This window comes from Streptomyces sp. NPDC006923, assembly GCF_040635655.1.
In the GTDB taxonomy this organism is placed as follows: Bacteria; Actinomycetota; Actinomycetes; order Streptomycetales; family Streptomycetaceae; genus Streptomyces.
The window spans coordinates 57,493-110,704 of record NZ_JBEYIF010000011.1; the positions used below are offsets into that span (position 1 = coordinate 57,493).

At 71.2% G+C, this 53,212-nt stretch carries 44 protein-coding genes and 1 pseudogene (1 of these 45 cut by a window edge); 17 read left to right on the forward strand and 28 right to left on the reverse strand.

The features are described 5' to 3' along the window. Both ABZ707_RS22290 and ABZ707_RS22295 read left to right on the forward strand, forming a co-directional pair. Positions 1–69: the final stretch of a M15 family metallopeptidase gene (locus ABZ707_RS22290; RefSeq protein ID WP_360177625.1), read on the forward strand. It extends 645 nt beyond the left edge of the window; 69 of the gene's 714 nt are visible here — the last part of the coding sequence; the start codon falls outside the window, past its left edge; it ends in the stop codon at positions 67–69. 67 nt (positions 70–136) lie between these two features. After that, entirely contained in the window at positions 137–469 is a 333-nt protein-coding gene (locus tag ABZ707_RS22295) for a hypothetical protein (protein ID WP_360177627.1), read from the forward strand. A 47-nt stretch (positions 470–516) separates the two neighbouring features. On the opposite strand, the gene ABZ707_RS22300 is transcribed toward ABZ707_RS22295, so the two are convergent. The 5 genes from ABZ707_RS22300 to ABZ707_RS22320 all read right to left on the reverse strand — a co-directional run bounded on the left by ABZ707_RS22300 (position 517) and on the right by ABZ707_RS22320 (position 9,328). Beyond that, positions 517–2,955 (reverse strand): galactose oxidase early set domain-containing protein, encoded by a 2,439-nt coding sequence (locus ABZ707_RS22300; RefSeq protein WP_360177630.1) that lies wholly within the window; start codon positions 2,953–2,955, stop codon positions 517–519. Continuing rightward, a complete protein-coding gene (locus ABZ707_RS22305; RefSeq protein ID WP_360177633.1) occupies positions 2,952–4,199 on the reverse strand; it encodes a polyprenol monophosphomannose synthase in 1,248 nt (415 codons plus the stop codon). The genes ABZ707_RS22300 and ABZ707_RS22305 overlap by 4 nt, the downstream gene beginning before the upstream one ends. Continuing rightward, positions 4,196–5,842: a phospholipid carrier-dependent glycosyltransferase gene (locus ABZ707_RS22310; protein ID WP_360177635.1), complete on the reverse strand. Its 1,647-nt coding sequence runs from the start codon at positions 5,840–5,842 to the stop codon at positions 4,196–4,198. Before ABZ707_RS22310 ends, ABZ707_RS22305 begins: the two co-directional genes overlap by 4 nt. Next, the gene (locus ABZ707_RS22315; RefSeq protein ID WP_360177638.1) at positions 5,839–7,095 is read right to left on the reverse strand and encodes a glycosyltransferase; all 1,257 of its coding nucleotides are present in this window, start codon (positions 7,093–7,095) and stop codon (positions 5,839–5,841) included. Before ABZ707_RS22315 ends, ABZ707_RS22310 begins: the two co-directional genes overlap by 4 nt. A 202-nt stretch (positions 7,096–7,297) precedes the next feature. Then, positions 7,298–9,328 (reverse strand): thioredoxin domain-containing protein, encoded by a 2,031-nt coding sequence (locus tag ABZ707_RS22320; protein ID WP_360177641.1) that lies wholly within the window; start codon positions 9,326–9,328, stop codon positions 7,298–7,300. A gap of 268 nt (positions 9,329–9,596) precedes the next feature. Between ABZ707_RS22320 and ABZ707_RS22325 the strand changes: the two genes are divergently transcribed. Then, a complete protein-coding gene (locus ABZ707_RS22325) occupies positions 9,597–10,163 on the forward strand; it encodes a Uma2 family endonuclease (protein WP_360178152.1) in 567 nt (188 codons plus the stop codon). A 128-nt stretch (positions 10,164–10,291) separates the two neighbouring features. Here the strand turns inward: ABZ707_RS22325 and ABZ707_RS22330 are convergent, their stop codons facing one another. After that, positions 10,292–11,950, reverse strand: coding sequence for a phosphodiester glycosidase family protein (locus tag ABZ707_RS22330; RefSeq protein WP_360177644.1), 1,659 nt, complete (start codon positions 11,948–11,950; stop codon positions 10,292–10,294). 207 nt (positions 11,951–12,157) lie between these two features. On the opposite strand from ABZ707_RS22330, the gene ABZ707_RS22335 reads away from it, so the two are divergent. Further along, entirely contained in the window at positions 12,158–15,397 is a 3,240-nt protein-coding gene (locus ABZ707_RS22335) for a tetratricopeptide repeat protein (RefSeq protein ID WP_360177647.1), read from the forward strand. Positions 15,398–15,469: 72 nt separating this feature from the next. On the opposite strand, the gene ABZ707_RS22340 is transcribed toward ABZ707_RS22335, so the two are convergent. The 3 genes from ABZ707_RS22340 to mca all read right to left on the reverse strand — a co-directional run bounded on the left by ABZ707_RS22340 (position 15,470) and on the right by mca (position 18,967). Beyond that, positions 15,470–17,518, reverse strand: a complete 2,049-nt coding sequence (locus tag ABZ707_RS22340) for a cell wall-binding repeat-containing protein (protein ID WP_360177650.1) — start codon at positions 17,516–17,518, stop codon at positions 15,470–15,472. Positions 17,519–17,838: 320 nt separating this feature from the next. Then, entirely contained in the window at positions 17,839–18,084 is a 246-nt protein-coding gene (locus ABZ707_RS22345; RefSeq protein ID WP_360177653.1) for a hypothetical protein, read from the reverse strand. Between the two features lies 1 nt (position 18,085). Then, positions 18,086–18,967 (reverse strand): mycothiol conjugate amidase Mca, encoded by an 882-nt coding sequence (gene mca, locus ABZ707_RS22350; protein WP_360177656.1) that lies wholly within the window; start codon positions 18,965–18,967, stop codon positions 18,086–18,088. A gap of 96 nt (positions 18,968–19,063) precedes the next feature. On the opposite strand from mca, the gene ABZ707_RS22355 reads away from it, so the two are divergent. Both ABZ707_RS22355 and greA read left to right on the forward strand, forming a co-directional pair. Then, positions 19,064–19,468 (forward strand): DUF4307 domain-containing protein, encoded by a 405-nt coding sequence (locus ABZ707_RS22355; RefSeq protein WP_360177659.1) that lies wholly within the window; start codon positions 19,064–19,066, stop codon positions 19,466–19,468. A 218-nt stretch (positions 19,469–19,686) separates the two neighbouring features. Then, positions 19,687–20,184: a transcription elongation factor GreA gene (greA, locus tag ABZ707_RS22360; protein WP_360177662.1), complete on the forward strand. Its 498-nt coding sequence runs from the start codon at positions 19,687–19,689 to the stop codon at positions 20,182–20,184. 168 nt (positions 20,185–20,352) lie between these two features. On the opposite strand, the gene ABZ707_RS22365 is transcribed toward greA, so the two are convergent. From ABZ707_RS22365 to ilvA, 8 genes are all read right to left on the reverse strand, one after another. Further along, positions 20,353–21,549, reverse strand: a complete 1,197-nt coding sequence (locus ABZ707_RS22365; RefSeq protein WP_360177665.1) for a methyltransferase domain-containing protein — start codon at positions 21,547–21,549, stop codon at positions 20,353–20,355. After that, positions 21,546–22,511 (reverse strand): ATP-grasp ribosomal peptide maturase, encoded by a 966-nt coding sequence (gene tgmB / locus ABZ707_RS22370; RefSeq protein WP_360177668.1) that lies wholly within the window; start codon positions 22,509–22,511, stop codon positions 21,546–21,548. Before tgmB ends, ABZ707_RS22365 begins: the two co-directional genes overlap by 4 nt. 5 nt (positions 22,512–22,516) lie before the next feature. Further along, the gene (gene tgmA / locus ABZ707_RS22375; RefSeq protein WP_360177671.1) at positions 22,517–22,810 is read right to left on the reverse strand and encodes a putative ATP-grasp-modified RiPP; all 294 of its coding nucleotides are present in this window, start codon (positions 22,808–22,810) and stop codon (positions 22,517–22,519) included. A gap of 494 nt (positions 22,811–23,304) precedes the next feature. Further along, positions 23,305–23,775: a hypothetical protein gene (locus tag ABZ707_RS22380; RefSeq protein WP_360177674.1), complete on the reverse strand. Its 471-nt coding sequence runs from the start codon at positions 23,773–23,775 to the stop codon at positions 23,305–23,307. Positions 23,776–23,868: 93 nt separating this feature from the next. Beyond that, the gene (locus ABZ707_RS22385; RefSeq protein WP_360177677.1) at positions 23,869–25,104 is read right to left on the reverse strand and encodes a helix-turn-helix transcriptional regulator; all 1,236 of its coding nucleotides are present in this window, start codon (positions 25,102–25,104) and stop codon (positions 23,869–23,871) included. A gap of 311 nt (positions 25,105–25,415) precedes the next feature. After that, positions 25,416–26,264, reverse strand: a complete 849-nt coding sequence (locus ABZ707_RS22390) for an ABC transporter permease (protein WP_360177680.1) — start codon at positions 26,262–26,264, stop codon at positions 25,416–25,418. Then, a complete protein-coding gene (locus tag ABZ707_RS22395; RefSeq protein ID WP_360177683.1) occupies positions 26,261–27,325 on the reverse strand; it encodes an ATP-binding cassette domain-containing protein in 1,065 nt (354 codons plus the stop codon). The genes ABZ707_RS22390 and ABZ707_RS22395 overlap by 4 nt, the downstream gene beginning before the upstream one ends. Positions 27,326–27,605: 280 nt before the next feature. Beyond that, a complete protein-coding gene (ilvA, locus tag ABZ707_RS22400; protein WP_360177686.1) occupies positions 27,606–28,835 on the reverse strand; it encodes a threonine ammonia-lyase in 1,230 nt (409 codons plus the stop codon). 162 nt (positions 28,836–28,997) lie between these two features. Here ilvA and ABZ707_RS22405 point away from each other — a divergent pair, with 162 nt between their 5' ends. The 3 genes from ABZ707_RS22405 to ABZ707_RS22415 are packed head-to-tail and all read left to right on the forward strand — an operon-like array spanning position 28,998 to position 30,339. Then, positions 28,998–29,588, forward strand: a complete 591-nt coding sequence (locus tag ABZ707_RS22405) for a MarR family transcriptional regulator (RefSeq protein WP_360177689.1) — start codon at positions 28,998–29,000, stop codon at positions 29,586–29,588. A gap of 32 nt (positions 29,589–29,620) precedes the next feature. Then, a complete protein-coding gene (locus tag ABZ707_RS22410) occupies positions 29,621–30,094 on the forward strand; it encodes a sigma factor-like helix-turn-helix DNA-binding protein (protein ID WP_360178155.1) in 474 nt (157 codons plus the stop codon). Further along, positions 30,091–30,339: a hypothetical protein gene (locus tag ABZ707_RS22415; protein ID WP_360177692.1), complete on the forward strand. Its 249-nt coding sequence runs from the start codon at positions 30,091–30,093 to the stop codon at positions 30,337–30,339. The genes ABZ707_RS22410 and ABZ707_RS22415 overlap by 4 nt, the downstream gene beginning before the upstream one ends. A 20-nt stretch (positions 30,340–30,359) precedes the next feature. On the opposite strand, the gene ABZ707_RS22420 is transcribed toward ABZ707_RS22415, so the two are convergent. Beyond that, the gene (locus tag ABZ707_RS22420) at positions 30,360–31,517 is read right to left on the reverse strand and encodes a cystathionine gamma-synthase (RefSeq protein ID WP_360177695.1); all 1,158 of its coding nucleotides are present in this window, start codon (positions 31,515–31,517) and stop codon (positions 30,360–30,362) included. An 88-nt stretch (positions 31,518–31,605) separates the two neighbouring features. Here ABZ707_RS22420 and ABZ707_RS22425 point away from each other — a divergent pair, with 88 nt between their 5' ends. The 4 genes from ABZ707_RS22425 (at position 31,606) to msrA (ending at position 36,278) form a co-directional block, all read left to right on the forward strand. Beyond that, entirely contained in the window at positions 31,606–32,700 is a 1,095-nt protein-coding gene (locus ABZ707_RS22425; protein ID WP_360177698.1) for a hypothetical protein, read from the forward strand. Positions 32,701–32,799: 99 nt separating this feature from the next. Then, the gene (locus tag ABZ707_RS22430; RefSeq protein WP_360177701.1) at positions 32,800–34,413 is read left to right on the forward strand and encodes a M48 family metallopeptidase; all 1,614 of its coding nucleotides are present in this window, start codon (positions 32,800–32,802) and stop codon (positions 34,411–34,413) included. Between the two features lie 14 nt (positions 34,414–34,427). Then, positions 34,428–35,489 carry a hypothetical protein gene (locus tag ABZ707_RS22435; RefSeq protein ID WP_360177704.1) on the forward strand — a complete coding sequence of 354 codons (1,062 nt, stop codon included), beginning with the start codon at positions 34,428–34,430 and terminating at the stop codon, positions 35,487–35,489. A gap of 123 nt (positions 35,490–35,612) precedes the next feature. After that, positions 35,613–36,278 (forward strand): peptide-methionine (S)-S-oxide reductase MsrA, encoded by a 666-nt coding sequence (msrA, locus tag ABZ707_RS22440; RefSeq protein WP_360177707.1) that lies wholly within the window; start codon positions 35,613–35,615, stop codon positions 36,276–36,278. A gap of 165 nt (positions 36,279–36,443) precedes the next feature. Here msrA and ABZ707_RS22445 read toward each other — a convergent pair whose 3' ends face one another. Continuing rightward, a complete protein-coding gene (locus ABZ707_RS22445) occupies positions 36,444–36,833 on the reverse strand; it encodes a hypothetical protein (protein ID WP_360177710.1) in 390 nt (129 codons plus the stop codon). 240 nt (positions 36,834–37,073) lie between these two features. Between ABZ707_RS22445 and ABZ707_RS22450 the strand changes: the two genes are divergently transcribed. Together ABZ707_RS22450 and ABZ707_RS22455 are read left to right on the forward strand one after the other, a co-directional pair. After that, positions 37,074–40,262, forward strand: coding sequence for a tetratricopeptide repeat protein (locus tag ABZ707_RS22450; protein WP_360177713.1), 3,189 nt, complete (start codon positions 37,074–37,076; stop codon positions 40,260–40,262). Between the two features lie 286 nt (positions 40,263–40,548). Beyond that, on the forward strand, positions 40,549–41,973 hold the full coding sequence (locus ABZ707_RS22455; RefSeq protein ID WP_360177716.1) for a ParB/Srx family N-terminal domain-containing protein: 1,425 nt from the start codon (positions 40,549–40,551) through the stop codon (positions 41,971–41,973). A 117-nt stretch (positions 41,974–42,090) separates the two neighbouring features. On the opposite strand, the gene bla is transcribed toward ABZ707_RS22455, so the two are convergent. The 6 genes from bla to ABZ707_RS22485 form a co-directional block, all read right to left on the reverse strand. Next, a complete protein-coding gene (gene bla / locus ABZ707_RS22460; protein ID WP_360177719.1) occupies positions 42,091–43,035 on the reverse strand; it encodes a class A beta-lactamase in 945 nt (314 codons plus the stop codon). A 158-nt stretch (positions 43,036–43,193) separates the two neighbouring features. Then, a complete protein-coding gene (locus ABZ707_RS22465) occupies positions 43,194–44,216 on the reverse strand; it encodes a GNAT family N-acetyltransferase (protein WP_360177722.1) in 1,023 nt (340 codons plus the stop codon). A gap of 166 nt (positions 44,217–44,382) precedes the next feature. Further along, positions 44,383–45,066, reverse strand: a complete 684-nt coding sequence (locus ABZ707_RS22470; RefSeq protein WP_360177725.1) for an ABC transporter ATP-binding protein — start codon at positions 45,064–45,066, stop codon at positions 44,383–44,385. 32 nt (positions 45,067–45,098) lie between these two features. After that, positions 45,099–46,559 carry an ABC transporter permease gene (locus tag ABZ707_RS22475; protein WP_360177728.1) on the reverse strand — a complete coding sequence of 487 codons (1,461 nt, stop codon included), beginning with the start codon at positions 46,557–46,559 and terminating at the stop codon, positions 45,099–45,101. Positions 46,560–46,709: 150 nt separating this feature from the next. Further along, entirely contained in the window at positions 46,710–47,975 is a 1,266-nt protein-coding gene (locus ABZ707_RS22480; protein ID WP_360178158.1) for an Ig-like domain-containing protein, read from the reverse strand. Between the two features lie 150 nt (positions 47,976–48,125). After that, entirely contained in the window at positions 48,126–48,506 is a 381-nt protein-coding gene (locus ABZ707_RS22485) for a hypothetical protein (protein WP_360177731.1), read from the reverse strand. A gap of 109 nt (positions 48,507–48,615) precedes the next feature. Between ABZ707_RS22485 and ABZ707_RS22490 the strand changes: the two genes are divergently transcribed. Beyond that, on the forward strand, positions 48,616–48,909 hold the full coding sequence (locus ABZ707_RS22490; protein WP_360177734.1) for a hypothetical protein: 294 nt from the start codon (positions 48,616–48,618) through the stop codon (positions 48,907–48,909). 105 nt (positions 48,910–49,014) lie between these two features. Here ABZ707_RS22490 and hutH read toward each other — a convergent pair whose 3' ends face one another. The 3 genes from hutH to ABZ707_RS22505 all read right to left on the reverse strand — a co-directional run bounded on the left by hutH (position 49,015) and on the right by ABZ707_RS22505 (position 52,669). Beyond that, complete coding sequence (gene hutH, locus ABZ707_RS22495; protein WP_360177737.1) at positions 49,015–50,562, reverse strand: histidine ammonia-lyase; 1,548 nt, start codon at positions 50,560–50,562, stop codon at positions 49,015–49,017. 84 nt (positions 50,563–50,646) lie between these two features. After that, on the reverse strand, positions 50,647–51,798 hold the full coding sequence (locus tag ABZ707_RS22500; protein ID WP_360177740.1) for a sensor domain-containing diguanylate cyclase: 1,152 nt from the start codon (positions 51,796–51,798) through the stop codon (positions 50,647–50,649). 61 nt (positions 51,799–51,859) lie between these two features. Continuing rightward, the gene (locus tag ABZ707_RS22505) at positions 51,860–52,669 is read right to left on the reverse strand and encodes an enoyl-CoA hydratase-related protein (protein ID WP_360177743.1); all 810 of its coding nucleotides are present in this window, start codon (positions 52,667–52,669) and stop codon (positions 51,860–51,862) included. Positions 52,670–52,934: 265 nt separating this feature from the next. Between ABZ707_RS22505 and ABZ707_RS22510 the strand changes: the two are divergent. Beyond that, positions 52,935–53,212, forward strand: a pseudogene (locus ABZ707_RS22510) (hypothetical protein); the annotation flags it as partial.

Below are 53,212 nucleotides of genomic sequence, written 5' to 3' on the forward strand. Positions count from 1 at the left end.
ATCCAGAACACACAGGACAAGACCCGCCTGAAGGCCGCCGAGGCACTGAAGCGCCTCCAGACCGCGTAAACCGTGCCGCCGTGTGGCCCCTTCCGACGAAGAGGGCCACCCGGCCGGGCGAATGCATAATGCTGCAATGACACAGAAGAGGCTGACTCTCCTCCGGACCGGCGCGGCGGTGCTGTTCCTGGCGGCTTTCCTCGCCTACGGCGTCGGACTCTCGGCGGTCTTCGTCTCAGAAGAAGGCGAAATGTGCGAGAAGGGGCTGATTCACAGCACCTCGCACCTTCGCGAACTGCGTGAAAGCTTCCTCCCGATCCGGCAGACCTGCGTATTCGAGGACGGCGCGACCCACGAGGTGGTCCCGTCCTGGGTGAATGTCGTCCTTTTCGGCGGCACGGCGGGGTCGGTGGCGTGTGCCGTGACGGCCCGCCGCGCGGAGCGCTCGGCCCGCGCTTCCGCCGCCTGACACGCGGGGCCCGGGACCCCGCGCCCCGGCCCGGCCCCCGTTCCTGGTCAGCCCCCGCCCCGCCTCAGGTCTCCCTTTCCGCAGGCCACACCGTCCCGGTCGGGATCGAGCCGCAGCGGGTCGTCCCCGCCGTTGACCTTCAGCCGCCCGTAGGCGTTCGCCGCGAGCCAGTCGCAGCGGGCCTTCGCCGTCGACCCCACCGTCTCCGGGAACGCCGTGGGAACGCAGACGTTCGCCGAGCCGTAGTGCCGGTCGCAGCCCGCGACCCGGGGGCTCACCGGCGCCGAAGTCCGCCGCTGCCCCGGCTTCTTGGCGGCCTTCGTCAGCTCTCCCGCGAAGTCATGGACATGCGCGGACACCGCCGCGTCCCCCGCGAGCGCCGGCGGACCGCCCAGCCGTATCCACTCGGCCACCGACGGCACGCCGTTGGCGTCCACCGCGAACAGCATGTACCAGCCCGGCGGCGCCAGATTCGGATTGCTCGTCACATTCAGATCGATGTTGTTCCCGTCCACCGAGAGCGGCAGGTCCACAAACCGCTGGTTGGGGTCGGACGAGTGGGTGACGGCGGCCGGCCGGATCAGCTCCGCCCTGGCGATGGGCCGGTCGACCGTGATCCGCTGCGTATCGCCGTACAGCCACTGGTTGTCGATCACCGAAGTGATCTCCGGCCGGGGGCCCTTGAACAGATACGGCGGTGTGTAGAGCGACACGTCGTGATTCCAGGAGCCGTTGCCCGGGTTGTCGCCCGTCGTCATCACCCGGCCGTCCGGCAGCAGGAACGCCGAGGAGTGATAGCCGCGCGACTCGGTGTCCACCGCCACCGGATCGTAGGTGTCCGTCACCGGGTCGAACAGCGACGACTCATAGACCGGGTTGGCGCGGTTGTGCAGCGCGCCGCCGGTCTCCAGCACCTTGCCGTCCGGCAGCAGCACCGCCGAGCCGTACATCTTGCCCTGCTCCCCCGTCTCCGGCTGGGGGCCGTCGCCGAGATCCACCGTGCCCCGCGGCAGCGGCGGACCCGGCGTGTAGCGGGGGTCGGGCTCCTTGAGATCGATCAGATCGGTGAGCCGGTTCGCCTCCGGGTTGGAGTCGATGTTGCCGCCGCCGATGGTCAGCACCCGCTGGTCCTGCGCGGGCGGCAGCAGCACACTCGCCGACTGGTCGCGCTCGTCCTTGTTCCGCAGCCCCGGGACCTCCGTGACGGTATTGGCCTCGTAGTCGTAGACCGCCGCGCCGGTGCCCGGTGTGCCGTTGCCGAAGACATGGCTGCCCGAGTAGAAGAGGCGCCCGTCCTGCATCAGGATCATCGACGGATAGAGCCCCCAGTACGACCAGGTCTGGTTGACCTGCCCCATCGGCAGCCACCTGCCCTGCGCGGCCGACCAGCGCTCGGCGGTCACCGATCCGCTGGAGTCCTCGCGCAGCCCCCCGAAGGACATCACATCGCCATTGCCCATGATCGTGGCCGACGGATACCAGTGGCCGTCGTTCATGTCATTGGTCCTGGTGTACGTCTCGGTGTCCGGGTCGAAGATGTACGAGTCCCGGTAGCCCTGGTAGCCGACCGTGCCGTCCGCCGAGGGGTAGCCCTTGTTTCCGCTCATCACCAGCACCCGGCCGTCGTCGAGCTGGACATGTCCGGAGCAGAACATGTCGTCGGGCGTGGGGATGGTGCGGTACGAGCCGTCCTCCGGGTCGTACACCGCGGAGGTGAACGTACCGGCCTCGAACATCTCCGGATCATTGCCCGAGCCGGCGATCAGCAGCACCTTGCCGTTGTGGAGCACCACCGAGTGCATGGAACGCACGGGGTTCTCCGTGGGCAGGACCTCCCACGTCCCGTCCGCGCACTCCTGGGGCGTCCCGGTGCAGCCGGGTTCGACGGGCGGCGGCGCGACCTCCTCCATCGTGTAGTCGTCGGTGGTCACACTGCCCGTGCCGTAGACGGAGACACCCCAGGTGATCCGGTCGGTGCCGGGCGGCACGACCGGCGTACGGACCTCGGCCCGCTGGTAACCGGCACTCAGGTCCAGGGTCTTGAGGTCGGTCCAGTACTGCCAGCCCGCCGTCGTGTCATGCCGGAAGAGCGTGACCGACGCGTCCGGAGTCGTCGACTTGTACCAGAGGGACAGGTCGTACTGCCGCTCCGGCAGCACGTCCGGCGCGCACTCCACGGACTCCGTGATCAGCGCCTTGCGGTCGCCGTCGGCGCGGCGGGTCAGCTCGACCCTGAGCGCCTCGGTGCCGGAGTGGGCGTCGTTGACGGTGGTGAAGGTGACGTCGTTGTCGCCCCAGCCGGACCGCTCCCAGCAGTACGGCATGCCGTCCGTGCCCGCCGTCTCGAAGCCCGGATTCTTCACCAGATTCGCGCCCGCGGCGGCCGGCCCCTGCGCGCTGAGCAGCAGCCCGCCGGTCAGCGCGGCGACGGCGAGCAGCGCGGTACGCCGCCGCCGCGCGGCCGGCCTCTTCCGGAGAGGGCTCATGGGCCGACCCGCTCCGTCTGTCCGCCGGCCACCGGCCCCTCCACGAGGACGAGGCCACGCTCCCGCGAGCGGCTCTCCCGCCGCCTCCGCTTCGGCAGATACACCAGCGCCTCCGTCCCGGCGAACCGCAGCACGAACGTCGCCAGCAGCGCCATCGCCGTCGCGGGCAGCACCCCCACCCCGAAGCGCGCCACGAACAGCGCGATGAGCGGGATGCGCAGCAGCAGATCGGCGTTGGCGAGCAGCGCGAAGCGGCCCACCCGGTCCGCCCAGTGGCGGTGCACCCGTCTGCTGCGGAACAGCAGCATCTCGATCAGGACGAAGTTCCACGCCACGCCGAACTGGTTGGCCAGCACCTCGGCCGGCAGATAGTGCACCCCCGCCGCCGTCAGCCCGGCCAGCGCCAGCAGATTCGGTACGAAGCCGGTGAGCCCGATCAGCCCGAAGGCGATCATCCGGGCGAGCGGCGCGGCCGTGCGCAGCTCCACCAGATGGCGCAGGAACCGCAGGCCCTCCTTGGCCGTCGACTTCGACTCGCCCGCGAACCGGTCACGGAAGACGAACGGCACCTCGGCCGGCTGCTCGGGCCGGCAGCGCACGGCCAGTTCCAGCAGGATCTTGTAGCCGAGCGGACGCAGCGCCTCCGAGGTGACGACGGAGCGCCGGATGGCGAAGAAGCCGCTCATCGGGTCGCTGATGCCGCGCAGCCGGCCCGGGAAGACGCCCTTGGTGAGCCAGGTGGCGGCGCGTGAGACGGCGACGCGATAGCCGCCCGCGAGCCCGGCGCGGCTGCCGCCGTCGATGTAGCGGCTCGCGACGACCAGATCCGCGGACGCCCGCTCACCCGCCGCGACCAGGTCGGGCACGAGCGCGGGCGGATGCTGGAGATCGCCGTCCATGACGACGACCCAGTCCGAGCCCGCGGCCCTGAGGCCCTCGACGACGGCGCCGCCGAGGCCGCCCTCCGGTGTGTCCCGGTGGATCACACCGACCGGGAACGGGCAGTCCTGCGCGGCGGCGGCGATCACCTCGGGTGTGTCGTCCGTCGAGTCGTCGACGAAGAGCACCTCACAGGGCAGCCTGGCCGGTACGGCGTCGGTGAGCTGCCGCAGCAACTCCCGTATGTTTCCGGACTCGTTGAACGTCGGGATGATGACGGTGACGGCTCCCGGCTCGGCCACGGCCGTCGCCTCCAGCTCCGGATCGCCGAGTGCCCCGGCGCCGGTGGGCGGAAGAATGCTCATCGTTCGGCTCCCACGATCTGCCGGATCTCGATCCGGTCCTCGCCGGCGCCGAAGACGGCGACAGCGGTCGAGTGGTTGAGCGCGTCCCGCACATTGGGCAGGTCACGCGCGTCGCGCCGTACGGTCGGGGAGGCGACCACATAGTCCAGATCGCGCCAGGCGCGTGGCATCGTCTCCGTCACGGCCGGGTCGAGGTCGGCCTTGTAGAACCAGATCGCGCCGAGTCCCGGTTCGTACCCGGCGTGCACCAGGTCGAGCCAGAGCGCGTCGTCGACCAGCACCCGGGCCCGGGACGGGTCGGGGACCTCGTTCGCCATCCATGCGGCCGCCGCCCGGTAGGGGGCGTTGGCGTCGGTGGTCAGCGCGGTGCGGTCGCCGTCGTACCAGCGCGGCACCACGTGGAAGGCGGCGGTGGCGGCCAGCGCCACCAGGGCCGTCCGGCGCAGCGTCGTGAGCACCCGGCCCTCCCGGGGGCCCCGCCGTCTGCGCAGCACCGCGTGGACGACGCTCGCCGCGCCGCCCGCCAGCACCAGCGCCAGAAACGGCAGGCCCTGGATGACATACATGGCCGGCAGATAGCCGGAGGGGCGCAGGGCGACCGCGGTGAGGATCACCACGGCCAGCGCGGGACCGGCCAGCGCCCGCGCCGTGACCGACCAGCGCCAGGTCAGCATCAGCAGAACGGCGCCCGCGATGCCGCCCAGCGGGAGCACCCGGTCGTAGTACAGCCAGGACTGGAGGACACCGTACGAGCCGCTGCCGGGGTCGAGGACAAAACCGGAGCCCGGCCGGCTCATCTGGTAGGTGATGCCGTCCCAGAGCGAGACATGCCCGGCGCCGGGCAGCAACTCCCCCTTGAGCAGGGCGAACAGCGGATAGAACAGGCCGATCAGCGCGCACGCGGTGATCGCTCCGGTGAGCGCGAACTTACGGGTGTCACGGTGGCCGAACCGCCACATCGTCACCAGCAGCGCCGGCAGGACGACCAGCATGGTCTCCTTGGTCAGCACCGCGGCGGCCGCCGCGAGACCGGCCGCGAAGTGGTGCCACAGATGACGGCTGGGCGAGGCCGCGAGGCAGAACGCCAGCAGCATCCACATCACGGCGATGTTGTCGAGGAAGATCTCCCGCTGGAGCACCACGGACAGCGGCGAGAGCCCGAACAGGACCATCGCCAGGCCCGCCGCCCAGCGCGGCAGCCACAGCCGCCGCGCCAGCACATAGAGAAGGACCGCACTGGCCGCGCTGACCAGCAGCATCGAGAAGCGCATCGGCGCGACCGTCATCGACTCGGGTGAGAGGAGCGACGGCAGCCAGGTCAGAAAGGCTATCTGGATCCAGCCGAGCGGCGGATGGTCGTACCAGTACGTGTAGTGGGCGAGGCCCTTGCCCTGCTGCACCGCCCACGCCTGCGCGAGATAGGTGCCCTCGTCGTCGCTGAGCGACGGATAGTGCTGGATGTTCCAGCCCTGGACCAGCAGGATCGCGGCGAGCAGCACACCGCACAGCGCCAGATCGGCGCGTGAGCTGCGGAACCGCACCACCGGCCGGACCGTCAGATGTCTGCCGCTCGGGACACGTCTGTGCCTCGCGGTGACGGCCGTTGTCTGCTCCGTCGTCACCGCGGGAAGGGTGGAGGTCACGCCGTGACGTCCTCTCGGATGAGATGCGCGCCGACATGGCTGGTCAGCTCCCAGTCGCCGTGTCCCCGCTGCTCGCGCCAGACCGCGCGGATCGCCGCGCCGGCCAGCAGGAGCTGGTAGAAGGGGCCGCCGGCAATGAGCTTGAGGTAGTGCACCAGACGGACCCGGAGCCCGTACTGCTTACCGAAGTCATGGAGCCCGACGATCTCGAAGACAAAGGTGACCATGGCGGTGACCAGGGGCAGGAAGGTCACGAACGCGATCGTCACCGGTACGTCGAGGAAGAGCGCGATCCCCACATTGAGCGGGATGACCAGACCGGTGAACGCCTGGAAGAACGGGGTCATCAGCGTGTAGCGGGCCAGCATCCGCTGCCCGCCGGTGGGCAGTTGCTTCCAGTCCTTCTTGCGGTAGACCTGGAGAAAGCCCTGGTTCCACCGGGTGCGCTGCTTCAGCAGCGACATCAGCGAGCCCGGGGTCTCCTCGCGGGTCACCATGGCGGAGTCGTAGGCGACGACGACCTTCTTGCCGACGCTGGAGAGCCGGACGCCCAGATCGCAGTCCTCGGCCAGGCAGTTCGGGTCCCAGCCGCCGGCCGCGCGCAGCACGTCGGTCCGGACGAACACGGTGTTGCCGCCGAGCGGGATGAACCCCTTCTGCGCGTGCAGATGCAGACGGCTGCGGAACCAGAAGAAGTACTCCAGGCAGTTGCGCAGGCTGTACCAGCTCGAATGGAAGTTGATGAGCTGGACACCGCCCTGGACGACATCGGCGCCGGTGGAGCGGAAGGCGTGGTCGACATGGGCCAGCAGCTCGGGATGGACCTGGTCCTCGGCGTCGAATACGCCCACCATGTCGCCCCGGCAGTGCGGCAGCGCCGTGTTGAGCGCCTTCGGCTTGTTCTTCGCCTCGTGGGTGTCGACGACGACCCTGACTCTGCCGGGGTCGCGGGCCGCGGCCCGCTCGGCCACCGCCGCCGTCTCCGGGTCGTCGTGGCCGACGATGACGATGATCTCGAAGTCGCTGTGGCTGGACTCCAGCAACCGTTCGACGGTGTGCTCCAGCACGGCCTGTTCGTGCCGGGCCGGCAGGAGCAGCGAGAACGATCCCTCCCTGCCGCCGTCCGGGCGGTCGAATCTTGTCGCGGCCAGCGTCTCGGGCGTACGCCAGGCATGCATCTGCCACCAGAGCGTGAACGCGGCCATCCAGAAAAGTGCCAGTGAAACGGCAGCGATGAACACGGACGTGAACACACGGCCCCCCTCGGCCAGGGTGAGCCGCGGCAGGCCCCCCTGGCCGCCGGCTCACCCGTCATCCCCCCGTGCGCATGCCCCCCATGCGCACCTGTTGTGCCTCTTGTAAAGACAATAGGGGGGACCTGTGACGGTCGGAGGGCCGATTTGGTGAATACCGCGTTTCAGGCCGATTCACGGCGGGTCAGAAACCGGCCACACCCTACTCGAATACGGCCAACTCGCCCTTCAGTACGTCCACTTCGGTCGTCGGCGCCGCGCACACGAACCGCCGGCAGACATAGGCGGCGGCCCGCCCACCGACCAGCGGACGATCCGCCAGCAACGGGAATTCACCGCTCCCGGCCGCGCCGGCCGCGACCACCGCGCCGGGCACCGTGGCCAGCAGCGCCGTACGGTGCAGCTCCGCCGCCGAGCCGTCCGCCGGGCCCACGACGGCGATCTCCCGCGGTCCGTCGAGCAGCGCCTCCGTGACCGCGAGGCCCCAGCCGATGTACCGGGGAGCCCGCGGCCCCAGGGCCCTCACCACGCCCAACGCCTCCTCGGCGGCGCTCCGGTGCCGCTCCGAGCCGGTCTGCGCGGCATACGAGAGCAGCGCCCCGGCGGCGGCCGTCCAGCCGGAAGGAGTGGCGTTGTCCGTCGGATCCTGGGGCCTGCGGATCAGCCGCTCGGCGTCGTCGGCGGTGTCGTACAGCGCGCCGCCCTCCGCCACGAACCGGTCGAGCACAATGTCCAGCAGCAGCCCGGCGAATTCCAGCCAGGCTCCCTCACCGGTGACCCCGGCGAGCACCAGAAAACCTTCCGCCACATCGCCGTAGTCCTCCAGCACTCCGGCGTTGGCACCGGTCCGGCCGTCCCTGGAGGTACGGGCCAGCCGCCCCCTGTCGTCCAGGTGCGCGCGCACCAGCAGATCGGCGGCCTCCGTCGCCCGCTCCACCAGATCCGGCCGGTCGAAGAACGCCCCGGTCTCGGCCAGCGCGGCGACGGCCAGACCGTTCCAGGCGGCCACGATCTTGTCGTCCCGGCCGGGCCGCGCCCGCTCCGCACGCGCCGCGAGCAGCCGCTCCCGTACCGACTCGACCCGGGCGGCGTCCACCACCCCGCCGTCCTGCGGGAGTTGCAGCACCGAGGCGCCCTCCTCGAAGGTCCCCTCCTCGGTCACACCGAAGTACTGGGCGGCGAACTCCGCGTCGGACTCGCCCAGCACCTCGCGGAGCTGCTCCGGCGTCCATACGTAGAACGCGCCCTCGACGTGCTTCCCGCTGCCGTCGTCGCTGTCCGCGTCCAGCGCGGAGGCGAACCCGCCCTCGGCCGTGCGCAGTTCCCGCACCAGGAAGTCGGCGGTCTCCACGGCGACCCGCCGGGCCAGAGCTGATCCGGTGGCCCGCCACAGGTGCGCGTACACCCGGCAGAGCAGCGCGTTGTCGTAGAGCATCTTCTCGAAGTGCGGCACGGTCCACTCGCGGTCCACCGCATAGCGGGCGAAGCCCCCGCCGAGCTGGTCGTAGATCCCGCCCCGGGCCATCGCCTCACAGGTGTCGGCCGCCATCTGGAGCGCGCCCTCGGAGCCGGTGCGGGCGTGATGGCGCAGCAGGAACTCCAGCACCATCGACGGCGGGAACTTGGGCGCCCCGCCAAAGCCGCCCCGCTGCGCGTCGTACTCCCTGGTCAGCCCCAGCAGCGCCTGGGCGGGCTCCTCCTCCCCGGGCACCCCGTCACCGCCGCGCGCGAGCGACCGCCCGGCCAGGTCCCGGACGATCCGCCCGGCCACCTCGGAGACCTCACCGCGCCGGTCGGTCCAGGCGGCGGTCACCCCTTGCAGCACCTGCGGGAAGGACGCCATGCCATGGCGGGGCGCCGGCGGGAAGTACGTACCGAAGTAGAAGGGCTCCCCGTCCGCGTTCATAAAGACGGACATGGGCCAGCCGCCCTGCCCGGTCGCCGCCTGCACCGCCTCCATATAGACCGCGTCGACGTCGGGCCGCTCCTCGCGGTCGACCTTGATATTGACGAAGTGGGCGTTCATATAGGCGGCCGTGGCCTCGTCCTCGAAGGACTCGTGCGCCATCACATGGCACCAGTGGCAACTGCTGTAGCCGACGCTCAGCAGGACCGGGACATCGCGCTCGCGCGCCTCCTCGAACGCCTCGGGCGACCAGGGCCACCAGTCGACGGGGTTCTCCGCGTGCTGGAGGAGGTACGGGGAGGTCTCATGGGCCAGTCGGTTCGCCATGACTCCATCCTGCCCCAGCCCTCCCGCACCACCGCCGGGGCGCTCGACGCGAAGGCGAGCCCGTTCTCGGGCCGGGTCGATCACGCGGCGGGCGCCGTCGGCCCCGGCCGGGAAGTTCGCGTGGATCTCGTAGCGCTCTTCGGCCGGCGGGATCCGCGACCGGGACACCGAGGGACGCTCTTCCGGGTCGGGCGCCCCGGCGGCACAGGACAGTACGCTGAGCCCGGCAGCGCTGGAACTGTCGGAGGCTCCTCGAAGGAGGTACATGATGACCGCCGAGATGGTGGCACCCGCGTGGATGCATACGCAGATCAGCGCGGAGCAGTACGACTCCTGGTCCGAGGAGCAGTGTGCCGGCATCGAGATCGTGGACGGGATGGTCGTGGTGAGCCCGAGCGCGTCCAAGCGGCACAACCGGCCGGCCCGAATCCTGGCCAATGCCCTGGACGCCGCCGCGGGCCCGGACTGGAACGCCGACACGGACTTCGACGTCCGTCTGCAGGACGTTCCCCTCACCAACCGCCGTCCGGACGTCGTCGTCTACCGTGCGGAGACCATCGACCTCACGCCCACCCGCCCCGAACACGTACTCCTGGTCGTCGAGGTCGTGTCGCCCGGCTCGGAAACCACCGACCGGATCGTGAAGGTGGACCAGTACGCCAAGGCCGGCATCCCCTTCTACTGGCGGGTCGAACAGGCCGCGACCGGTGTCCCGATCGTCTACACCTACGTTCTCGACCCCGCCACCACGGTCTACCGGGACGGCGAGATGTTCACCGGCGTGGTCAAGGCCGCCGCGCCCTTCTCCGTCGCTGTCGACTTGGGAGCCGTCTGACAGCGCTGGAAGATCATTTCCGCGACGGGCGGACGGCCGGTGCCGTGGCACGCCGTTGAGGCCCCGCCGCGCCCGGACGGGCGGGGCAGGGCCTCGGGGAAAGGCCGGCGGTGCGGTGACCGGGCCGGTCAGTGGCGAGTGGCCGGCAGCACCTGGACGGTGTCGCCCACCGCGCGCTCGCCCGTCGCGTCCGAGGTGATGTTGACGAGCCTGCCGCCGACCACCATGGCGCTGGAGCCGCCGCCGTCCAGGTTGAGGGCCTGCTCGGCACCCAGGGAGCGCATGAAGCGTGCGCCCTCGGCGAGGGTGAATCCCTCGCTGACGCCGGGCTGACGCCCGTCCACCGTGACCAGGATCAGCCGGCCCCGGCCGTCGATGCCCGCCATGGTGCGGGGCTGGCGCACATTCGACCAGGCGAAGCCGAAGGAGAGGTCCTTCGGGTCGAGTGTTCCCTCGGCGGTCGCGTCGATGTGCACGCGCCCGTCCTTCACCAGCGTCGGTGCGGCGCTGACGATGCTGTCGTCGGAGCCGAGCCTGACCTGTCGGCCGCTGGAGTCGCGGATGACCTCCTTCACGGAGATCCGCTCGCCCGTGCGGCTGTGGGCCGCCAGCCAGTCGGCCGCGGTGCCGGTGCCCTGGAGCACCGAGCCGCCGGCCGGGACGGTGCCGCCGCGCGCGCCGGTGGAGACCACGCGCTGCGCGGCGTCCAGCACGACCTGGGTGCCCGCGCCCTCCGGCAGCGCGGCCCGGAATCGCGGCGTGAACTTCACCAGGTCGTTGGTCTCGGTGCAGGTGAGGTCGTGGCGGGGCTGTTCGGTGGGGGTGGCACCGGGCCGGCCGCAGTTGCGCACCTTGCCGGGCAGCCGGTTGATGCCCTGCACCGCGTAGTCGGACGCTCCCGCCGACGCGGTGACCGTGGTGGACAGATCGGCGATACGGGGATGCCGGCCGCCGTCCGCCAGGATCAGCGCGGCGCGCGAGCCGGTGGCCATCGACTCCAGCGTGCCGTCGTAGGCGGCGATTCCGGCCGTCGTGCCCTGCACGCCGTCGCTGTCCGAGGTGATGAAGAAGCCGCCGTTGACGGCGACCAGGGATCCGGTCTTCGCGGCGACGGACGAGGTCGTCTCGCGGTCCGCGACATTGCCGTTGTGCGTGCCCCGCACGCTCCCGCGGAACCGGGCCGGGTCGATGACCGCCACATGCACGCTCTGCCGGTCGGCCGTCTGCCCGCCGTCGTAGCCGGTCCACTCGACCGCCACCCGGAGCCCGGCCGCGGTGACCTGCTGGCTCGCGCTCTGGGCCTCGGCCTGGGTGGCGTACGAGCCGACCCGCACCTGCCATCCCATGGTGCCGTGCGGCGTGTCCGCGTACTCCTCCCAGTTCACCCGCTCCACCCGGGGCCGCAGACCGGCGTCGCGAAGCTGCCGCGCGGTGTCGTCGGCCCAGGAGCGGGCGCCCAGCGGGGCCCAGGTGGCCGCGCCGGTCAGCCGGTTGACGGCGGGTGCCTGGACGGTGATCGTCCAGGCCGGGACGGCCCGGGTGTTCCGGATGACCCCGGTGCGTACGGACACCCCGGGAGCCACGGTGTCCGTCGTCCAGTGGACCGCCGGGCCGGCGGAGGCGGAGACCGCGGTGTGCGCCGCGGGCGCGTCGGCTTCGGCCACACCGGCAACGGTCCACGGGTTGACGGCCGCGAGAACGGCGGCGGTACCCATCGCGACGCGTATCCGGGTCCCGCGGCGGAGCCTGCCGGCTCCGCGCGGCCGTCCGCCGTCTTCGTTGTGCATGATTGTCCCTCAGCGTTTTGATGTTCGAATTGCTGCGTGGCCGCAAGTCCAGCCGCGCCCGGGGACCGGGACGGTAACGGCGGAGGTCGGCGCGCGGAAGCCACGATGAAGGGCGCCGTCGGAAGACGGGACCCCGTAACTCCTCGCGCTCGCGTGGTCCGCGCTGGACAATGTCCCCACACCCGAAGCTTTCAGAGGGGGACGTCGATGCGGGAAAGCCACCGGGCCGAGGCCGAGAGGCTGTTGGTGCGCGCCGTCGAGGAAGAGGTGCGGCGCTCCGGCGGTCGGACCGAGGGAAGCACTCTGCTGGCGCGCGGGCGAGGCGCGCTGGACTCCATGGCGGCCGGCGCGAGCGAGGAGTACGCCGCCTATGTGCGGGCGCTGGACGCGGCCGAGGCGGAGCGGCGGCCACTGGCCGGCCGGTTCAGCCGGACCACTCTGGGCACGCCGGCGCTGGTCACGGCCGTCGCCGCCGTCGCCGCGATCGGCGCGGACCTCGCGCTGGGCACCGCCACGGGCACCGCGCTCGGCGCGGGCGCCGTCGTCGCCGTCGCCGGGGCCGCGACCACCGTCGCCAAGGTCACAGCGTCCCACTGGCCGGCCGCGCACCACCGGGCGGGCGCGGCGGGCCAGCCCGGCGGGTCCGAGCAGCTTCGTCTCCAGTGGCTCACGGCGCTGGAGGTGCGGGGCATCCGCCCCTTCCTGGACCAGCAGCGGGTGCTGACGTCGGCGACCAGGCGCACCACCACGAAGTCGCCGGCCGCGCCGCGGCTGCGCGGCGGGGACCGCAGCGCGGCCGCGCGCCGGCGCAGTGTGCTGGAGCAGTCCTTCGGTCATCTGCCCGAGCCCGCCGGGGTGTTCGCGGGCCGTCGTAACGAACTGGCCCGGATCGCGCAGTGGGTGCACGCGGCCCGCGCGTCGACCGAGACGAAGCCGACGGTGGTCGTGCTGTACGGCGATCCGGGATCCGGGCGTACGGCGCTGGCGGTGCGGGCGGCGCATCAGCTCAAGGACCAGTTCCGCGGCGCGTGCCTCGTCGATCTGCGCGGCGGCGGTGCGGGTGAGGCACCGCTGTCGACGCGGGACGCCCTGCTGCATCTGCTGAACCGGCTGGGCGCGCCGCGCGAGCAGCTTCTGTTCCGGGAGCGGACCTCTCCAGAACAGCAGGTGCGGCGGCTGAGCGAGCTGTACCACCAGCATCTGACGGGCCTTCCGGTGACGGTCGTGCTGGACGACGCCTCCGACCCCGCGCAGGTGCGGACCCTGGTGCCCGAGCGGTCGGACAGTCTGGTGCTGGTGACGGCCCGGAGTCCGCTGGAGCTGCCGGCCGATGTCCCGGCGTGGGTGCATCAGCTTCCGGTGGGCGTGCTGGACGGCGCGGGCGCCGAGGAACTGCTGCGGGCCTCGGCCGAGCAGTCCGCGGAGTCGGCGGCGGGGCCCTATGACGCCGGGGCGGCCGACTCCATCAGGGAGCTGTGCGGCGGCCTGCCGCTGGCGCTGCGCGTCGCGGGTTCCTCGCTCGGCGCGCGTACGGCGCAGCGGCTGGCCGCGGATCTCGCCTCGTACGGTCCGGTGGACCCGGTGGAGCGCGCGCTCTGGCTGCGCTACACGGATCAGAGCGACCAGGGCCGCCGGCTGCTGCGCCGTCTCGCGCTGGCCGGCCGCGCGTCGCTCGGCGCGGCCGCCGCGGCGGCGCTGCTGGCGACCGACGAGCAGGAGGCCGGGCGGCTGCTGACGGCGCTGTCCCGGGCGGGTCTGCTCGACCATGTGCGGGCCAGCCGCTACCGGCTGCATGACGCCGTGCGGACCTTCGCGCAGGCCAGGCTGGCGGACGAGGAGGAGGCGGCGGACCGTACGACGGCGCAGGAGCGGCTGGTCCGGAACTACGCGGAGCTGGCCGACTCCGTGATCCGGCTGGTCGACGGCAAGACGTCGACGCGCGCGGATCTGTTCAAGAGCGCGGCGGGCGCGCACGGTTTCTCGTCGCTGGACGCGGCGCTGCGCTGGCTGGACGAGGAGTCGAGCTTCATCACGGCCGCGCTGCGGCATGCCGAGGGCGTGGACCAGCAGGCCGTGCTGGACCTGCTGGGCGCGCTGTGCGACTACTGCCTGCTGCGCGGCGATCTCTACCGGCTGGGTGAGATCAGCGAGCTGGCGCAGGCGGTGGGCCAGGGGCTGCTGGTGCGCTCGGTCCAGTGGCGTACGGGTATCGCCGCCCGGCAGCTCGGTGAGCTGGACAAGGCGCGTACGACGCTGACGTCGGTGGTCGATCTCTACCGGGAGGCGCAGCACGACGCGGGCGCCGCCCGCGCGCTGTGTTCGCTCGGTATCACCCTGCATCACCAGGGCAATCTGACCGAGGCGTCGGCGAAGCTGCGGGAGGCGATCGAGCTCCAGTCGGTGCCTGAGCTGGCGGCGGACCGCGCCTGGACGCTGCACGCGCTGGCCGCCGTCGAGCGTGACCGCGCGAATCTCGCGGAGGCGCTCACCCTGCTGGCGACGGCGCTGGAGCTGCACCGGGAGAGCGAGTCCGTGCACGGGGAGGCGTGGACGCATTTCCAGCTCGGCCAGGTGTGCCTGCGCATGAGCGATGTGGCGCGGGCGGAGAGCGAGCTGCGCGCGGCGCTGGAGCTGTACGGCAGGGTCCAGGACGGCCGCGGTGAGGCCTGGGCGCTGACGCAGCTCGCCAGGGCGCGGCTGGTGGACGGGGAGGCGGATCCGGCGGTCGCGCAGCTCCAGGAGGCGCTCGCCAGGCACCGGGAGAACGAGGACGCGCGCGGGGAGGCGTGGACCCTGTACTACCTGGGCCAGGCGCTGGAGGAGCGCGGCGAACGCGACCAGGCGGTACGGGAGCTGGAGCGGGCGCGCACGATGTTCTCTCGGATGCGTGATGTGTACGGTCTGGCCTGCGCCCGGCACCATTCGGGCCGGGTCACCCGGGACCAGCGCGCCGCTCAGACCGGCAATCTGCGCAACTCGGGCTTCGCCCGTCAGCTTCTGGTCGACGCCCGCGCCGACTTCCGCCGTATCGGCGTCGCGCACGGCGAGGCATGGACCTGCCTGGAGCTGGCGATCATCGACGCGGGCAACAACCGTCCGGCCCAGGCGCTGGCGCTGTGCGACGAGGCGACGGCGCTCTTCACCTCGTACGGCGACCGGCGGGGCGCGGACTGGGCGCGTTTCCTGCGCTGCACGCTGCTGCCGTTCGCCTCGGCGGGCGGTGTGGAGGTCGGGTCGGTCGTGGCCGAGCAGGAGCTCTCGGATCTCTCCCGCGACCGTCCGGCCGGACGTGACGGCAAGCTGGAGGACTGTGTGGAGGCGTTCTCGGTGGTGCTGGCGCGTGGCATCACCCTGGAGGACGGCTGGAGCGCCTGGCAGCTCGGCATGGTGCCGAACCGGCACGCGCGCGAGGTCATGGGGGTCCCGGTCGGCGCCGCGGGCGCCTGACCCCGCGCGGCCGGAAACGCGGCGGCGGCCCGGACACCGTGTGCCCGGGCCGCCGCCCCGCTGCGTGTGGCCCTACGGGGCGATGTGCCGGTCCGGTACCGGCAGGTGCTCACCGGGTTTCACCCCGGCGCCGGTCTCCGGCCGCCCGCTCTGGGCGGGGTCCGGAGCCGCGGACCGGAGGGACCGCGCCGAGGCGGTCGCCGGCGGGGCGCCGGCCTCCGCCCAGACCGTGTCCACCCAGGCGCTGCTCGCGGCGATCGCGTTGGCGATGGCGGTGCGGTTGGCGGGCGGGTACGACACATTGCCGCCAAAGGTCTGCACGGACGAAATGCTCGCGGACCGCTTGGTGAGGTAGTTCTCGGCCACGGTCGACAGGGACGCCTCGGTCGACCAGAGCATCGGTCCGTAGGTCGCCGTCACCGCGCCGCCCGCGACGGCGTTCTGCCAGACCCAGGTGTCCTCGACGACGGCCGAGGTCGGCGCCGTCCACCAGAAGTCGGCCAGCTCGGCGGCGACGTCCTCATGGGTCGCGCCGTCCATCGCCCAGTAGCTCCAGCCGTTGACCAGCGGCATCTGCCGGAACGCCTGCTCGGCGACCGAGCCGACCGTCACCAGGCCCGTGATCTCCGGGTCCAGTGCGTTGATGTAGTTCTGGACGGAGGTGGAGGAGGACTTCCCGTTGGTCAGCAGCACCACGCCGGTGCCCCGGTAGCCCAGCGCGCCGGCCGCCGTGGACGCGGCGATCGGGTCGTGGTACTCGTTGCCGTCGGCGATGAAGACCCAGCTCGGAGTCGCGGTGATCTGCTTGGCGATCCGGGCGGACATCGAGGAGAGGTCCGTGCCTTCCAGCCGCAGCGCCTTGTAGCCGAGCGCCTCCACCTGGGTGGCCACCCTGGCGGCCAGCAGATTGGTGTTGCCGGTCAGATAGACGGCGCTGCCCTTGGGCAGGACTCGCTTGAGCTCGGTGGCCGCGGACTCGTCCAGCGAGCCGCTGGAGGTGCTCAGGACCGGGCCCTGCTTCTGCGCTCCGAGCGAGATCGCCGGGGCCGCGTAGGTGGCGTTGCCCTTGTTGATCAGGACGGCCGACTTGGCGTCGATCCAGCCCGGCTGGTGCGTCCCGCCCAGCGTGTCGAACGTCCAGCGGGAGGCCGCCGCGTCGATGCCGATGGGGCCGGTGCCGTAGATCCGGTTCAGCCCGTTCTTGCGCAGCGGCTGCCACGCGGGCCTGCTGCCCGCGTCGGTGAGCGCGGTGGAGGTGCCGGCCGCCGGGTCGAGGATCCGCACCGTCTGCTGGTCGTTGGAATGCCCGGCGTGCGTGGTGTGCGCGTCGTAGGCGATCCGCCCGTTGGCCGGGTCCCAGGACGGGTTGAGATGGTCCGTGGGGTCGGTGGTGACCTGGGTGACGGCGCTGCCGTCGGCGTTGGCCGTGAAGAGCTGCGTCCAGTCGTCGACCAGCCGGGTGAAGACCAGCCGGCTGCCGTCCGCCGAGTACACCGGCGAGGAACCGGAGGCGATGAGCTGCTTCACCGCGTCGGTGTCGGGGTCGTACGTCCAGATGCCCTGGCTGTCGTAGCAGCCGTAGTTGGCGCGGCGTTCGAAGGCCAGGGTGCCGTCCGGGCTTGCCGTCGGGTGCACGTCGCAGACCGTCTCCGGCTCCTGCGCGTCGGTCAGCAGCGGCGAGGGCGCGTAGGAGCCGTCCGAGGGACCGTAGACAAGCTGTCCGCCCGTGCTGAACACCACGAACCTGCCGTCCAGCCAGAAGGCCGGGTCCTCGTAGGACGCGCTGGACCGCACGCCCTCGGCCCACGGCAGGGTCACGAGCGAGGTGCCTCCGGTGACCCGGCCGGTCTTGATCTGGCTGCCGCCGGCCACGACCCGGCTGCCGTCAGGGGACCAGTTCGGCGTGTGACCGCTGTTCTCGATACCGGGTACGGAGCGCAGCCCGGTGCCGTCCGCGTTGATCGTCGCGATCCCGCCGCTGCCGCCGTACAGCCCGATCTGTCCGCCCGTGACATCGGCGGTGGCGGCCTGGGCGCCCGGTGCGACCGCACCGAGCAGGCCGGCCGCCATGGTGGCGGCCGACGTGAGCGCCGCGAGACCGCGGCGCGCGCGTGAATTCAAGGAAACCCCCCACAGAGTCATAGAACTGCCTGTCGCCGGGCGTCTCGGCCCGCGTCGCCCCCCGGCTCACACCGCATGCGACCGCGGCGCGCGCGGGACTCCGCGCGGCGCCTCGTGGCGATCAAGCACCAGCAACAGGATCGTAGGGGAGATCACATGCACCAATGGAACACACGTTCGAAACATTGGATGAACAGTGGGGGCCGGCGACGGCTGCGGGGCACAGCGCGACCCCATGAGACCCGGGGGGTGTCATGGGGCCAGTGGCGGCGGGCGCGCGGGCGTGAGCAGCGCGTAGCGGTACCGCCCGGGCGGTACCGCTACGGCGCGCCCTGCCCGCCGTGCGGAGCGGAGGACTCCCGGGGCGCGGCGGACGCCTCCGACGGGGCCGGGGCCTCCTCGAAGTCGACCTTGCCCATATGGCGGTTCATCGACTTCATCAGCAGCCACACACCGCCCGCCATCACCGCGAACACGATGAAGCCGAGGACCCCCGGCGTCACCTTGTTCTCGTCGAGCTCCTGGGCGAGGGGAACCAAGTGCGTCACTGCCTGGGTCGCATACATATCAGGCATTGTCGCGGATGCCCGCGAAGAGGTCGCTCTCGGGGAGGGAGGTATCGACCAGGGACTTCGCCAGCTCGTACTCCTCCGTCGGCCACACCTCCTGCTGGATGTCCATCGGCACGCGGAACCAGCCGCCGTCCGGGTCGATCTGCGTGGCGTGCGCGATCAGCGCCTTGTCGCGGATCTCGAAGAAGTCACCGCACGGAACGTGCGTGGTCAGCGTCCGCTCGACCCGCTCGAACTCCTTCCAGCGCTCCAGCCACTCGCCGTACGGGGATTCGAGCCCGCGCGCCAGCAGCGCCTCGTGCAGCGCGACCGTGCGCGGCCGGTTGAAGCCCTGGTTGTAGTAGAGCTTCCGAGGCTGCCAGACCGGCCCGAACTCCTCCTCCGGATACTTCTCCTTGTCCCCGGCCGCCTCGAACGCCAGCATCGAGATCTTGTGGGTCATGATGTGGTCGGGGTGCGGATATCCACCGTTCTCGTCGTACGTCGTGATGACCTGCGGCCGGAACGAGCGGATCAGCCGGACCAGCCGTCCCGCCGCCTCGTCGGCGTCGGCCAGCGCGAAGCAGCCCTCGGGCAGCGGCGGCAGCGGGTCGCCCTCGGGCAGCCCGGAGTCGACGTAGCCCAGCCACTCCTGCTTGACGCCGAGGATCTCGCGCGCCTCGGCCATCTCTTTCCTGCGGACCTCGTGGATGTGCTCCTCGATATAGGCGTCGCCCTGGAGCTTGGGGTTGAGGATGGAGCCGCGCTCGCCTCCCGTGCAGGTCACGACCAGCACGTCCACCCCCTCGGACACGTACTTGGCCATGGTGGCGGCGCCCTTGCTCGACTCGTCGTCGGGGTGGGCGTGCACGGCCATCAGTCGAAGCTGCTCAGTCAAGACTCGATCCTCAGTGATTCGTCGCATCAGGCGGCTTCTATAGTGACGGATATCGGGGGGCGGAAAATTCCGGCACCCGACTCCGGGAGGACGATCATGGCCGTGGTACGCGAGGACCTTCCCCCGGGCCGCTACGGCCGCCCGGCGGCGGGCCGGAGCGCGGACCGCGGGCTCCGGATCGTGGCCGCGGTGCTCGGCGCCGCGCTGCTCGTCCTGATCGGCTGGTTCGGCTACCACTATGTGGTCGGCCAGAGTGTCTCCGGCGAGATCATCAAGTTCAAACGGGTCTCCGCCACCGCGGTCGAGGTGCATCTGGAGGTCCGCAAGGACCGCGACGCCACCGGCACCTGCACCCTGCGCTCGCTGGCGGAGAGCGGCGCCGAGGTCGGCCGCAAGGACGTGCGCTTCGGTCCGGGCGAGTCCAGGATCGACCAGATCGTGACCGTGCGGACGACGGAGAGCGCGACCAGCACGGAGCTGCTGGGCTGTACGTCCGGCTGACGCGCCCGCTCCCGCCGCGATGCGCCGCCCTGGGGCCGCGATCCCGGTCGGAACCGCCGGACGTCTCGGCTCTGACCTGCGCCGATGTAATTCTGATGGCATTCGTCCTCCCCCTTGCGCCCCGAAATTGTTAGGCTCGTGGTTTCGCCCACCCGAGAAGGCACAATCCTTCTGGGTAGGGCGTTGCTTTGTATTCCCGGTACCTACGAGGAGCACCTGTGACCCAGACCAGCGAGAACGTCACCTGGCTTACCCAGGAGGCGTACAACCAGCTCAAGGCCGAGCTGGAATACCTGTCTGGTCCCGCCCGCACCGAGATCGCGAAGAAGATCGAGGCCGCTCGCGAGGAGGGCGACCTGCGGGAGAACGGCGGGTACCACGCGGCCAAGGAGGAGCAGGGCAAGCAAGAGCTCCGCGTGCGCCAGCTCACCCAGCTCCTGGACAACGCGAAGGTCGGCGAGGCCCCGGCGGACGACGGCGTCGTCGAGCCGGGCATGGTGGTGACCATCGCGTTCGACGGTGACGAGGACGACACGCTCACCTTCCTGATGGCCTCGCGCGAGTACGCGAGCGCCGACATCGAGACGTACTCGCCGCAGTCCCCGCTGGGCTCCGGCGTGAACGGCAAGAAGGTCGGCGAGGACGCCGAGTACGAGCTGCCGAACGGCAAGAAGGCCGCGGTGAAGATCCTCGCGGCCAAGCCGTACACGGGCTGACCCGGCAGGCGGACCCGACAGGCAGGACACGAAAGGGCCGTACCGCGCGACAGAGATGACGCGGTACGGCCCTTTCGGCGTGCCCCGGGCGCCGCGCGGCGGGGCGGCCCGGGCACGGCCCGGCCTCAGGCGGTCGCCGAGCGGTACTTGCGGACCGCGAGGGTCCGCTCAGACCAGGTCCGTGAGCCACGTTCGAGTGGGCCTGCTCCCATCGGGGAGGTACCACACGAACGCCATACCATCCGCCTCGCGTACGTACCCGAACCGGTCCTGCGAGGGGCGGCCGGCATCGGTCCACCATTCCCATGCGGCCTCTACCTCTGCCCAGAGGTCCTTACCGCCGTACGAGACGAGTCCGGTTTCGCCACCTGTGAGCGGTACGCGCGCCCAGTCGCCATCACGCTGGACCTGGAGAGACATGGCACCGCCGGCACCGTCGGAGTAATAGACGATTTCGGCGTTCTGAATACGAAACGCGAGCAGTAGGCGGAATGGGTAATTGGCGCGTATGTCGGCCGCCGTGACGGAGGTTGGGCGGGTGTCCTTTTCGGGTGCGGCCTGTGCGCGCCGCCGGCGCTGGTAGGTTCGCGCGTCCGTGCGCGCCGCCATAAAACGGCCTGCGGTGCCGGTGAACCGGCCAATGGCGTCGCCTTCTTCGTTGACGGCCAGGCGGACAAGTCCGCCCTCGATGCCCAGGGACACGTCAGCGACGATGATGCCCCCCGGACGCGTCTGCTCGGCCCAGGCGCCTGGGATGCGCGGTACAGAGCAGGTCGCAATGATCCGGTCGAACTGGTCCCCGGCGGGGTACCTGTTTTGTCCGTCGGCCTCCACGAGCCTCGGGGCGTATCCGATTGATGACAGACGACGCTGTGCGGTCTCGACGAGTGCGGGATCGATGTCGACCGAGTACACAAGGTGCTCACCGAGACGAGCGCACAAGAGTGCCGCGTTGTAGCCGGTCCCCGTTCCGATTTCGAGCACTCGATGGCCGTCCTCAACACTGAGGTCTTCCAACATTCCGGCCATGAGGCTCGGCAATGTGCTCGATGACGTTGCTACGCCGGTCCACGCGGTCCGGTCGACCTGCTGAGCCGTATCAGGGTCCAGGGCGGTGACAAGAGTCGCGTCACGGTAAATCCGGGCGAGTGAACTCCCTCCGGCTTCATGGGTCATACGCCATACGGCGATGCCGCGCCCATTGGTCTCCTGTTCGTACCAGCGGGGGACGAACACGTGCCGGGGAACGGCGGCAAAGGCGGCTCCCCACTGACGCGAGGTGATAGCACCGGCTGCTTCGAGTTCGGCGACGAGTGCAGCCATGTATGGCTGGGCGGCTTCAAGTGCCGCGGCGGCATCGGTCACGCGGGTACTCCTTGCAACTCGTCAGCGATGGCCTGGGCGATAGGCAGGCCGGTGGCGTGCTGTATCCAGTCCCATTGCCCGCACGGGTTGACTTCCAAGAACGTCCACTCGCCCGACGGCGAGACGATGAAGTCCAGGGCACCGAAGCGGAGGCGGAGACGGGCCATCAGCCGCCGCACCGCCGCCTCGATGTCGGGCGGCGTTTCGGTGGCGCGGTAGGTGAGTGATCGGTAGTCGCTGCGCCAGTCGACATGTGCCTTACCGCTTCCCGCGTGAATTTCTGCGGCCAACAGGCGGTCGCCTGCCACTGTGAGCCGTACCTCGTGTGCTTTGTCGATCCATGCCTGGAAGAGGTGCGCAGTGGTGTCGACGCCGCGTAAGTCGTCGAGGTCCCGCACTGTGAGACGACGGGTGTAGACGACTTTCAGCTCGTCATTCTCGATGAAAACGGGTGACGCGACGGGTTTGCAGATCAGCGGGCCGTCGATGTCGGACGCGAACTCGCGGACCGCGTCGGTGTGGTTGGTAATCAGAGTGGGAGGGATGGTCAGACCGCTTTCGCGTGCGGCAGCAAGCTGGATGGGCTTGTACTCGGCGCGGGACATGGATGCGGGGTGGCTGACCCACCGGCAGTCCAGCGCGGACAGGACACCGCCAAGTCCGGCACGGGCCTGCGCGGCTGCGAATCGCCGCTCCGCGTCCGACATGCCCCGAGGGAAATCCCAGGCGCGGGGCGCGCGGTAGTAGACGGCGGTGACGTCGGCGAGGTCGATGACGCGGTGCGGGGAGGCGAGAGCACCGGCCCACCCCCGCCGGGCGTCGATGCGCCCGGCGAGAGTGAGATCTTTCGGAAACTCTGAGGTGTCCATGCGGAACACCGGCACCCCCCGGTCCGCGAGCACCTTCACGACGCGGTCTGTCGGCCAGTCATCACGAGACGCGATCACGAGAACGAGGGACACGGTCGTCAGTCCTTGGCGCCCTCGTCAAGCGGCGGTGGATTCACCACGTTGCCGTCGGGGACGGTGGGGGTGTGGGTCTCCATGAACGGGAGAGGACCCTCATACAGACCGACGCTCATCTGTGCTGCTTCGTCGTAGATCGTGTCGGGGAGAACGGTGGCTTGCGTGGCGTCCGGAGCGCCGGCGAATCGCAGCGCCCACGGGCGAGTGGCGGGTCCGGTTGGAGGTTCGCCGCTGTGCCTGAGTCGTCCGTCTTCGGGCGTGAGCGGGAAGGCTTCTCGCGGAAGTGCAACAGGCACGTTGTGACCCTTCGTCGTGGTGCATGGGTGGTGCTTCGGTCGACCGCGTCCGTGCTTCGGGCGGGCCGTCGGTGGGGGCGCGGCAGCTCAATGCGCGGCGTTCGCCGCGACCTCGCGATGGCGTCCCGCCCCTGCCGGGATTCCGAAGACCACGGGGGAACATCCGGCAGGGACGGAGTTCATGGGGTGCCGCTCCCGCCTTGCCCCACGTCCGGATTCGCTGAAGTCGGGCACATGACGGCCGGCAAACCCGTCATCATGGCGCGTGTCTGGAAGCTCCGGTCGTACACACTGATGCCCTCGCACAGGCCGTCCGGTCGGCGGGGCGGGAGATCCCGTTGGCGCGGGTAGTGCTGAAAACCGCGCGTGGTCTCATGTCCCATCCTCCGGGACCGGCGTGAAACGCTCCCTTGAAGGCGAGCGCGAAAATGGCGCGACAGAAGGCGAAGACGGCCAGGAGGAACAGGCCCCATCCGAACCGGGCACGGTCCGCATCATGTCCTCATGAAGGTGCGCCACGGCCGGGTTATGTTCTCCCGGAAGGTGTGATGGGCAGGGTTTCGCCCCGAGTGCCCCAGGGCCCAGTCCTGCGGCTCCTGCCACCCTTCCGAGCGTTCCGACCCCGCGGAGCACACGACGCATTGCATGGAGTACGTCGACGGCTCCGCGTCGGGCTCCTGGTCCGGCGTGAGAGTCCACCGAACATGCCTGACAATGGCCGGCTGCGCCTTCGGCCGGCACCGAGATTCGTAGTTGGTCAGCGCGACGCGGGCGCTCAGCATCTCTACCGAGGTCAGGCTGGAGAGGGCGTTCGCATCGACTTCCCAGCAGTCGTCATCGGACAAAGCGCGTAAGCACGTCAGCCCGTCAGGGCCCCGTTGGACGACGCCGATTCGGCCGGTGTTCGTATCCCTCATGACCGAGCCGATCTCGATGTGGGGCTCGGCTTGCTGGTTGCTCGCCATGGCATGAAGTTACGAGGGGTGGCGGTCGCCAACCAGACACGCCTCGTAGCAGTTCTCTGACTCACCGTCAGTAGATGCTACGAAGCGTGGTAGTCACCCGGAAACGCGGAGGTGAGTGGCCATGTCGCGCATGTCCTGGGTGAGGGTGCGCTTGCGGCGCTCCAGGATTTCCGTCATGACGCGGCGGGCCATCGACTGATGCCGGAGCCACTCCGGAGACGACGCCTTGATCGTGGACAACTCGTCCATGGCGTCCTGGTGAGAGCCGAGCTTCGCATGAGCCCTGGCGACGTCGAGGCGGTGCCTGTCCCAGTTGTTCGCACTCGGTCGGCCGAACTTTTGCAGCCCCTTGGCCCCTACGGGGCCTTCGTCGGCCCTGCTGATCACTCCGCGGTGGTCCCCGATGAGCGCGAGGTCTTCGATCGCCTTCGCCTCTGCGGTCGCCGGCCCGAAGGTGGTCCAGTGCTGACGAAAGTCGACGTGTTCCCGGCCCAGAGCACTTGCGGCCGTATGGGTCATACGTCGGGCGTCCCTGGCGACGTCGGGGCGGTTGTTTCTGATCGCCGCCGAGGCTACGCGCTGGAGCAGCTCGCCCCAGAGCGCGAGTTCGCCCGCCGTGGCGGAGGACATGCGCGGCTCGATCTCCTCGGCCGTCACGGTGGCCAGGCGCTCGGCTTCGTCGAAGCGATCCTGCCGCAGGAGCAGCCAGGCCATGCCGACGACTCCGGTAGCCGCGATGTGCGTCTTGTCGGCGTCGCGAGCGTCCCTGATGCCCAACGAGAGCGCATGGTAGGCCATGTCGTAGCGCCTGACCTGCGTCAAGTATTTCCCGGCCAGCAGGAAGGCGCCGGCGCGCACGACAACGGCTTTCTGGCGATCGTCGCCCTCGGTGAGGGTGACTGCGGCCTCCGCGTCCCGGAGGATGGCCGGCAGCTTCTTGGCCACGCTGTCGTAGTGGTCGGCGTGATAGAGGGCGTGACTGTCGTCGATGTCCCGCTGAATGGAAGCCAGGGCCGGCGCGCGGTCGGCCTCGACGATCACCTCACGCAACCCGACCGGGGGCATGAGCGCTCGGCGCAGCTCGGAGAGCTTCGGACCGTCGCCCACGTTCGCGCGGATGGGCTCGGGGGCCTCGGTGGCGAACAGGCTGGATGTGGTGGTGCCCAAAGCCCGTGCGAGCATATGGATGGTCTCGACCTGAGCGTTCCCGCCCTGCTCGATCTTGCGGACGACACCCACGGACAAGCCGGCTTCTTCAGCGAGCTGCTCTTGACTCCAGCCAGAGCGCCGACGGTGGTTACGCACGTTCTCTTGCAGTGACGACGACACCGGATCACCTCCCACTCAGGGTATGCCCTTCCCGGGTACGGCAAAGCGCCCGCGGCGTGCGGGTGCTGTCGTCATGTCAGGCCGCTGCGCGGCCGGCGACTCAGGCTCCGGGCCGCTCCTTCACTGAGAAAACAGAAGCCCCTTCCGGGTTCTTCGGCGCAGGCGGACGCACGTACGCGCCGCCTCGGCGGCGGACAGACCCGACGGGCAGGACACAAAAGGGCCGTACCGCGCGACAGAGATGACGCGGTACGGCCCTTCCGGCGTGCCCCGGGCGCCGCGCGGCGGGGCGGCCCGGGCACGGCAGGGCCTCAGGCGGTCGCCGAGCGGTACTTGCGGACCGCGAGGGTCCGGAAGACCACGACGATCAGCAGCGACCAGAGCAGCGACGCCCACACCGGATGCTGCATCGGCCAGGCGGCGGACGACGAGACCCCTGGATTTCCGAAGAGCACACGGCACGCCTGCACCGTGGCGCTGAAGGGATTCCAGTCGGCGATGTGCCGCAGCCACGGCGTCATCCTGCTGCTGTCCACAAAGGCGTTCGAGATGAAGGTCACGGGAAACAGCCAGATCAGCCCGCCCGAGGTGGCCGCTTCCGGAGTACGGACGGAGAGACCGATCAGCGCTCCGATCCAGGAGAAGGCATAACCGAGCAGAAGCAGCAGCCCGAACGCGCCGAGCGCCTTCGGCACCCCCTCGTGAATACGCCAGCCGACGATCACTGCCACCACCGCCAGCACCACGACGGTGAGCGCGGTCTGCACCAGATCGGCGATCGTCCGGCCGGTGAGGACCGCGCCGCGCGCCATGGGCAGCGAGCGGAACCGGTCGATGAGGCCCTTGTGCATGTCGTCGGCGATCCCGGCGCCCGCGCCCGCCGTGGCGAAGGTGACGGTCTGGGCGAAGATGCCGGCCATCAGGAAGTTGCGGTAGACGGCCGGGTCCGTGGTGCCGCCGACCTCCAGGGAGCCCCCGAAGACATAGCTGAACAGCACCACAAACATAATCGGCTGAATAAGCCCGAAAAGTACCACTTCGGGAATCCGGGTCATCCGGATGAGATTGCGCCGGGCGACAACGAGTGAGTCGCTCACGGACTGGACGATTCCGCCGCGCGGTCGGGGAGCCGCGATCGGGCCGGCTTCGGTGACGGTCACTGCCCGTCCTCCTTGGTGTTCGCTCCGGACTTCCCGGCCCTGGCCGGCTTGCCTGTCCGCGCGCCCCGGCCGGAGCCGGCGGCGCCGCTGTCCGCCAGGTCGTCCTCCTCCGCCGTGTCCTCGGCGGCGTGACCGGTCAGCGAGATGAACACGTCGTCGAGCGTGGGACGGCGCAGTCCGATGTCGTCGATCTCGACGCCCCGCCCGTCCAGGTCCCTGATGACCTCGGCGAGCAGCTTGGCGCCGCCGGTGACGGGAACGGTCAGTTTGCGGGTGTGTTCGGCGATCGTCACCTGGCCGCCCCTGCCGAAGGCGGCCAGCACCGCGCGGGCGGGCTCGATCTGGTCGCGTTCATGGACGACGACCTCGACGCGCTCACCGCCGGTCCTGGCCTTGAGCTGGTCGGCGGTGCCGCGTGCGATGACCCGGCCGTGGTCCACGACGCAGATGTCATGGGCGAGGTGGTCGGCCTCCTCCAGATACTGCGTGGTGAGCAGCAGGGTCGTACCTCCGGCCACCAGCTCCTGGATGATCCCCCAGAGCTGCTGGCGGTTGCGCGGGTCGAGCCCCGTCGTCGGCTCGTCCATGAACATCACCGGCGGCGAGACAACAAGCGCAGCGGCGAGGTCGAGCCTGCGCCGCATCCCGCCGGAGTAGGTCTTGGCCGTACGGTCCGCGGCGTCGGAGAGGTTGAAGCGCTCCAGCAGCTCGTCCGCGCGGGCCTTGGCCGCCCGGCCGCTCATCTGGTAGAGCTGCCCGACCATCCGGAGGTTCTCGCGGCCGGTCAGATACTCGTCGACCGCGGCGAACTGGCCGGAGAGGCCGATGGAGCGGCGGACTTCATTGGGGTGCTTCACGACGTCGATGCCCGCGACGACCGCTCTGCCGCTGTCGGGCTGGAGCAGTGTGGTCAGGACACGCACGGCGGTGGTCTTGCCGGCCCCGTTGGGGCCGAGGAGCCCGAGGACCGTGCCTTCGGGGACATCGAGATCGACGCCGTCCAGAGCCCTTACATCGCCGAAGGTCTTCACCAGACCTTCGGCATAGATGGCGCCTGGCATGTGGGTTCTCCCGGAGTGACGGTGGGTGCCGGTGCGCCGGGTGCGCAGCGACGGGACGCCTGGCCCTCTCCCCCGCCGGGGCAGACGCGAAAGCCCGGTCGTGGCAGGCCAGGACCGGAACACTAACGCGATACATCGCGTCTCTCAAGCGGTTTGGGAACCCCGGCGGAAAGAGGGGCAGAGCGTTCCGGGAACGGGCCGCGACGGACGGAACCAGACGGAACAGCCCGGCGAAAAAGACGGTGAAAGGGACGCCGGAACGGGACAGCGAGGCGTCCCCTCAGCCGAGTATGGCGTACCCCGCCGCCCGCAGCGCGGCCTCCACGTCCGCGCAGTGCGCCGGGCCCTTTGTCTCCAGATGTACTTCCACGTCCGCCTCCGTCAGCCCGAGCCGCGGATCGGTCCGCACATGGCTCACATCGAGCACATTGGCATCCACCACTGACAACACCCCGAGCAGCGTCGCGAGCGCGCCGGGCCGGTCCGTCACCCGCAGCCGCAGACTCAGATACCGCCCGGCCGCCGCCATGCCGTGCCGCAGGATCCGCTGCATCAGCACCGGATCCACATTGCCGCCGGAGAGCACCGCGACCACCGGCCCGCGGAACGCGCCGGGATCGCTCAGCAGCGCGGCCACCGGACTCGCCCCGGCCGGCTCCACCACCAGCTTCGCCCGCTCCAGACAGAGCAGCAGCGCGCTGGACAGCTCGTCCTCGGAGACCGTGCGCACCTCGTCGACCAGCTCCCGGATCAGCTGAAACGTCACATCACCCGGGCGGCCCACCTTGATCCCGTCCGCCATCGTCTGCGGAGAGTCGATCACCATCGGCCGGCCCGCCCGCAGCGAGGGCGGATATGCCGCCGCGCCCTCCGCCTGCACCCCGACCACCCTGACCTCGGGGCGCACCGCCTTCACCGCCACCGCGATCCCCGCGGCCAGCCCCCCGCCGCCCAGGCCGACAACGATTGTCCGCACGTCCGGGCACTGCTCCAGGATCTCCAGGCCGACGGTGCCCTGGCCCGCGATGATGTCCGGATGGTCGAAGGGATGGATGAACACGGCGCCCGTGTCCCGCGCGTACTCCCGCGCGGCGGCCATGGTCTCGTCCACCACCTGACCGTGCAGCCGCACCTCGGCCCCGTAGTCACGCGTCGCCGCGACCTTCGGCAGCGGCGCCCCGACCGGCATGAACACCGTCGACCGGACACCGAGCAGCGTCGAGGCGAGCGCGACCCCCTGCGCGTGGTTGCCCGCGCTGGCGGCGACGACGCCCGCCGCGCGCTCCTCGGGTGACAGCCCGGAGATCCGTACGTACGCGCCACGCAGCTTGAACGAACCGGTGCGCTGGAGGTTCTCGCACTTGAGCAGGACCGGGGAGCCGACGAGCCGGGTCAGATATCTGCTGCCCTCCATCGCCGTCGTCCTGGCCACTCCGGAGAGCATCTTCTGAGCCCCTCGGACATCGTCGAGGATCAGGGGACGCGAGGGGCTGGACGCACCGAAGCTCATGACGGTCAGTCTGGCAGCTCGGCGCCGGGACGGCCTTCGGTGTCCAACCCATGGCCACCGGTTTGGCCAGCGCCGGTACGGTCCGGGTCCCGGCCGCGTACTCTGTCCTGCACCAACCGACCACCGCACGAGAGAGCCCCAGCCATGCCCCCCATTCAGGACATGACTTCCGCTGCGTCGGCCTCCGAGGACACGGCTTCCGGTTCCTCCGGCGGCGCCCGACTCCTCGATGCCCTCCAGCACCAGGTGGCCGTCTTCGCGCGGCGCGCCGAGCAGACCCGCCTGGGCGGTGTCGGCCAGGTCCGCAACTCCATGGACCGCGCCGCCTATCTGCTGCTCAACCGCCTCGACCAGCAGGGCCCGATGGGCGTCAAGGCGCTGGCGGCCGGGATGGGCATCGACTCCTCGACCGTCACCCGGCAGGTGGCCCCGCTCGTCGACTCCGGCCTGGTCAAGCGCGCCTCGCACCCGGAGGACGGCCGCGCCGTCGTGCTCCAGCTCTCGGCACGCGGGCTGGCCAGGCTCGACGAGGTCCGCTCCTCACGGCGCGAGCTGATGGCACAGGTGACGGACGGCTGGACGGAGGACGAGCGGGTCTCCTTCACGACCCTGCTCACCCGGTTCAACTCGGCGCTCTCGGCACGGCAGGCCGGCCTGCCGTCCACGGACAGCGGCGCGGACGAGCCGGACCGGGCGGACGGGGCCGGAGACACGGACCCGTCCGGTGACACGGGGACCCCGACGCCCTCTTGACCCCGGCCGCCCTGCTGCTCTCCTATGAGGTCGTGCGAGAGCGGCAGGCGGTCACCGATCGCCGGCGTGCCCGGGAGTTCGAGGCCTTCGTAGCGGGTGCCGCCGGCCGGCTTCTGCATGTGGCCGCGCTGCTGACGGGCGAACCGCGGGAGACCACTCCACGCGCGCAGCGCCTGCTGACCGCGGCGCTGGCCCGTACCTACGCGGACTGGGACCGGCTCCGCGCCGGCGACCCCTACGACTTCACCCGCCAGGAACTGGCCCTGCGGTTCGCCCGCTGGGCCTGGCTGGGCCGCCGCCGCCCCTCGCCGGGCGGCCTCCTGGCCGGGCTCGCCCCGCAGGAGCGCGTCGTCCTGGTGTTACGGCTGTACGAGGGCGTGGCCGAGGAGCAGACAGCGGCCCTGATCGGTGTTCCGGTCGAACGCGTCCGCGCGGTCTGCGCGCGTGCGGTCACCCGCGTCCGGGACAACACGGCGGCGGACCGGGCCGGGAAGCCCCGGCCATGAGCGGCGGCGAACGCGCGGAGGCCGCGGTGCGGCGGATGCTGGACGCACCGCACCCCGTCGTGCCGGCCGACCTCGCGCACCGCGCCACCGCGCGCGGCACACGGCTGCTGCGCCGCCGTCGCCTCGCCCGGCGCCTGGGCTGGCTTCTGCTGTTCGCCGCCGTGACGGCGTTCGCCGTCTGGGCGTCGGTGGTCCAGCCGTGGTCGGCTCCGGCCGGGACGCCGCCACCGCCGGAAGGCTGGTAGCGGCGCGCCGGCCGAGGGCGTCAGCCCAGCGCCTGCTTCAGATCGGCCAGCAGGTCGTCGCAGGACTCGATCCCGACCGACAGCCTGATCAGGTCGGACGGCACCTCCAGCGCCGATCCGGCCGCCGAGGCGTGCGTCATCCGGCCCGGGTGCTCGATCAGGGACTCGACACCGCCCAGCGACTCACCCAGCGTGAACAGCTTCGCGCGGTCGCAGACCGCGACCGCCGCCTCCTCGCCGTCCGCGACCTGGAAGGAGACCATCCCGCCGAACGCCTTCATCTGCTTGGCGGCGACCTCGTGGCCCGGGTGATCGGGCAGCCCCGGGTAGAGGACCCGGGAGACCCGGGGGTGCCCGGTGAGCATCTCCGCGATCCGCGTGGCGTTCTCGCTGTGCCGGTCCATCCGGACCGCGAGCGTCTTCACGCCGCGCAGCACCAGCCACGCGTCGAACGGCCCGGCCACCGCGCCCATCGCGTTCTGGTGGTACGCGAGTTCCTCCCCCAGCGCGGCGTCGACGACGACCAGCGCGCCCCCGACGACGTCCGAGTGGCCGCCCATGTACTTCGTCGTGGAGTGGACGACGACATCCGCGCCGAGCGCCAGCGGCTGCTGGAGATAGGGGCTCGCGAAGGTGTTGTCGACGACGAGCCTCGCACCCGCCTGCCGCGCGATGCCGGCGAGACCCTCGATGTCGGTGATGTTGAGCAGCGGGTTCGACGGGGTCTCGACCCAGATCACCTTGGTGCGCGGGGTCAGCGCCGCCCGCACCGACGCCGGGTCCGAGGTGTCCGCGACGGAGAACTCCACACCCCAGCGCGAGAAGACCTTCGCGAAGAGCCGGAAGGTGCCGCCGTAGGCGTCGTCCGGGATGACGACATGGTCACCGGGCGCCAGCAGCGTACGCAGCAGGCAGTCCTCGGCGGCGAGGCCCGAGGCGAAGGCCAGACCGCGCCGGCCGCCCTCCAGGGCCGCCAGATTCTCCTCCAGCGCGGTACGCGTCGGGTTGGCGCTGCGGCTGTACTCGTAACCGCCGCGCAGACCGCCCACGCCGTCCTGCTTGTACGTGGAGACCTGATAGATCGGGGGGACGACCGCGCCGGTGAGGGGATCCGCGGTGTTGCCCGCGTGGATGGCGAGAGTCTCGAAGCGCTGATCGCTGGGGTGCTGGTGGCTCATAACGTCCGAGCCTAGCGCCGGACGGGCGCCCGCCGCCGCGACCGGCCCGGGCGGGACCGGGCACTTCGGCGTCCGGGACAATGGGGCCATGGAGATTCTCTGGATCCTGATCGTGATCGGCCTGCTGGCCGCGGTCGTCGTCACGCGCCGCCGCGGCGGCATCCGCCAGGTCGCGCCCGGCTCGCCCGACGCCGCCGACCCGGCGGCCTACGGCTTCGTACGGCAGGAGGAACTGGACATCCGTCTGCCCGGCCCGGACCAGGACCTCCTCGACGTACTCAATGTCGTCCAGGCCACCCAGGACTGGCGGGCCGCCGCCCAGCTCCTCGCCGGCACCGGCAAAGAGGGCGAGCCGCGCTGGCAGCGCGTCCAGGCGTTCGCCGGCGCGGCGTCGCTGGAGCTCCAGCAGCGGCCCGGCGTCGGCGGCGGCTGGCTGCGGACCTGGCGGTCGGAGTCACCGAAGGACGCGGGCGGCGCCGCCGTGCACGCGGAGTTCCTCGTCCAGCAGGCATGGCGGTCCTCCTCCGCCGGGACCGACGACTTCCGGATCATCCTGGAGGAGGCCCGTACGGTCTGCGGCGAGGCGGCCCTGCTGGCGCCCGGCGACCCGGTCCCGTACATCATCGAGCTGGCCGTGGCCCGCGGACTCGGCTACCCGCCGGAGCAGTTCGACCAGCTCTGGGCCAAGGTGATCGACCGCGCGCCCGCGCACATGGGAGCGCATCTCGCCGCACTGCACTACTGGTGCGAGAAGTGGCACGGCTCCCGGGACGAGGCCGACCACTTCGCGACCACCGCCGCCGCGCGAGCCCCGCGGGGCTCCCTGCTCGCGGCGCTGCCGCTGTTCGCGGTCTACGAACACCTGCCCGAGGTCAACCTGGTGCGCGGCTTCTACCAGAGCGCCGTGGTCACCAAGGCGGTGGAGGGCGCGCTCCACGCCGTCCACGCGGCACGCCAGGACGACCCGATGCTCTCGCACGTACGGCACCTGCTGATCCTCTTCCTCGTACGATCCGAACGCTGGACAGAGGCGATGAACCAGCTTCTGCGGGTCGACGGCCATGTCGGCACCCTGCCGTGGACACTCAACGGCGACCCGGCCGCGGAGTACACGGTGTACCGGGCCCTCGCCGTCGCCGGCTACGAGGCCAACGGCGGCACGCCCGCGAACCTGCCGTACTGAACGGACCGCGATTGCCCCGCTGACCTGCGGTGGGGCATACTCCCCTTCCCCCCACAAGCACCTGGCCCTGCTCCAATTCCCGTGGGGGGAAACTGCCCGATGGGCGCAACTCTGCGCGCGCTGCGCGCCCTCGTCCTGCTGACCGGCTTCTACCTGCTCGGCCTCCTCATGCTCGGCGTCCTCGCCGGCATCGACTGGGCCGCGACGCTCTGGACCCCCGGCAGCGTCTACGCCAAGCTCTACATCGTCTCCGTGGTGCTCGCCGTCCCCATCGTGCGCGGGATGTTCCTGCTGCGCGCACCGAAGGACGAAGGTCTGCCCGGCCTGCCCGTCACCGACACACAGGAACCACGGCTGTGGGAGACCGTACGCTCCCTCGCCGAGCAGGTCGGCACCCGCGCGCCCGACGAGATCGTCCTCATCGGCGACACCAACGCGGCGGTCAGCGAGGACGCCCGCCTGATGGGCCTCCTCGGCGGCAGACGCCGTCTCTATCTGGGCCTGCCGCTCATGGCCGGCCTGACGGAATCCCAGCTCAGAGCCGTACTCGCGCATGAACTCGGCCACTACGGCAACGCCGACACCCGGCTGTCCGCCATTACCGTGCGCGGCCGGATCCAGGTGCTGCGCACCATCGCCCACTTCGAGGAGAAGGCCGGCAGGACGGCGGCCAAGGAGCAGGCCCGGCAGGAGAAGAAAGCCGCGAAGGCCCTCGCCAGGGGCAAGTCCGCCAAGGAGATCGACACCACCGGCGCCGGAATCACCTACCGCGTGATGGCCGCGATCTACACGGCCTACGCCAAGCTCTACATCCGCGCGACCGAATCCGGCTCACGCCGCCAGGAACTGGCGGCCGACCGCGCGGCCGCCCGCATCGCCGGCCGCGACGCGACCGCCTCCGCGCTGCGCGAGATCCCCGTCCTCGACGCCGCACACGGCTTCTACATGAACTCCTACGCCACCCTCGGCGCCGGCGCGGGACTCCTGCCGCCGCCGGGCGAGGTCTTCGGCGGCATCAGACACCTCCTCACGGCGCGCCACGCGGAACTCGACGAGATGCGGCGCGACCTGCCCACCGAGAACACCTCCCCCTACGACTCGCACCCGCCGATCGCCGAACGCGTGGCCCGGATCGAGGCGCTCCCCGACGACGGCCGCGCCCTCGAACCCACTGCGCCCGCACTCGGCCTGCTGCGCTCCCCCGAACAGACCCTCGCCGCCCTCGAACCGGCCGTCCTCACCCCCGACGCGCTGGACATGCGCCGCCTCGACTGGCCCGAACTCGTCCACGAGTCCATGGCCACCTACACCGACCGGTCGGCAGAACCACTGCGCCGGGCCACGGCCGAGATCACCGGCGGCGACCCGTCGCTCCCCGCACTGCTGGACGCCATCGACGCGGGACGGCTCTGGCACCTCGCCGACCTGCTGCCCAAGTCCGGCGAGGCCACGTCCGCGACCGGCCGCGCGGCCCGCGAATTCGCCCGCCCCACGCTCCGCCGCGGTCTGTCGCAGCTCGTCAGCACCGAACTCGTACGACAGGGCCGCGCCCGCTGGGAACTGTCCTGGTCGGATCCCGCGTCGCTGAGACTGCCCCAGGGATACGACGAGGCCCTGCCCGCGGCCCTGGACGCCGCGGTCGCGGACCGACCCGACACCGAGCCGCTGCGCAAGCTGCTCCCCCTCGGCGCCGCATCCGGCGCCCCACACTGACTGGTGGAAAGCCCATGGCCCGACTCATCCCGCTGATCGTCGTAGCGATCGGCGTCTACTTCTGGCTCAAGAGCCGCCGCAGCGCGGCCTCGGTCGTCGCCCCGGGGCCCCCGGCTCTCTCCGACCGCTCCGTCAGGCTGGGCTTCCTGCCCGCCGAGCGGCTCGACACCGAACACGCCGCGCCTCCCGCGCCCGCACTGGAGCGCGCACTCGCCGCGGCGGGCACCGGCGACTGGACGCGGGCCGCCGACCTGCTCACCGAGGTCGGCCAGGACTGGGAGCGGCGCTCGCTGTACACGTACGCCCTCGGCGACGCCGCGGCGACGGAGGACGGCTGGCTCCTCGCCTGGGAGAGCGCCCGTCCGGACGACCCGGACGCGGCGGTCGTACGGGCCCGCAGCACGGTGATCCTGGCCTGGAAACTGCGCGGCGCCGCCGGCGCCGGCCACACCAGCGACGAACAGTTCGACGCCTTCCACCGCACCCTGGCGCGTTCACGGGAGGACATCGCACGGGCCGCCACGCTCAACCCGGAAGACCCGACCCCGTACATCACCGAGATGGCGACGGCGGCCGGCTTCGGCTATCCGCACGAGGAGATGCACCGGCTCTGGGCCGAGGCGTCGGCCCGCGCCCCGCTCCACTACGAGGCCCACTTCGTGGCGCTCCAGTACTGGTGCGCCAAATGGCGCGGCTCCGACGAGCTGGCCCGCGCGTTCGCGGCCCGCGCGGCGGCGGACGCGCCGCCCGGCAGCCTGATGTCGGCGTTCCCGCTGATCGCGTGGTTCGAGGAACACCTCGACGAGACCGTGAAGAAGTCGGTCTACCGCGGCGCGGAGCTGACGGCGCTGGTCAACGCGGGCCTGGTGGACGCCGCGGCGGCGCCGGAGGACCACCCCCGGCTGGCGGAGCTGCGCCATCTGCTGGCGTACTTCCTGTCCAAGCAGGGCCGGTACGACGCGGCGCTGGAGCAGTTCCGGCTGGTGGACGGCTATGTGGACGCCCTGCCGTGGCGCTACTACCCGACGCGGCTCTACATCGCCACGCGGGAGGCGACGGTCCGCAAGGCGAGGTGAGACACGCGGGCGGGGGCGCGGCGCCGGGGCCGGGCGGAGCGGCCTCACCGGGGGCGTTCGACGGAATGTCCGGTGCCGCCCGTACGTTGTGAGAGCAGGACCCCACAGCCGAGGAGACCTGAAATGTTCCTGACCCGACGCACCCCCGAGCTCCCCACCCCCGAGCAGGCCCTGCGCGGCCGCCCCGAGCCCGCATTCTCGGTGCCCTCCCGCCACACGGTCCTCGGCAACCCGCTGCTCGGCCCCTACCCGGAGGGCCTGGAGGTGGCCGACTTCGGTCTGGGCTGTTTCTGGGGCGCCGAGCGCACGTTCTGGCAGACGGAGGGCGTCTGGACGACGCTCGTCGGCTACCAGGGCGGCTTCACGCCGAACCCGTCGTACGAGGAGGTCTGCTCGGGCCTGACCGGGCACACCGAAGCGGTCCGCGTGGTCTTCGACCCCAAGGTCGTCTCGTACGCGGAGCTGCTGAAGATCTTCTGGGAGTCCCACAACCCGACCCAGGGCTTCCGCCAGGGCAATGACGTGGGCACCCAGTACCGCTCCGCGATCTATACGCACTCGCCGGACCAGGAGAAGGCCGCGGAGGCCTCCCGTGAGTCGTACCAGAAGGTACTGACGGGCTCCGGCTATGCCACGATCACCACGGAGATCCTCCCGGCGGAGGGCCGCACCTTCTATCCGTCCGAGGCATATCACCAGCAGTACCTCGACAAGAACCCGGGCGGCTACTGCGGCATCGGCGGCACGGGCGTCTCGTGCCCGATCGGCGTGGCCCCGGCCCAGGGCTGAGCCCCCTACGCCGACACGGCGGCACTACCCACTACCCGAGCGCGCCGCTCACCGGACCACCCGTCCGGTGAGCGGCGCGCCGCCGCGTGTACGGGCGCCGGCGCGCAGGCGGTGGCCCGGCCGGCGGCTCAGTCCGTGCCCAGTCCGTCGGCTCAGTCCACCGGCTCAGTCCGTGACGATATGGCTGTTCTCGATCTTGCTGTCGTCGGCCGTGCGCTCGACCTCCGCGCCGCGCGTCGTCTCGATGGTCGAGTCCTTGATCGTGGCCTGGTTCTCCGCCGTCTCGGTGATCAGGGAGTCACCTCGCGCGGTGATACGCCCGCCGCTGATGACAGAGTGCCCCGCCGCCGTCTGCCGTACCGTCGCCCGGCGCGCGGCGGCGGCCGTCTGGGAGTGATTCCACCAGGCCAGCGCGGCCGAGGCCGCCACCAGCAGCAACAGACCCGCTCCCAGGGACCAGCTCCATTCGCCGGTGACGATATTGGTGACGTACCCGCATGCCGCGCCGAGCACTACGGAGAGTGCCGCGCCCGCGCCAGTACTGACCGTGGCCATGATTCTCCCGGTGCACTCGTTGCCTGAGCACTTCGACAAATCCTGTCTTATGATGCTCCATCAACCTGAGACGGCGTCAACTCCGGCTACGGAGTCTTTCGTTGGGATCAGGCTGGACCGGGGAGTGGGCGGTGCCGGGGCAGACGGGCCCGGCTGGATCCCAACGAGAGGCCCTGAGGCGCTGTTCGCCGCACGGGTCTCACAGCGGGCTGGGCACCGGGTTGGCCATCGGGGGCGTGCATGTACAACGATTCGGCACTTTTCACCGACCGCGAGGAACCGCTCTCGGCCTTCGACAGGCTGTTGTCGGCGCGGTCCTCACCGGCGCGGACACTGATCTACTGGGGCGTCTCCGGGCAGGGAAAGTCGGCCCTGCTGCACCACCTCCGGCAGGCCCCGTCCGCTCCCCGGCGCTGTGAGCTCATCGATCTGGACTCGATCCTCGCCGTGGACACCGGCGCCGCCGATCTCGGACGGGATCTGGCCGCGGTGCTGGTGGACAGCATCGCGCGGGTCATCGCCGACTGGTCGGGGCCCGCCCCGCTCGCCCGCCGCAGATACGCCCGCTTCAGGGCCCGGGTACACGCGGCGCCGCAGGCGTCGACCGTCGTCAACGCCCGGATGAGCGCGACGGACAACAGCTCCATCTCCGGGACGTCCATCCATGTGGACGCCCGACCGGACCGGGGCCCGGCGGACCGGGAGAAGCTCACCGACGAACTGTGCCGGCTGGCCCGGAAGCTGCGCGGGCGCCGCTGTGTGCTGTTGCTGGACACGAGTGAGCGGCTCCGGCTGCTCACCGAGGCCGCCGTGGAGCAGGCCGAACACAGCGACGGCCGGGGAGGTGTCGCGCAGTGGTTCGCCGGCCAGTTGCTGCCCCGGCTCATCGCGGAGGCGCGCGGACTGCGGGTGGTGCTGGCCGGCCGCGAGCCGGTCGAGCTGCCCCACGAGATCGTCGCCGAGCGGATCGAGCTGACCGAATGGGCGCTTGAGCACACCTCCGAGTACCTCAGGGCGTGCGGGCTCGACGCGCAGCGGCTGAGCCGTCCGGTGCACGCGGTGTGCCGGGGGGTACCCGTCTGGACCGCGCTGGTGGCCGAGCTGATCGAGCACGGGCAGCAGTCCGACGAGGCCGTCACGCCGGGCTGGCTGGCCGAGATCGCCGCCGGCCGTCCGGCGGACGAATGGCTTCCCAACCAGTTCCTGCGGCGCCTGCCGAGGGAACAGCGCCGGGTGGTGATGGCCGCCGCCACGCTGCGCAGCGTGTCCAAGGAGGCGGTCGGCACCCTGCTCGACGAGACGGAGCTGTCGCCCGCGTGGTACGAGACGCTGTGCGGTTACTCGTTCATGCGTGTCGTACGGGATCCGCAGGGGCGGGCGGAGCGCCGTATTCACGATCTGGTGCGGCTGGCGATCCATACCTATCTCGATCGTGAGGAGCCGTCCTACCGGCGTGCGCTGCACGAGCAGGCCGCCCGCTATTTCGCCGGGCAGGACAGCTTTCTGGACGAGGCGTACCACCGCTTCGCCATCGGTGACGACGCGTGTGTGAACGAATGGCGGGAGCGCCGGCGTGAGCTGGAGCAGAGCGGTGACGCGGAGGCGATGCTCAGGCTGACGGAGATCGTCACGGCCCCCGAGCAGTCACCGCACACGTTCCGCCACTTCGCGGGGTTCGCGGCGGCCGCGGCGCTCACCGGCGGACGGATCGCGCTGGACCAGGACCGTTCGGACGACGCGGAGTCGCTGCTCGGACAGGCCCTCGAAGGGTTCCGCGTGGCCAAGAACAGAAAGGGGCAGGCCAGCGCGCTCAGACTGCTGGGCAGGACGGCCGAGAAGGACGGAAACCCCCAGGGCGCGGTGGCGCTGTACGAGAAGTCTCTGCGGATCAACCAGTCACTCGGCAGGAAGAAGGCCATCGGTCATCTGCTCCGGGACATCGCGACGCTGAAATTCACGGACGATCCCGCGACGGCGGCCCGGATGTTCGAGCGAGCGTCGGTCATCTTCCATGACGTGGGCGACCGGGTCTGTGAGATGGCCGCGCTGCGGCGCATCGGGGATCTGAACCGCGCGCGCGGCGGCAAGCCGGAGCGGACCGAGGAGCACTACCGCCGGGCACTGACCGGTTATCAAGAGCTCGATGATCTGCTGGGCCAGGCCACGGTCACGCATGCGCTGGCCACCCTGCTCGCCGAGATTCCGGCACGCCACGCGGAAGCGGAAGCCATGTTCACCGAGGCCGTCGCCGCCTTCAAGAGCGCGGGCCGGTCCAGCAGGCAGGCGGACAATCTGAACAGGCTGGGCTCCCTGGTGCGGGAGATGGGACGTTACAAGGACGCCGAGGCGCACTACCGGGCGGCGCTCGACGTGTACCGGGACGCGCCGGACACGGGTGGCGAGGCGGCCGTCGTCCACAATCTGGGCACCCTTCTGATGGAGACCGACCGGCTGCGCGAGGGCGAAACCCTGCTGTATCGCTCGGTCGACCTCAATCGTGCGTGCGGGAACGCGATGAACGAGGCGTACAGCAATCTTTCGCTCGCCGTCTCCGCCCGCCGCAGGGAAAAGTACGGCGAGGAGAAGGGTCTGCTGGACCGGGCCATGAAGCTGGCCAACGCCCAGGAGAATCTCAAGCCCCGTGCGGCGGTCCTGCATGCTCTTGGCCATTTCTCGGCCCGGACGCACAAGAACGACGAGGCGGACGACCTCTTCCACGAGGAGATCGGCCTCAGGGAGTCCCTCGGCGACTCCGAGAGTCTGGCGAGGGCCTTGAGCTGCCGCGGTCATCTCGCCCTGAAGCTGCAGAAGTTCCCCGCCGCGGAGACTCTCTTCGAACGGGCGCTGGAGATCCATCGCGACCGGGGGGACCTGGGACCTCAGGCGTCGGCCCTGGTCCTGCTCGGCGACATCGCCATTCGCACCAGGGGGGAGGAGCGGGCGGCAGCGAGCTATGAGCAGGCGGTGGCGCTGCTCGGTGGCGGGTCGGGCGGCAGAATGGAGGTCCACGCCCTCCGGGACCTGGCGATTCTCACCCTGCGCCGGGACAGGAACGACGAGTCCATCCGGGACGAGACGCTCCGGCTCTTCGAGAGAAGTCTCGCCGTGGCGCTGGACGTCGGCGACGGGGACTGCGGTCTGGTCGTGTGGACCAATATGGCCAGCATGGGCGCGTGGAAGGGTGCGCGCCGGGCGGAGGCCATCGAGGTGCTGGACAAGTTGATGCTCCTGGCGGCCACGCAATACGGGCCGTACTCCGTCTGGTTCAAGCGGATGACCGCGCGGCTGACTCTGCGCATCGGCTCGCAGCATTCGGTGGCCGAGGGTGTCGCCCAGGGGTCGTTCGTGCATCTCCGCCATGGCTGGCAGCGGGGGGTGCGCTATCGGTTCCGCGCGCTCTTCGACGCACTGCGGTCGATGAAGGACTGACGGCCGTCCCGGGCACGCGCCGGGCCCCGGCGCTGATCCATCGCCGCCCAACCGCCGTGCCGCGCAACGCCCCTGGCCGCCGCTTCCCGGTCGCAGCTCCCGACAGCCCCTGTCCGTACGGTGGTTGGGGCGGCGGCAGCGGTCCCGGCAGCGGGCGTTCACCCGGCCGACACCCTCCCGACGCGCGCGGGCCACCGGCCGGGGCGGGGAGAGATGAGTGGATATGGCGATCCGTCCGCCCCGCTCGTACGGGTGCGGTCCCGCACGCACACCACGTGGAGACTGTATGACCGGCTCAGCCCGTACGCGGCCCAGCTCATCCGGCGGACCGGCCCCGGCCGGAGCAGGGCCCGCCGGGGCCCTGCGCGCCCTGGCGGCGGGTCTGGCGGCAGGCGCCCTTGCACTGGGCGCTGTCCTCGCGGGCGGCGCGCCCGCCGCCGCCGCGAGCGGCCCGGACTGCGGCGGACCGAACGGCAGGGCGCTGTGCGCGCGGGCCGGTGACCTCCTCGATGTCACGCTGGACCAGCTCCGGCCCACCCAGCCCGCCATCGGCTTCGACCAGATCTACTACAAGCTCGGCCGGTACGGCAGTACGAAGGACGAGGAGGCCGGCGACTTCAACAAGCGCTTCGACGACTGGTGCGAGACGAACGGCCAGGAGGAGGCGGCGACGGTGGGGGCCGGCGCCAGGCTCTCCGACCCGTCCAGCTTCACCTGCACCGTCCCGCTCGGCGAGGGGACCGACGAGACACGGGCCGCGATGAAGACGGTCGTCATAGGCCCCGGCGGCGAGCTGTATCTGACGGACGGGCACCACACCCTGACGTCCTTTCTGGAGACGCCCGACGGCGGCCCCAGCACGCACATCCGGCTGCGGGTCACCGGTAATCTGAGCGATCTCTCGACCGCCGCCTTCTGGGAGACCATGCGGGAGCGCGACTGGGTCTGGCTGCGCGACGAGAACAACGAGCCGATCACCACGGACCAGCTCCCGCAGCGCCTCGGCCTGGCCCGCTTCCACGACGACCGCTACCGCAGCCTCGTCTACTTCACGCGCGACATCGGCTACCAGGCGCCCGACGACGCGGCGGAGTACCTGGAGTTCCTGTGGGGCACCTGGCTGCGGGAGCGCATCGACCTCGGCGCATACCGGCTCGACGACCCCGCCTCCTACCTGGCCGCCGTCCGTGCCGCCTCCGAGGCGATGTCCGCGGTGCCCGGTGACACCGTCATCGCCGACGGCCGCACCGCCGACGAGCTGGGCCGGATGGCCGAGTGGAACGACGGAAAGAAGCCGACCGGCGGCGAGTTCGGGAAGCTGAGCGCGCCGATCTCCGACAAGAAGCCCGGCAAGCTCGCCTTCGCGCTGGACTTCCGTGGCACGGTCGCGCCCACGCCCGCCTGCACCAGGACCCTGACCGGTGAGCACACCGGCCCGCTGGTGATCTCCTCGGGTGTCACCTGCCTGGACGGCGCCCGGGTGACGGGCCCGGTCGTGGTCCGTGCCGGAGCCGGCCTGGTCGCCGGCGGCGCCGGGATCACCGGCCCGGTCCAGGCGGTCGGCGCGGACACCGTACGGCTCTGCGGCACCTCGCTCACCGGTCCGCTCTCCGTGGTGAACACGGTGCGGCAGCTGACCCTCGCGGGCCCGGGCTGCACCGCGAACGAGCTGAACGGACCGGTCCAGCTCGTCGGCAACCCGGTGTCCTGAACAAACTGCCGTCCGAGGCGCAGTGGCTCTCCCGTCACCCCGGAGTGGCGGGAGAGCCACTGCGCCGCTGGGCCTCCCCGGGCGGTCGGCGCCCCGTATCTGTACGCCCGCGCCCGGTCAGGAGGACGTGGCCAGGGCACGGAGGGCGACTCCGGCGGCCCGGGCGATCAGGGCGTCGTCGCGCTCGGCGCCGCGGACATCGCGCCGGGAGAGGACGGCGATGGCGATCGGGGCGGCGTCGGGCGGCCAGACGATGGCGATGTCGTTGCGGGTGCCGTAGCCGCCGGTGCCGGTTTTGTCACCGACGCGCCAGCCGGCCGGTGTGCCGGAACGGATGAGGGTGTCGCCGGTGGTGTTGCGGGTGAGCCAGTCGGTCAGCAGGGCCCGTTGGCCGGCGGCGAGGGTGGTGCCGAGGACATAGGCGCGCAGGTCGGTGGCGAGCGCGCGGGCTGTGCTGGTGTCACGGATGTCGCCGGGCATGGCGTCACTGAGTTCGACTTCGACGCGGTCGCACCGGGTGACACGGTCACCGATGCCGATGAGGGCGTCCTGTAAGCCGCTGGGGCCGCCGACTTCGCGGAAGAGGAGATTGGCCGCGCCGTTGTCGCTGTGGCGGACGGCGGCGTCGCAGAGTTGACGGAGCGTCAGGCCGCTGCCGATGTGCCGTTCGGTGACCGGTGAATGACCGATGGGGGTGGCGCCGCCGTACCGCACGCGCCGGTCGAGCTGCTGGAGGGAGTTTTTGTCCAGCACGGCGGCGGCGAGCAGCGCCTTGCAGGTGGAGGCGTAGGCGAAGCGTTCGTCGGGCCGGTGGACGACGGACCTGCCGCTGCCGGTGTCGATCGCGTAGACACCCAGCCGCGCGTCGAACCTCCGCTCAAGAGCGCCGAACGCGGGCTCCGTCGCCGGCCCGGCCGGGGCCGACGCCGAGGGCCGGGAGCGGGAGCGGGAGGGAGATGGTCGCGCCGCCTCCGGCGCGGACGTCTGGCAACCGGTGAGCGGGACGGCGGCGAGGCCGGCGAGGGTGGCGAGTGCGGCACGACGGGGGAGGCTGGTGTGCACGATGCGGCGGCTTCCGTTCCGGGGCGGCGTGTTCCGAGGTCGTCACACGGAGGTACGGGCGGTGCGGCGGTCACCCAGGATACGAGGGGGCCGGGCGTCCGGCGATGCCGGAGGTCCGGCGCGGGCGGAGCCGGGTCACGCCGTGTCACCCACGGGGATCAGGCGTCCTTGTCGTCGGCGGCCGTCGCCGGCAGGTCCTGGAGCTTCACCCGAAAGATCCCGGCGGAGCGCTCACGCCGATAGCCCAGGGCCTCGTTCACCGCCCGCATCGACGTGTTGTCGTCGGCGACGGTGGTGCTGATCTCCCGTACGCCGGGGAGCAGTTCGTGCAGCCTCCCCAGCAGCCGGCGCTTGACGGCGCGGCCCAGGCCCTGGCCCCGGTACGCCGGGACCACCACCGTGTCGTACTGGAGCGCGCGGGTGTCCCCCGGGTCGCGCAGGACGACCTCGGTGTACGCGACGACCGCGTCGCCGTCGGTGGTGTCGAGCACCGCCGAGGTGAGGATCGCGCCGCCCCGGTCCTCGATCAGCCGGGCCGCGGCCCGGGCTCTGCCGACGTCCCAGTCCGGCGCCCGCTCCCCCATGGCTCCGTCCGGCGCGTCCCGCACGGCGTCGTGCGCCCGCGCGAACGCCTCGGCCCACCGGTCCGGGACCACGCCCTGCCAGTCGGCGAAGCGGAGCCCCTCGGGCAGTGTGGCCTCCGGTATCTCCGCCACCGCCCGCCGGACCCGCTGGACGTACCAGCCGAGCGCCAGCACATTGGTGAAGCCGAGGCTGTCGACGAACGCCTGGCCCGCGCCGCCGAGTTCGAGCATGGCCGAGACCGATGTGCGTCCCGCCGCGGCGAGTTCGGCACGTATAGCGCCCCAGAGCGCCGCGCCCACTCCGTGCCGCCGGGCGTCGGGACGGACCACCAGGCTCTCCAGGACGGCCGTGTGACGGTTGGCCTCGTCGGAGAACAGGAGCAGCGAGGCGACTCCTTCGTACGAGCCGTCCTCGGCCGCCGCCGCGAGATGAACGTTCCTTCCGCTCACCGGCGGCAGCCTGAGCCTGCCCGCGGTCTCCGCCCTGCTCGGCTCGGGCACCGAGGCCGGCAGATCGAGGACGTGCGCCGCGACGACCACCGCGTGCCAGGCGTCTGTCTCGGCGTCCGAGGGCGGGCTTCCCAGAGTGATCAGCATGGACCGAACCTACGCGTACGAGAGGGGTAACGCCCCCCGGTTGCGGGGACGTCCGGGCGAACGGACAGAGCGGGGCGGGCACGTGTGCCCCAGGCGCCACAGCGGGCTCCCCGACAGCACAAGCACCCGTCCGTGCCGGACCGCGCGCCCGGGGGCGCGGCCCGCCTCAGGCAGCCGCGTTCTCGGTGACCGTGACCCGCCCCTTGCGGATCGTGGCGAGCCGTGGGGCGCGGCGGGCGATGGAGCTGTCGTGAGTGACCATGATGAAGGTCAGGCCGTGCTCTTTCCAGAGCCCCTCAAGCAGTTCCATGATCTCGTCACGCATCGACTCGTCAAGATTTCCCGTGGGTTCATCGGCGAGCAGCACCTTCGGCCGCTTCACCAGGGCGCGGGCGATGGCGACGCGCTGCTGCTGGCCGCCGGACAGTTCCCCCGGCAGATGGCCGAGCCGCTCGCCGAGGCCGACGGAGTCCAGTGCCCCGGCGGCCCGTTCGCGCCGGGCCGCGCCCTTCAGACCGAGCGGCACGAGCGCCGTCTCGACATTCTCCTGCGCGGTCAGGGTGGGGATGAGGTTGAAGCTCTGGAAGACGAAGCCGATGGACTCGGCCCGCACCCTGGTGAGCCGGGCCTCGGGCAGCGCGGCCAGATCGACTCCGTCGAATTCGACGCTGCCCGCGGTCGGCCGGTCGAGACCGCCGAGCATCTGGAGGAGGGTGGACTTGCCGCCGCCGGTGGGGCCCTGGATGACGAGCCGGCCGCCGTCCTCGATGGTCAGATCGACCCCGGCGAGCGCGTCGACGGTCCTGTTGCCGCGCCGGTAGCGCTTGGTGACGCCTCTGAGCTGGTACATCGTGCAACTCCTGCGATACGGAAGGGTATGGGTCACTCGACGCGGCGCAGCGCGTCCGCGGGGCGCAGCCGGGAGGCGCGCCAGCCGCCGAAGCCGCCCGCGATCAGGCCGCCGCCGACGGCGAGCGCCACGGCGAGGCCGATGGTGGCGAGGGAGACGGGCGCGGTGAGAGCGATGTCGAGCGCCTTGGAGGCGCCCTGCCGGCCCGGCCCGCCCTGTCCCAGGGCCCGGGCGAAGCCGCCGCCGGCTCCGCCGCCCGTCGCGCCGAGCTGGGCCGTGAGGGTCGGGCTGACGGCCGTGACCGCGTAGGCGCCGGCGACCCCCAGCGCGATGCCGAGGGCCCCGCCGAGCAGCCCGTTGACCAAAGCCTCGCCGACCACCTGGCGGGTGACCCGGCCGCTCTTCCAGCCGAGCGCCTTGAGGGTGCCGAATTCCCGCACCCGTCGGCTGACCGCCGAGGAGGTGAGCAGCCCGGCCACCAGGAAGGCGGCGATCAGCACGGCGACGGACAGCCATCTGCCGACGTTCGAGGCGAGGCCGGCCGCGGTGGACAGGGAGCCGGAGACGGTGTCGGCGAGATCGGCCGAGGTGGTGACGGTCGTGCCCGCGATGTTCTGCTGGATGGCGGACTTGACGCTGCCGATCTGCTGCGAGCCGGTGGCCCTGACATAGACCGTGGTGACCTTGTCCTTGGAGTCGGCGAGGGTCTGGGCCCGTTTCAGCGGGATGTAGAGGTTGGCGGCGGCGTCCCCGCTGTCGGCGGTGGCGACACCGACGACGGTGAACTTCGTCCCGGAGACGGTGACGGTCCCGCCGACCGCGAGGTCCTTCTCCTTGGCGTAGGCGCTGTCGGCGACCGCCACCGCCGCGTCGGTCTCGGTGGTCTTGAAGGTACGGCCGGAGGTGATCCTGGAGGAGGTCAGCGGGCCGAGCGCGGGCACGGTGACATCGGTGCCGTACACCGAGTAGGAGTTGACGTCGAACGCGGCGCCGCCGCCGGTGACCTCTCCCCCCGCGCCGCCCGTACCGCCGCCGGGGCCGCCGCCCCTGGCGCCGCCCTCGCGGGGGGTGAACTCGCCGCGCTTGAACTGGCCGTTGACCTTCAGCACATTCAGGCTGAGCCCGCCGACGGCCTGCGCGACGCCCTTCTGGCCGCCGACCTCCGTGACGGTCGAGGACGCCAGGGTCTGGAAGCCCTGGACCAGCACCCGGTCGCTGCTCTGCTCGGCGTCGCCGTCGCCCTTGGCGCCGAACTCGAAGCGCGGCCGGCGAGCGGTGTCGCCCTCGCCGGGCGGCGCCGCGGCCTTGGTGACGGTCATGTCCGTGCCGAGGCCGTACAGCGATTGCAGGACCGTGTCCTGGGCCCGGGTCATACCGGCGGAGACGGAGCTGACGACGATCACCAGGGCGATGCCCAGGGCGAGCCCCGAGGCGACGACCAGCGCCGCCTTTCTGCGGCGGCGCAGCTCGCGCCTGAGGTAGATGAAGAACATGACCGTGAAGCTAGGCACCGGTCGTGATGAGGAGTTGAGGCCGCGGTGAGAGCTGGATGAGAACGCGAACGGCGGCGGCACCGGGGGGTGCCGCCGCCGAGGGCGTGAGGCGTACGGGGGGGGCGGGCCGGTCGGGCCCGTCCCGTCCGCTCAGGCCGCGGAGCCCGCGACCCAGTCGTTCCAGTTCAGGTTCCAGCCGTTGAGGCCGTTGTCGGGCTTGATCGTCTTGTCCGGGGAGTTCTTGACGACGACCACGTCACCGACGATCGAGTTGTTGTAGAACCAGGCGGCCGGCTGGCTGTCGTCGCCCGCGCCCTTCACGTCCTGCAGGCCCACACAGCCATGGCTGGTGTTGGTGGTGCCGAAGACGGACTTCGGGCCCCAGTAGTTGCCGTGGATGAAGGTGCCGGACGTGGAGAGCCGCATGGCGTGCGGGACGTCCTTGATGTCGTACTCGCCCTTGCCGTCGTCGTCCGTGAAGCCGACCGTCGCGCCGTTCATCCGGGTCTCCTTGAACTTCTCGGAGATCACCATGGCGCCGTTGTACGTCGGATTGTCGGGCGAGCCGGAGGAGATCGGGATCGTCCTGACCGTCTGGCCGTCCCGGGTGACGGTCATGGTGTGCGCGGCCGCGTCCACCGTGCTGACCTGGTTGCGGCCGATGGTGAAGTTGACCGTCTTCTGCTGGACGCCGAAGACGCCGGGGGCGCCCTCGACCCCGTCGAGGTTCAGCTCCAGGGTGACCTTCGAGCCGCCCTGCCAGTAGTCCTGCGGACGGAAGTCGAGGCGCTGGGCGCTGAACCAGTGGCCGACGACCTCCTGGCCGCTGCTCGACGTCACCGTGACGCCTTCCTGCACGGCCTTCTTGTCGGTGATCGCCTTGTCGAAGTTGATCGAGACGGGCATCCCGACACCCACCGTGGAGCCGTCCTCGGGCGTGAAGTTCCCGATGAAGCTGTTGGCGGGCGAGACGGTGGTGAAGGAGGAGTTCTCGTGGGCCACGCGGCCCTTGGCGTCCTTCGCCGTCGCGGAGATCTTGTACGTGGTGGAGCGTTCGAGCTGGCCGTCCGGCTTCCAGGTCTTGGCGTCGTCGGACAGCGTGCCCGCGACCTCGGTGCCGTCGGCCGTGGTCATGGTGACGCCGGTGAGAGTGCCCTTGGTCACCGTGACCTTGGCGGCGTTGTTGATGCTCGCGTTCGTCGCCCCGTTCTTGGGCGAGATGGCTATCTGGGCCTCGGACGTCTCCTTGGCGGCCGCTTCGTCCACCTGGGCCTGCGACGACGACTTCGTGGGGCTGCCGCCGCCCGCGTCACCACCGCTGCTGCAGGCCGAGAGCACCAGCACGCCGCCGAGCAGTGCGGACGCGGCCATAAGCCTTTTGCGCCGCTTGCTGTCCGTCATCACACGCTTCTCCATCATCGCCGAATATCTGCCGACAACCCTTATGAACACCCTTACCGGTTCGTCCGGTTCCACATCGGCCGGATATGTGGTGCACACCACTCACCCTGCCGCATGGCTGGGCGGGGAGCCCGTCGAATGCGGCGGACCGGTGCTACCAGAGTGTCACGCTCTCGTGCTAGGGCGTGTTGCGAGAGTAGCGCCGTCCGCTTCGCCATCGGCGTCCGCGTCGCTCTCATCGTCCTCGTCGAGGTCCCATTCCACCGCGTCGGGGTTGTAGTCGATCTCCTCACCGCTCCACGACGCCTGCGCCAGCTCCACGCCCGGCACCGCGCTGACCAGGTCGAACGGCTCCACCAGATGGGCGAGGGCCTCCGCCGCGTCCTCCCGCACGGCCACCTCGGCGGACGCGCGCTCGTCGTCCGGCAGGAATTCGTCCGCGCCGACGCGGGCGAGTGCGGCGGTGCTCAGCTCGTCGGCGTCGACGATCTCCAGCACCAGTTCCACTCGTAGTCTCACATACCGTGACGTCTCAGAATTGGTCATGCGACGGAGCGTACGGCCTCCGGCCTCCACGATTTTCATACGACCCGCTGCTTTCATTAGCATCAGCGCACCCAGCCAATTCGGCGTTGTCACAAAGGGGATCGATCACGTGTCCATCGCCCGCCGACCGCTGCTGACCGCTACCGCCGCCGGAACCCTGCTCTGTGCTCTGTGGTTCGTTCCCTCCGCGAACGCCACCGATGAACAGAGCGGTCCGGGGCAGCCGTCCGCGGCATCAGCCCAGAGCTTCACCTCCGGGAGACCGGACAGCTCACAGCAGCTCGCCTTCGCGGATACGGGACGCGTGGACACCACGCCGTACCTGTTCGGCGGAAGCGCCCTCCTCGGCCTCGGCGCGACCTTCGTCGCGTACTGGGCCCGCAGAGGGACACGCGCGCTCTGAAAAGCCAGCTCCACGCGTACGGAGGGGGCCGCCCGGCGACCGGGCGGCCCCCTTCACGTGTTCCGCGGGCCCTTCTCGTTCTCCGCGGGCGCGGCGGTCCTGGCCTCAGGCCAGCGGCCCCGTCACCGGCTCCACCGCCGCGACCAGGCCGCCGCCGCGTACGAACGCGTCGGCCGCGGCGAGATCGGGGGCGAGGAACCGGTCCGGGCCCGGCCCCTGGACCCCGGCCGCACGCAGCGCGGCAATGGCGGCCCGCGAGGCGGGCGCGGGCGTCAGGCCCTCGCGCAGCTCGATCGCGCGGGTCGCGGCGTACAGCTCCACAGCGACGATCCGGGTCAGATTGTCGACGGCCGTCCTCAGCTTGCGCGCGGCCGACCAGCCCATGGAGACATGGTCCTCCTGCATCGCGGAGGACGGGATGGAGTCGACGGAGGCGGGGACGGCCAGCCGCTTCATCTCACTGACCAGCGCGGCCTGGGTGTACTGGGCGATCATCAGGCCCGAGTCGACACCGGCGTCGCCGGCCAGGAAGGGCGGCAGGCCGTGCGAACGGTTCTTGTCCAGCAGCCGGTCCGTACGGCGCTCAGCGATGGACCCCAGATCGGCGGCGGCGATGGCCAGGAAGTCCAGGACGTAGGCCACCGGGGCGCCGTGGAAGTTGCCGTTGGACTCGACCCGGCCGTCCGGCAGGACCACCGGGTTGTCGACGGCGGCGGCCAGCTCTCGGTCGGCGACGAGCCGGGCGTACGCGAGGGTGTCCCGGCCCGCGCCGGCGACCTGCGGGGCGCACCGCACCGAGTACGCGTCCTGGACGCGCGGCGCCTCGTCCTCCTGGAAATGGCCCGTCAGACCGGAGCCGGCGAGCACACGCAGCATGTTGTCGGCGCTGGCGCCCTGGCCGGGATGCGGCCGGATGGCGTGCAGCTCGGGCGCGAGGACCTTGGCGGAGCCGAGAAGCGCCTCCAGGCTCAGCGCGGCGGTGATGTCGGCCGAGGTGTACAGACGGTGCAGGTCGGCGAGGGCCATGACCAGCATGCCGAGCATGCCGTCGGTGCCGTTGAGCAGGGCGAGGCCCTCCTTCTCCCGCAGCACCACCGGGGTGATGCCGTGCCGCGCGAGCAGCTCACCGGCCGGCCGCAGCACGCCGTCGGGGCCCTCGGCCTCGCCCTCGCCCATCAGGGTCAGCGCGCAGTGCGAGAGCGGCGCGAGATCGCCGGAACAGCCGAGGGAGCCGAATTCGTGCACGACGGGCGTGATCCCGGCGTTCAGCACGTCCGCCATGGTCTGCGCGACCTCGGGGCGTACGCCGGTGCGCCCGGAGGCGAGGGTCTTGAGCCGCAGGAACATCAGCGCGCGGACGACGTCCCGCTCGACGTGCGGCCCCATCCCCGCGGCGTGGCTGCGCACGATGTTGCGCTGCAACTGCGCGCGCAGGTCCTGGCTGATGTGCCGGGTGGCGAGGGCGCCGAACCCGGTCGAGACGCCGTACACGGGCTCGGGCTTGGCGGCGAGCGCCTCGACGACCTCCCGGGCCGCGGCGAGCGCGGCGACGGCCTCGGCGGAGAGCTCGACCCGGGCGGCCCCGCGGGCCACGGCGATGACGTCCTCGGCGGTCGTGCCGGACGTCCCCACCACGACAGTGTGCATATCCATATTCAGGAGCGTACGGATTGAATCTTGGCCTGTCACCATCCGGTGATTCGGCGCCCCCTCCGCCGCCACCGCACAACCCGCCCCCTACACCCGCGGTGGCGCGTCCCGGAACCGCCGCCGGTCCCCCGCCCTCGGCGGCGCGTCCGCCAGCCGCAGCACCGCGCCGTCCCGCCCCGCCACCACCGGCTCGGACGCCCGCGCCGCCTTCGCCCGGTACTGCGCCGCGTCCGCCAGCCGGAACAGCCGCCGCGCCGACCGCACCTCGCCGATCGGGTCGCCCGTCGAGGCGATCCCGCACGCCACGCCCTCTCCCAGCTCCAGCTCGGCCGCACGCACGCACAGTTCCTTGGCCACGGCGATCACCTCGTCCGCCGGCGGCCCCACCGTCAGCAGACAGAACTCGTCGCCGCCCAGCCGCGCGGCCAACGCCCCGGGAAGCCGGGCGCCGCACACCGACAGGACCGAGCCGAAGCGTTCCAGCAGCCGGTCACCGACCGCGTGCCCGTGGGTGTCGTTGACGGCCTTGAGACCGTTCAGGTCACAGACGACCAGGCTGACGACGGCTCCCTCGTCGCGGTGCCTGCCGACCGCCTCGTCGAGTTGTATGTCGACCGCGCGCCGGTTCGCGAGCCCGGTCAGCGGGTCCGTGAAGGCGAGCCGGCGCACCTCTTCGAGCCGCTCCGTCTGCGCGAGCCCCGCCGCCACCACCGAGGCGATGACCGTCGCGAACTCCGCGTCGTCCGCGCCGTAGGGCGGGACGTCACGGGGCCGGGCCACATACAGCTCGCCCCACGCCCGCCCGTGCAGCACGATCGGCGCGACCACACAGCAGCCGCGCCCGCGCCGGCGCAGCGACGCGACCCGTTTGGGGAAGTAGCCGGGCTCGCGCGAGACCGGCCAGGGGGCGTGGCCCGTCGCCGTCTCGACCCAGGCGTTCGGCCCGCCGCCCCCGGCCCACCGTTCGTGCAGGAACTCCGCGATCTCGGGAAACTGGTGCACGGGATAGGTCTCGTCCTCGGGGAACTCCTCCTCGTCCTCGGCCAGCTCTCCCGTGTTCACGAGGACCCTGAGCCGGCCGTGTTCCCGTTCCCACACGGACAGCGCCGCGAAACTCCCGCCGAGCCCCTCGCGAGCGCCCTGCGCCGCGGCCCGCCAGGCATCGCGTGGGGTCGGCGCGGAGGCCATCGCCTGCGCCAGTGCCACCACCGCTCGCAGTCGCCCGTCCACTCCCATCACCCCAGCTTAAGTCGGGGCCAAAGCTTCCGATCATCCAGAGCGACGGACGGTCACAGCCGGGTCATTCGCCGGGCCACTGCGGCTTCCGCTTCTCGTTGAAGGCCGCGACACCCTCCGCCCGGTCGCCGGAGAAGGCGACGGACCGCCACGCGGCGTCCTCGACCTCAAGGCCGGCCCGCAGATCGAGCCCGTGACCGAGCCGCAGCGCGCGCTTGGCGGCGCGCAGGCCGACGGGCGAGTTCGCGGCGATACGGGCCGCCAGGGCGAGGGCCTCTTCCCGGTCCGACCCCTCGGCCACCAGCTCGTCGACAAGGCCCAGCTCCCGCGCCTCGGCCGCGTCCACGCGCCGCGCCGTGAAGATCAGCTCGGCGGCGCGCGCGGCGCCGACACGGCGGGGCAGCAGTTGCGTACCGCCGCCGCCGGGAATCACGCCGACCGACACCTCGGGCAGTCCGAGGACCGCGGTGCGGTCGGCGACGATCAGATCGCAGGCGAGTGCCAGCTCGAAGCCGCCGCCGAGTGCGAAGCCGTGCACCGCGGCGATCGTCGGCATCGGGAGGTCGAGGACGCCGGTGTACGCCGCCCGCGCGGTGGGCCGCTGGCGCACCAGATCGGCGTCGCTGAAGGCATTCCGTTCCTTCAGGTCGGCGCCCACGCAGAAGGCCCGCTCATGGGTGGAGGTCAGCACGGTGACCCGGACTCCCGGGTCCGCGCCCAGCGCCTCGCACCCCGCGGTGAGAGAGCGGGCCAGCTCCGTCGACACCGCGTTCATGGCCTTGGGGCGGTCGAGGACCAGCTCCGCGACGTGTCCGTGCCGCCTGACGACGACGTACTCCCCGTACCGCTGCTCGTTCTCCACGGCCTCGGCCATGATCACACCCTCCCGGTTAACGATGGTTCACATCAGGTGCTGATAGTAGGGCCTCCGTTCGGATCGCGCTGTGTTGATGACACCGGGTCCCGGCGCCGCCGTGCCGCGGGGCGGGGTTGAGCACCGGAGTGCTCAAAGCTGTTGTACGGGGCGGGTGTTGCTGGGACGGAACCCGAACATTGGCGCGATCAATCCGGGACCGATTCCGCCGTAGGTTGGCGACGCCAGCAGGGAAGCACCGCGACCACAGTTGATGGAGACCACCATGCGTCCGAGCCTTGTCGCCCGTTCCACCCGTCTTGTTCTGGCCCTGGCGGCCGTGGCGGCCCTCACGGCCACCGCCACCGCCTGCGACGCCGCCGGCAACGCCCCGAGTGGCACCAGCTCCGTCGACACGAGCGGAAGTGGCACATCCAGCACGTCCGACGACACCACTGTGGACACCGACAAGGCCAAGCAGGACTACTACGGATCCGACGACAACACCGCCGACACCGACAAGGCCAAGCAGGACTACTACGGGTCCGACGACGACACCGCCGA

Coding starts and splice junctions, on each gene's coding strand:
- ABZ707_RS22505 (WP_360177743.1), bottom strand. CDS start 52,669: ATGGCCGAGGCCGTGGAGAACGAGCAGCGGTACGGGGAGTACGTCGTC.
- ABZ707_RS22355 (WP_360177659.1), top strand. CDS start 19,064: ATGGCCGTGGTACGCGAGGACCTTCCCCCGGGCCGCTACGGCCGCCCG.
- ABZ707_RS22345 (WP_360177653.1), bottom strand. CDS start 18,084: ATGTATGCGACCCAGGCAGTGACGCACTTGGTTCCCCTCGCCCAGGAG.
- ABZ707_RS22445 (WP_360177710.1), bottom strand. CDS start 36,833: ATGGCCACGGTCAGTACTGGCGCGGGCGCGGCACTCTCCGTAGTGCTC.
- ABZ707_RS22305 (WP_360177633.1), bottom strand. CDS start 4,199: ATGAGCATTCTTCCGCCCACCGGCGCCGGGGCACTCGGCGATCCGGAG.
- ABZ707_RS22325 (WP_360178152.1), top strand. CDS start 9,597: ATGACCGCCGAGATGGTGGCACCCGCGTGGATGCATACGCAGATCAGC.
- ABZ707_RS22415 (WP_360177692.1), top strand. CDS start 30,091: ATGAGCGGCGGCGAACGCGCGGAGGCCGCGGTGCGGCGGATGCTGGAC.
- ABZ707_RS22470 (WP_360177725.1), bottom strand. CDS start 45,066: ATGTACCAGCTCAGAGGCGTCACCAAGCGCTACCGGCGCGGCAACAGG.
- ABZ707_RS22405 (WP_360177689.1), top strand. CDS start 28,998: ATGACTTCCGCTGCGTCGGCCTCCGAGGACACGGCTTCCGGTTCCTCC.
- ABZ707_RS22300 (WP_360177630.1), bottom strand. CDS start 2,955: ATGAGCCCTCTCCGGAAGAGGCCGGCCGCGCGGCGGCGGCGTACCGCG.
- ABZ707_RS22395 (WP_360177683.1), bottom strand. CDS start 27,325: ATGCCAGGCGCCATCTATGCCGAAGGTCTGGTGAAGACCTTCGGCGAT.
- ABZ707_RS22295 (WP_360177627.1), top strand. CDS start 137: ATGACACAGAAGAGGCTGACTCTCCTCCGGACCGGCGCGGCGGTGCTG.
- ABZ707_RS22425 (WP_360177698.1), top strand. CDS start 31,606: ATGGAGATTCTCTGGATCCTGATCGTGATCGGCCTGCTGGCCGCGGTC.
- ilvA (WP_360177686.1), bottom strand. CDS start 28,835: ATGAGCTTCGGTGCGTCCAGCCCCTCGCGTCCCCTGATCCTCGACGAT.
- ABZ707_RS22320 (WP_360177641.1), bottom strand. CDS start 9,328: ATGGCGAACCGACTGGCCCATGAGACCTCCCCGTACCTCCTCCAGCAC.
- ABZ707_RS22450 (WP_360177713.1), top strand. CDS start 37,074: ATGTACAACGATTCGGCACTTTTCACCGACCGCGAGGAACCGCTCTCG.
- ABZ707_RS22335 (WP_360177647.1), top strand. CDS start 12,158: ATGCGGGAAAGCCACCGGGCCGAGGCCGAGAGGCTGTTGGTGCGCGCC.
- ABZ707_RS22465 (WP_360177722.1), bottom strand. CDS start 44,216: ATGCTGATCACTCTGGGAAGCCCGCCCTCGGACGCCGAGACAGACGCC.
- ABZ707_RS22435 (WP_360177704.1), top strand. CDS start 34,428: ATGGCCCGACTCATCCCGCTGATCGTCGTAGCGATCGGCGTCTACTTC.
- ABZ707_RS22475 (WP_360177728.1), bottom strand. CDS start 46,559: ATGTTCTTCATCTACCTCAGGCGCGAGCTGCGCCGCCGCAGAAAGGCG.
- ABZ707_RS22455 (WP_360177716.1), top strand. CDS start 40,549: ATGACCGGCTCAGCCCGTACGCGGCCCAGCTCATCCGGCGGACCGGCC.
- ABZ707_RS22420 (WP_360177695.1), bottom strand. CDS start 31,517: ATGAGCCACCAGCACCCCAGCGATCAGCGCTTCGAGACTCTCGCCATC.
- ABZ707_RS22380 (WP_360177674.1), bottom strand. CDS start 23,775: ATGGCGAGCAACCAGCAAGCCGAGCCCCACATCGAGATCGGCTCGGTC.
- msrA (WP_360177707.1), top strand. CDS start 35,613: ATGTTCCTGACCCGACGCACCCCCGAGCTCCCCACCCCCGAGCAGGCC.
- ABZ707_RS22480 (WP_360178158.1), bottom strand. CDS start 47,975: ATGGAGAAGCGTGTGATGACGGACAGCAAGCGGCGCAAAAGGCTTATG.
- ABZ707_RS22485 (WP_360177731.1), bottom strand. CDS start 48,506: ATGACCAATTCTGAGACGTCACGGTATGTGAGACTACGAGTGGAACTG.
- ABZ707_RS22330 (WP_360177644.1), bottom strand. CDS start 11,950: ATGCACAACGAAGACGGCGGACGGCCGCGCGGAGCCGGCAGGCTCCGC.
- ABZ707_RS22430 (WP_360177701.1), top strand. CDS start 32,800: ATGGGCGCAACTCTGCGCGCGCTGCGCGCCCTCGTCCTGCTGACCGGC.
- hutH (WP_360177737.1), bottom strand. CDS start 50,562: ATGGATATGCACACTGTCGTGGTGGGGACGTCCGGCACGACCGCCGAG.